The sequence below is a fragment of the Curvibacter delicatus NBRC 14919 genome (assembly GCF_001592265.1).
GTDB lineage: Bacteria > Pseudomonadota > Gammaproteobacteria > Burkholderiales > Burkholderiaceae_C > Hylemonella > Hylemonella delicata.
Genome location: NZ_BCWP01000014.1, coordinates 1 through 56,696, shown reverse-complemented (window position 1 = coordinate 56,696; position 56,696 = coordinate 1). Strand labels below are relative to the sequence as shown.

At 64.4% G+C, this 56,696-nt stretch carries 46 protein-coding genes, 1 other RNA gene and 1 pseudogene (1 of these 48 running past the window's edge); 31 read left to right on the top strand and 17 right to left on the bottom strand.

Annotated features, from left to right (window positions below; all coding sequences use genetic code 11):
- The 5 genes in view from CDE01S_RS08555 to CDE01S_RS08535 are tightly spaced (at most 40 nt apart) and all read left to right on the top strand, a layout consistent with a single transcriptional unit that may run on beyond the window.
- Nucleotides 1-733, top strand: partial view of a GNAT family N-acetyltransferase gene (locus CDE01S_RS08555; protein WP_066705927.1) — the 3' portion only. 116 nt of this gene lie to the left of the window's left edge; 733 of the gene's 849 nt are visible here — the last part of the coding sequence; its start codon lies off the left edge, out of view; its stop codon occupies nucleotides 731-733.
- Complete coding sequence (locus CDE01S_RS08550) at nucleotides 733-1,596, top strand: UDP-2,3-diacylglucosamine diphosphatase (protein WP_066705925.1); 864 nt, start codon at nucleotides 733-735, stop codon at nucleotides 1,594-1,596. Before CDE01S_RS08555 ends, CDE01S_RS08550 begins: the two co-directional genes overlap by 1 nt.
- The gene (locus tag CDE01S_RS08545; protein ID WP_066705923.1) at nucleotides 1,593-2,684 is read left to right on the top strand and encodes a glycosyltransferase family 4 protein; all 1,092 of its coding nucleotides are present in this window, start codon (nucleotides 1,593-1,595) and stop codon (nucleotides 2,682-2,684) included. Before CDE01S_RS08550 ends, CDE01S_RS08545 begins: the two co-directional genes overlap by 4 nt.
- Nucleotides 2,685-2,724: 40 nt before the next feature.
- A complete protein-coding gene (ppk1, locus tag CDE01S_RS08540) occupies nucleotides 2,725-4,827 on the top strand; it encodes a polyphosphate kinase 1 (protein WP_066705921.1) in 2,103 nt (700 codons plus the stop codon).
- 2 nt (nucleotides 4,828-4,829) lie between these two features.
- A complete protein-coding gene (locus tag CDE01S_RS08535; protein ID WP_066705919.1) occupies nucleotides 4,830-5,291 on the top strand; it encodes a SixA phosphatase family protein in 462 nt (153 codons plus the stop codon).
- Nucleotides 5,292-5,312: 21 nt separating this feature from the next.
- Here the strand turns inward: CDE01S_RS08535 and CDE01S_RS08530 are convergent, their stop codons facing one another.
- Nucleotides 5,313-5,696 carry a hypothetical protein gene (locus CDE01S_RS08530; RefSeq protein WP_066705917.1) on the bottom strand — a complete coding sequence of 128 codons (384 nt, stop codon included), beginning with the start codon at nucleotides 5,694-5,696 and terminating at the stop codon, nucleotides 5,313-5,315.
- Nucleotides 5,697-5,927: 231 nt separating this feature from the next.
- Here CDE01S_RS08530 and CDE01S_RS08525 point away from each other — a divergent pair, with 231 nt between their 5' ends.
- Entirely contained in the window at nucleotides 5,928-7,748 is a 1,821-nt protein-coding gene (locus CDE01S_RS08525; protein WP_084382812.1) for an EAL domain-containing protein, read from the top strand.
- Here the strand turns inward: CDE01S_RS08525 and ppx are convergent, their stop codons facing one another.
- Complete coding sequence (ppx, locus tag CDE01S_RS08520; RefSeq protein WP_066705915.1) at nucleotides 7,749-9,245, bottom strand: exopolyphosphatase; 1,497 nt, start codon at nucleotides 9,243-9,245, stop codon at nucleotides 7,749-7,751.
- Nucleotides 9,246-9,306: 61 nt separating this feature from the next.
- Nucleotides 9,307-10,449: an ABC transporter substrate-binding protein gene (locus CDE01S_RS08515; RefSeq protein ID WP_066705913.1), complete on the bottom strand. Its 1,143-nt coding sequence runs from the start codon at nucleotides 10,447-10,449 to the stop codon at nucleotides 9,307-9,309.
- Between the two features lie 241 nt (nucleotides 10,450-10,690).
- Here CDE01S_RS08515 and pstS point away from each other — a divergent pair, with 241 nt between their 5' ends.
- The 7 genes from pstS to phoR are packed head-to-tail and all read left to right on the top strand — an operon-like array spanning nucleotide 10,691 to nucleotide 17,176.
- A complete protein-coding gene (pstS, locus tag CDE01S_RS08510) occupies nucleotides 10,691-11,710 on the top strand; it encodes a phosphate ABC transporter substrate-binding protein PstS (protein WP_157077083.1) in 1,020 nt (339 codons plus the stop codon).
- A gap of 24 nt (nucleotides 11,711-11,734) precedes the next feature.
- Nucleotides 11,735-12,700: a phosphate ABC transporter permease subunit PstC gene (pstC, locus tag CDE01S_RS08505; RefSeq protein ID WP_066705910.1), complete on the top strand. Its 966-nt coding sequence runs from the start codon at nucleotides 11,735-11,737 to the stop codon at nucleotides 12,698-12,700.
- Nucleotides 12,697-13,554 (top strand): phosphate ABC transporter permease PstA, encoded by an 858-nt coding sequence (gene pstA, locus CDE01S_RS08500; RefSeq protein ID WP_066705908.1) that lies wholly within the window; start codon nucleotides 12,697-12,699, stop codon nucleotides 13,552-13,554. Before pstC ends, pstA begins: the two co-directional genes overlap by 4 nt.
- Before the next feature lie 37 nt (nucleotides 13,555-13,591).
- The gene (pstB, locus tag CDE01S_RS08495) at nucleotides 13,592-14,374 is read left to right on the top strand and encodes a phosphate ABC transporter ATP-binding protein PstB (protein ID WP_066705906.1); all 783 of its coding nucleotides are present in this window, start codon (nucleotides 13,592-13,594) and stop codon (nucleotides 14,372-14,374) included.
- A gap of 11 nt (nucleotides 14,375-14,385) precedes the next feature.
- On the top strand, nucleotides 14,386-15,087 hold the full coding sequence (phoU, locus tag CDE01S_RS08490) for a phosphate signaling complex protein PhoU (RefSeq protein WP_066705904.1): 702 nt from the start codon (nucleotides 14,386-14,388) through the stop codon (nucleotides 15,085-15,087).
- Nucleotides 15,084-15,806, top strand: a complete 723-nt coding sequence (gene phoB, locus CDE01S_RS08485) for a phosphate regulon transcriptional regulator PhoB (RefSeq protein ID WP_066705902.1) — start codon at nucleotides 15,084-15,086, stop codon at nucleotides 15,804-15,806. Before phoU ends, phoB begins: the two co-directional genes overlap by 4 nt.
- A 38-nt stretch (nucleotides 15,807-15,844) precedes the next feature.
- Nucleotides 15,845-17,176, top strand: a complete 1,332-nt coding sequence (gene phoR, locus CDE01S_RS08480) for a phosphate regulon sensor histidine kinase PhoR (RefSeq protein WP_066705900.1) — start codon at nucleotides 15,845-15,847, stop codon at nucleotides 17,174-17,176.
- A gap of 89 nt (nucleotides 17,177-17,265) precedes the next feature.
- On the opposite strand, the gene CDE01S_RS08475 is transcribed toward phoR, so the two are convergent.
- From CDE01S_RS08475 to trxA, 5 genes are all read right to left on the bottom strand, one after another.
- Entirely contained in the window at nucleotides 17,266-18,612 is a 1,347-nt protein-coding gene (locus CDE01S_RS08475) for an MATE family efflux transporter (protein WP_066705898.1), read from the bottom strand.
- A 4-nt stretch (nucleotides 18,613-18,616) separates the two neighbouring features.
- The gene (locus CDE01S_RS08470; protein ID WP_066705896.1) at nucleotides 18,617-20,338 is read right to left on the bottom strand and encodes a glycosyltransferase family protein; all 1,722 of its coding nucleotides are present in this window, start codon (nucleotides 20,336-20,338) and stop codon (nucleotides 18,617-18,619) included.
- A gap of 80 nt (nucleotides 20,339-20,418) precedes the next feature.
- On the bottom strand, nucleotides 20,419-20,676 hold the full coding sequence (locus CDE01S_RS08465; protein WP_066705893.1) for a type B 50S ribosomal protein L31: 258 nt from the start codon (nucleotides 20,674-20,676) through the stop codon (nucleotides 20,419-20,421).
- A 208-nt stretch (nucleotides 20,677-20,884) separates the two neighbouring features.
- Nucleotides 20,885-22,147, bottom strand: coding sequence for a transcription termination factor Rho (gene rho, locus CDE01S_RS08460; protein WP_066705890.1), 1,263 nt, complete (start codon nucleotides 22,145-22,147; stop codon nucleotides 20,885-20,887).
- A 255-nt stretch (nucleotides 22,148-22,402) separates the two neighbouring features.
- On the bottom strand, nucleotides 22,403-22,735 hold the full coding sequence (gene trxA / locus CDE01S_RS08455) for a thioredoxin TrxA (protein ID WP_066705887.1): 333 nt from the start codon (nucleotides 22,733-22,735) through the stop codon (nucleotides 22,403-22,405).
- Nucleotides 22,736-22,819: 84 nt separating this feature from the next.
- Between trxA and CDE01S_RS08450 the strand changes: the two genes are divergently transcribed.
- From CDE01S_RS08450 to CDE01S_RS08440, 3 genes are all read left to right on the top strand, one after another.
- A complete protein-coding gene (locus CDE01S_RS08450; RefSeq protein WP_245636142.1) occupies nucleotides 22,820-25,402 on the top strand; it encodes a PD-(D/E)XK nuclease family protein in 2,583 nt (860 codons plus the stop codon).
- Nucleotides 25,403-25,549: 147 nt separating this feature from the next.
- Nucleotides 25,550-28,798, top strand: coding sequence for a UvrD-helicase domain-containing protein (locus CDE01S_RS08445; protein WP_439648673.1), 3,249 nt, complete (start codon nucleotides 25,550-25,552; stop codon nucleotides 28,796-28,798).
- 153 nt (nucleotides 28,799-28,951) lie between these two features.
- Nucleotides 28,952-30,262, top strand: a complete 1,311-nt coding sequence (locus CDE01S_RS08440; RefSeq protein ID WP_066705877.1) for a TIGR03862 family flavoprotein — start codon at nucleotides 28,952-28,954, stop codon at nucleotides 30,260-30,262.
- Nucleotides 30,263-30,308: 46 nt separating this feature from the next.
- Here the strand turns inward: CDE01S_RS08440 and CDE01S_RS08435 are convergent, their stop codons facing one another.
- The gene (locus CDE01S_RS08435) at nucleotides 30,309-30,692 is read right to left on the bottom strand and encodes a GNAT family N-acetyltransferase (protein WP_066705875.1); all 384 of its coding nucleotides are present in this window, start codon (nucleotides 30,690-30,692) and stop codon (nucleotides 30,309-30,311) included.
- A 161-nt stretch (nucleotides 30,693-30,853) separates the two neighbouring features.
- Between CDE01S_RS08435 and CDE01S_RS08430 the strand changes: the two genes are divergently transcribed.
- Nucleotides 30,854-31,258, top strand: coding sequence for a surface-adhesin E family protein (locus tag CDE01S_RS08430; RefSeq protein ID WP_157077080.1), 405 nt, complete (start codon nucleotides 30,854-30,856; stop codon nucleotides 31,256-31,258).
- An 88-nt stretch (nucleotides 31,259-31,346) separates the two neighbouring features.
- Here the strand turns inward: CDE01S_RS08430 and ffs are convergent.
- Nucleotides 31,347-31,443, bottom strand: an RNA gene (gene ffs, locus CDE01S_RS08425) — signal recognition particle sRNA small type.
- A gap of 84 nt (nucleotides 31,444-31,527) precedes the next feature.
- Here ffs and dnaX point away from each other — a divergent pair.
- From dnaX to CDE01S_RS08400, 5 genes are all read left to right on the top strand, one after another.
- Complete coding sequence (dnaX, locus tag CDE01S_RS08420) at nucleotides 31,528-33,450, top strand: DNA polymerase III subunit gamma/tau (protein ID WP_066705872.1); 1,923 nt, start codon at nucleotides 31,528-31,530, stop codon at nucleotides 33,448-33,450.
- An 8-nt stretch (nucleotides 33,451-33,458) separates the two neighbouring features.
- On the top strand, nucleotides 33,459-33,791 hold the full coding sequence (locus CDE01S_RS08415) for a YbaB/EbfC family nucleoid-associated protein (protein WP_066705870.1): 333 nt from the start codon (nucleotides 33,459-33,461) through the stop codon (nucleotides 33,789-33,791).
- A 140-nt stretch (nucleotides 33,792-33,931) separates the two neighbouring features.
- Nucleotides 33,932-34,522, top strand: coding sequence for a recombination mediator RecR (recR, locus tag CDE01S_RS08410; RefSeq protein WP_066705868.1), 591 nt, complete (start codon nucleotides 33,932-33,934; stop codon nucleotides 34,520-34,522).
- A 76-nt stretch (nucleotides 34,523-34,598) separates the two neighbouring features.
- Nucleotides 34,599-35,012, top strand: coding sequence for an MAPEG family protein (locus tag CDE01S_RS08405; RefSeq protein ID WP_066705992.1), 414 nt, complete (start codon nucleotides 34,599-34,601; stop codon nucleotides 35,010-35,012).
- A gap of 111 nt (nucleotides 35,013-35,123) precedes the next feature.
- The gene (locus tag CDE01S_RS08400) at nucleotides 35,124-36,179 is read left to right on the top strand and encodes an ABC transporter substrate-binding protein (RefSeq protein ID WP_066705865.1); all 1,056 of its coding nucleotides are present in this window, start codon (nucleotides 35,124-35,126) and stop codon (nucleotides 36,177-36,179) included.
- 171 nt (nucleotides 36,180-36,350) lie between these two features.
- Here CDE01S_RS08400 and CDE01S_RS08395 read toward each other — a convergent pair whose 3' ends face one another.
- Both CDE01S_RS08395 and gloB read right to left on the bottom strand, forming a co-directional pair.
- On the bottom strand, nucleotides 36,351-37,853 hold the full coding sequence (locus CDE01S_RS08395) for a transglycosylase SLT domain-containing protein (RefSeq protein WP_066705863.1): 1,503 nt from the start codon (nucleotides 37,851-37,853) through the stop codon (nucleotides 36,351-36,353).
- A complete protein-coding gene (gloB, locus tag CDE01S_RS08390; RefSeq protein WP_066705861.1) occupies nucleotides 37,850-38,620 on the bottom strand; it encodes a hydroxyacylglutathione hydrolase in 771 nt (256 codons plus the stop codon). The genes CDE01S_RS08395 and gloB overlap by 4 nt, the downstream gene beginning before the upstream one ends.
- Here gloB and CDE01S_RS08385 point away from each other — a divergent pair.
- The 5 genes and pseudogenes from CDE01S_RS08385 to CDE01S_RS08365 all read left to right on the top strand — a co-directional run bounded on the left by CDE01S_RS08385 (nucleotide 38,619) and on the right by CDE01S_RS08365 (nucleotide 46,812).
- Nucleotides 38,619-39,425, top strand: coding sequence for a class I SAM-dependent methyltransferase (locus CDE01S_RS08385; protein ID WP_174525457.1), 807 nt, complete (start codon nucleotides 38,619-38,621; stop codon nucleotides 39,423-39,425). The genes gloB and CDE01S_RS08385 overlap by 2 nt on opposite strands.
- A complete protein-coding gene (gene rnhA, locus CDE01S_RS08380) occupies nucleotides 39,422-39,871 on the top strand; it encodes a ribonuclease HI (RefSeq protein WP_066705857.1) in 450 nt (149 codons plus the stop codon). The genes CDE01S_RS08385 and rnhA overlap by 4 nt, the downstream gene beginning before the upstream one ends.
- Nucleotides 39,872-40,007: 136 nt before the next feature.
- Nucleotides 40,008-41,153 (top strand): annotated as a pseudogene (locus tag CDE01S_RS08375) (efflux RND transporter periplasmic adaptor subunit); the annotation flags it as partial.
- A 26-nt stretch (nucleotides 41,154-41,179) separates the two neighbouring features.
- On the top strand, nucleotides 41,180-44,287 hold the full coding sequence (locus CDE01S_RS08370; protein WP_066705855.1) for an efflux RND transporter permease subunit: 3,108 nt from the start codon (nucleotides 41,180-41,182) through the stop codon (nucleotides 44,285-44,287).
- Nucleotides 44,284-46,812, top strand: a complete 2,529-nt coding sequence (locus CDE01S_RS08365) for a cation-translocating P-type ATPase (protein WP_066705853.1) — start codon at nucleotides 44,284-44,286, stop codon at nucleotides 46,810-46,812. Before CDE01S_RS08370 ends, CDE01S_RS08365 begins: the two co-directional genes overlap by 4 nt.
- A 3-nt stretch (nucleotides 46,813-46,815) precedes the next feature.
- Here the strand turns inward: CDE01S_RS08365 and moeA are convergent, their stop codons facing one another.
- From moeA to moaA, 3 genes are all read right to left on the bottom strand, one after another.
- Nucleotides 46,816-48,180, bottom strand: coding sequence for a molybdopterin molybdotransferase MoeA (gene moeA / locus CDE01S_RS08360; protein WP_066705851.1), 1,365 nt, complete (start codon nucleotides 48,178-48,180; stop codon nucleotides 46,816-46,818).
- A 1-nt stretch (nucleotide 48,181) separates the two neighbouring features.
- Nucleotides 48,182-48,805, bottom strand: coding sequence for a molybdenum cofactor guanylyltransferase MobA (gene mobA, locus CDE01S_RS08355; RefSeq protein WP_066705849.1), 624 nt, complete (start codon nucleotides 48,803-48,805; stop codon nucleotides 48,182-48,184).
- Nucleotides 48,806-48,914: 109 nt separating this feature from the next.
- On the bottom strand, nucleotides 48,915-50,066 hold the full coding sequence (moaA, locus tag CDE01S_RS08350; protein ID WP_066705847.1) for a GTP 3',8-cyclase MoaA: 1,152 nt from the start codon (nucleotides 50,064-50,066) through the stop codon (nucleotides 48,915-48,917).
- Nucleotides 50,067-50,158: 92 nt separating this feature from the next.
- Here moaA and CDE01S_RS08345 point away from each other — a divergent pair, with 92 nt between their 5' ends.
- From CDE01S_RS08345 to CDE01S_RS08330, 4 genes are read left to right on the top strand one after another with little or no spacing between them, the layout of a single operon-like run.
- The gene (locus CDE01S_RS08345) at nucleotides 50,159-52,102 is read left to right on the top strand and encodes a TonB-dependent receptor plug domain-containing protein (protein WP_066705845.1); all 1,944 of its coding nucleotides are present in this window, start codon (nucleotides 50,159-50,161) and stop codon (nucleotides 52,100-52,102) included.
- Between the two features lie 10 nt (nucleotides 52,103-52,112).
- Nucleotides 52,113-52,775, top strand: coding sequence for a type 1 periplasmic-binding domain-containing protein (locus tag CDE01S_RS08340; RefSeq protein ID WP_066705843.1), 663 nt, complete (start codon nucleotides 52,113-52,115; stop codon nucleotides 52,773-52,775).
- A 20-nt stretch (nucleotides 52,776-52,795) separates the two neighbouring features.
- A complete protein-coding gene (locus CDE01S_RS08335) occupies nucleotides 52,796-53,050 on the top strand; it encodes a type 1 periplasmic-binding domain-containing protein (RefSeq protein ID WP_245636141.1) in 255 nt (84 codons plus the stop codon).
- Nucleotides 53,047-54,987, top strand: a complete 1,941-nt coding sequence (locus CDE01S_RS08330; protein ID WP_066705839.1) for a hybrid sensor histidine kinase/response regulator — start codon at nucleotides 53,047-53,049, stop codon at nucleotides 54,985-54,987. The genes CDE01S_RS08335 and CDE01S_RS08330 overlap by 4 nt, the downstream gene beginning before the upstream one ends.
- Before the next feature lie 30 nt (nucleotides 54,988-55,017).
- Here CDE01S_RS08330 and CDE01S_RS08325 read toward each other — a convergent pair whose 3' ends face one another.
- Both CDE01S_RS08325 and CDE01S_RS08320 read right to left on the bottom strand, forming a co-directional pair.
- Nucleotides 55,018-55,674: a response regulator transcription factor gene (locus CDE01S_RS08325; protein WP_084382807.1), complete on the bottom strand. Its 657-nt coding sequence runs from the start codon at nucleotides 55,672-55,674 to the stop codon at nucleotides 55,018-55,020.
- Between the two features lie 97 nt (nucleotides 55,675-55,771).
- A complete protein-coding gene (locus tag CDE01S_RS08320) occupies nucleotides 55,772-56,296 on the bottom strand; it encodes a hypothetical protein (RefSeq protein ID WP_157077078.1) in 525 nt (174 codons plus the stop codon).
- Nucleotides 56,297-56,696: the final 400 nt, after the last annotated feature.

Sequence of the window (56,696 nt, the reverse complement as noted above, 5' to 3'; positions counted from 1 at the left end):
TGGGCGTGGCGGCATTGAAGTGGCGTGGGCCCAACACCAGGACGACGTCCGTGCCGCACAGCGACTGAGGTACCAGATCTTTGCCGGCGAGATGGGGGCGCGGCTCAATACCGATGTGCCGGGCCATGACATCGACCTGTTCGACGACTATTGCGAGCACCTGCTGGTGCGTGATCAGGCCACGCGCGAGGTCATCGGTACCTACCGCGTGCTGACACCGGCGCAGGCCAAGCGTGTCGGCAGCACCTACAGCGACCTGGAGTTCGACCTCACGCGCCTGCGCATGCTGCGCGAACGCATGGTGGAGCTGGGCCGCAGCTGCGTGCACCCGGAGCACCGACACGGTGGCGTGATCATGGCCCTGTGGGGTGCGCTGGGTGAGTTCATGGTGCGCAACCAGCTCGACACCATGATCGGCTGTGCCAGCATCCCGATGCTGCATAACGGCGTGCTCAGCGGCGATGTGGCGGCCAGCATCTGGAAGCAGCTCAAGGAAACGCATCTGGCCTCCGTCGAATACCACGTGCGGCCGCGCCTGCCGCTGCCGGTGGAGGAGCTCAATGGCGATCTGCAGGTCGAGCCGCCGGCGTTGATCAAGGGCTATCTGCGCCTGGGCACCAAGGTGCTGGGCGCGCCGGCCTGGGACCCGGACTTCAACAGTGCGGACCTGCCCATGCTGATGCGCCTGCAAGACCTGCCGGCACGCTACCGCAAGCACTTCCTCGGCGCCTGATGAAGAAGACCTTCGACCCGATGAATCCGTGGCTGGCCGGCATGGCCGGGCAGGATGATGGTGACGAAGAAGATCACCCGCGCCATGGGCGTTTGCGTGCCATCTTCATCTCCGACCTGCATCTGGGTACACCAGGTTGCCAGGCGAACGAGCTGTTGGCTTTCCTGAAAGCCCATCCGAGCGACTACCTCTACCTGGTGGGCGACATCGTCGACGGCTGGCAACTGCGTCGCCGCTGGTACTGGCCGCAGGCACACAACGACGTGGTGCAGAAGCTGCTGCGCCGCGGGCGCAAGGGCTGCCGCATCATCTACGTGCCGGGCAACCATGACGAATTCGCACGGGGTTTCATCGGACACCAGTTTGGCGGCATCGAGGTGGTGGAAGATGCCGTGCACGTGACGGCCGACGGGCGCCAGCTCTGGGTGATGCACGGCGACTACTTTGACGGCGTGATCCAGTGTGCCAAGTGGCTGGCTTACGTGGGTGACAACCTGTACGAGTTCACGCTCAAGCTCAACCGTTACCTGAACCACCTGCGCGCCAGGTTCGGTCTGCCTTACTGGTCGCTGTCGGCCTACCTCAAGCACAAGGTCAAGAAAGCCTTGAACTACGTCACCGACTTCGAGGTGGCGGTGGCCAACGAGGCGCGCCGCCTTGGCCACCAGGGCGTGGTGTGCGGCCATATCCACCGCGCCGAGATGCGCGATATCGACGGCATTCTCTACTGCAACGATGGCGACTGGGTGGAAAGCCGCACCGCCCTGGTTGAACACCAGGACGGCCGGCTGGAGCTGCTGCACTGGGGGGCGACCCACGCCGTACCGGTTCAACCCCACGCAACAAGGACGGTCTCCGCATGAAAATTGCACTGATCACGGATGCCTGGGAGCCCCAGGTCAATGGCGTCGTGACCACGCTGGTGGAGCTGGTCAGGGAGGTCCAACGTGCCGGGCATGACATCAGCGTGGTGCACCCGGGGCAGTTCCGCACGCGGCCCTGTCCTGGTTATCCCGGCATCGATCTGGTGGTACGCCCGGCCAAAAGCCTGCGCGAGCAGCTCGATGCGCTGGCGCCGCACGCCATCCACATCGCCACCGAAGGGCCGCTGGGCTGGGCGGCGCGCGCCTACTGCCTCAAGCGCGGCCTGGCGTTCACCACGGCGTTTCACACCAAGTTCCCGGAGATCCTGAACGCCGCGCTCAAGGTGCCGCATGCCTGGGGTTACGCCCTGTTCCGCCATTTCCACAAGCCCTCATCGGGCGTGATGGTGCCGACCCAGGGGGTGCTGCGCATGCTGGAGCAGCGCGGCTTCCAGCGTCTGCGTGGCTGGACCCATGGCGTGGACATGGACCTGTTCCCGTTTCATGAGGAAGTGCAGCTGCATCCGGCACTCGGCTTGCTGGCGCGCCCGATATCGCTGTTTGTCGGCCGCGTGTCGTATGAAAAGAACATCGAGGCCTTCTTGCAGCTCGATGTGCCGGGGACCAAGATCGTCTGTGGCGTCGGCCCGCTGGAAGCTTCGCTGAAGGCGCGTTATCCCCATGTCCGCTGGCTTGGCATCCTGCCGCGTGACGAGTTGGCACGTGTTTATGCTGCTGCCGATCTGTTTGTCATGCCCAGCAAATCAGAGACCTTTGGGCTGGTCATGCTGGAGGCCATGGCCAGCGGCACGCCTGTGGCAGCCTACCCGGTGGATGGGCCGCTGGAGGTGCTGGGCCACAGCGAGGGCAAAGTGACCGGCGGCATCCTGGATGCGGACCTGAAAAGTGCCTGGTACCGGGCGCTGGCCGTGCCGCGCCATGAGGCGCGGGCGCGGGCGCTGGAATTCAGCTGGGAGCAGTCCAGCCGCCTGTTTCTTGACCATCTGGTCCCCGTCCGTCAAGATGAATCTAGGGCAGGTTTGGGACAGGCGCGTGAAACTGTCACGTCTTTGTCATCAAATGTGTAAAGAATTCGCCACTGAAACGTAATAAAACCGTCAGGATCCGATGTTGTCTCCCGTCAGTGAAACGAAATCGAGCGTTGAGTCGAAACCGCTTACCCTGCTGGACAGGGACCATAGCATTCTGGCCTTCAACTGGCGCGTCTTCGACTGGGCTTGCCGCAGCGATGTGCCTTTGCTGGAACGTCTGCGTTATTTGTGCATCGTTTCATCCAACCTGGATGAGTTCTTTGAGGTGCGGGCCGAGCCCCACCTGAGTGCCAAACAGGGGCATGACCAGGAAGGGCTCTACACGGAAGAGTCGTTTGATCAGCTTTCGGCCGCCATCCATGAGCTGGTGGATCGTCAGTATGCGTTGTACAACGACGAGCTCATCCCGGCGTTTGAAAAGCAGGGGATCCGGATCCTCTCGCATGGTGAGCGCAATGTCGCGCAACGGCGCTGGGTCAAGCAGTATTTCGAGAGCGATGTCCGCCCGCTGTTGATTCCGGTCGGGCTGGACCCTTCGCACCCGTTTCCGCAGGTGGCGAACAAGTCGCTGAATTTCATTGTCCGGCTGGTCGGGCATGACGCTTTCGGGCGCGAGAACGATGTGGCCATCGTCAAGGTGCCGCGTGTGCTGCCGCGCCTCATCCGCCTGCCGGACAAGTTGTGTGGCAAGCGCACGCTGTTTGTCTCGCTCTCCAGTGTGATCCGTGCCCATCTGGCCGAGCTGTTCCCGGGGCGGGAAGTGAGTCAGTTTTCGCAGTTCCGTGTGACGCGCCACTCCGATCTGGCAGTGGACGAAGAAGACGTGAAGAACCTGCGTACCGCCTTGCGTCAAGGGCTGCAGCATCGCCATTACGGGCAGGCGGTCCGGCTGGAGGTCTCTGCCGGCTGCTCCGAGTACCTGGCCAGTTTCCTGCTCAAACAGTTCGGCTTGCCCGAAGGTGCACTCTTTCGCGTTCACGGCCCCGTCAATCTGGTACGGCTGAACCAGCTGGTGGACCTGGTCGATGAACCCCATCTGCGTTTCCCGCCGTACAAGGCGTCTTACCCTCGACAGCTGGGGCGTGACCAGCCGATCTTCGAGCAGCTCAAACGGGGCGATGTGCTCATCCATCAGCCTTACGAGAGTTTTGATGGTGTGCTGGCTTTTTTGCGTGAGGCGGTGGATGACCCGCAGGTCATGGCCATCAAGCAGACCATCTACCGCACGGGTTCGAACTCCGAGCTGATGGAGCTGCTGCGCGAGGCCGTGCGGCGTGGCAAGGAAGTCACCGTCGTGCTGGAGCTCAAGGCCCGTTTCGACGAGGAAGTCAATATCAACTGGGCCGAGAAGCTCGAGTCCATCGGGGTGCAGGTTGTGTACGGCGTGGTGGGGCTCAAGACCCATGCCAAGATGATGCTGGTCACGCGGCGCGAGGGCAAGCACTTCAAGCGTTATGCGCACTTGTCCACCGGCAACTACAACCCGGTGACGGCCCGCTTCTATACCGATATCAGCCACCTGACGGCCGATGCCGCGCTGACGGCGGACATCGAGCACGTCTTCATCCACTTGGCTGGACAAAGCCGGCTGCCCCGCATGAACCGTCTGTGGATGGCGCCGCTCCAGCTGCACCGCAAGCTGCTGGAAAAGATCGAAAGCCTGGGGGTGGCCGCCGCAGCCGGCCAGCCGGCCCGCATTGTGGCCAAGATGAATGCGCTGACCGATGAAGCCTTGATCCGTGCCCTGATTGCGGCCGGCAAATGCGGCGTCAGGATTGATCTCATCGTCCGTGGCGCGTGCATGCTGCCGGCGCAAGTGCCCGGCGAAACCGACAACATCCGGGTCCGTTCGATCATCGGACGTTTTCTGGAGCACGCGCGAGTCTTCTACTTTGGACAAGGGGAGACCGAGGAACTTTACCTGTCGAGTGCCGACTGGATGAACCGCAACATGCTGCGTCGGGTCGAACTGGCCTGGCCGGTCATGGACCCGGTGCTGCGTCAGCGTATCGTGGACGAATGCCTGGTGGCGGGACTGCATGACAGCCTCGATGCCTGGGACCTGCAGCCTGACGGCCGCTATGTGCGTACGCACCCGTCCGGGGTGCGGCAGGCCATCAGCGCCCAGAACGCCTTGATGGCGCGTTATGCCGCGCGCGAGGCTCGCGGCAAGGCTTGATCATGGACCTGGTCTTGTGGCGTTATGCGGAAGCCCACGACTGGGTGCCGGGCTGCAACGACCTGGAGCGTTCACTCACGCCTCGGGGCGAGAAACAGGCCGCGCGCATGGCCAGCTGGCTTGACCGCCAATTACCCGAAGGTGCCCGCGTGCTGGTCAGTCCGGCACGCAGGACGGAGCAGACCGCGTTGGCCTTGGGACGCAAGTACAAGCTGCGCGATGAACTCGCGCCTGACGGTTCGGTGGCACAGCTGCTGGAGCTGGTGCAATGGCCGCAGGCCAAGACCACGACCTTGATCGTGGGCCATCAGCCGATGCTGGGGCAGGCCATTGCGCAACTGCTTGGCATGCAGGCCAGCGACTGCGCGGTGCGCAAAGGTGCTGTCTGGTGGTTGCGCCACCGGCAACGCGATGGCGTTGCCCAGACCGTGCTGCTGACGGTCCAGTCCCCCGAGGTGCTGTAAGACATCTGGCAGGAGGCGGGCTCAAGCCTTCTTGGGGCGACCGGTCTTGATGGTGGGAACGGCCTTGAGGGCAGCAAGCAGGGCCGCATCGGACATGCCGGTCAGCGCCTTGATGCCGGCGCGCAGCAGCTCACTCTTCTTGACTGGATGTGCCAGTTTGGCGGCACGCAGTTTCAACTCATCAAGCACGACATATTCAAGCTTCGGGATGGTGAAGCTGTCGCGAACCAGTTTCGGCTTTTTCGGTTTGGCGATCTTGGCTTGAGGCGTCACAGGGGCCGGTTTCGCCGGGGCCGCCGGTGCGGCTTTGCGCAACTGGGGCGCCTTCTTGGCCGCCAACGGGCTGGATTTGACTGGGGCTTTGGCCGTCTTGGTCGTTGTGGGTTTTCTGGTGACAGTTGCCATGTGTTGGGTTCCTCTCTGAAAATTTGAAAACAGTTTATACCGTTGTTTTTTCACGCACAAGCGCTGAACGATGGCACTGATGCGACCGTCATGAAGATGTCATGAAACATTCATCTTCAGCAAGCAAAGTAGGGGGGGTGCCAAGGGGGGCTGGCTTTTGCCGGCGGAGATGTTTTGGAAGAACTGTTGGAAGACTGGCCAGAAGTTGCGATAGCAATGGAGCAGCACGAGATGAGCGATCCGATTTGCCTGCTGATGGGGAAGGTCCTGCCGGACGTGATCAGGGGAGATGGCCCGTTGGCTCAACTGATCCGCAACGATGGCTTGCACTCCGTCTTCCAGCCGATTGCGGACCTGAAGGACGGAGCCATCTATGGCCATGAAGCGCTGATCCGCGGACCGCATGAATCCACGTTGCACAGCGCTGATGCCCTGCTGCAGGCGGCGCAGGACGAGGGGCTGTTGCATGAGCTTGAATTTTTCTGCCTTTTCACGGCGCTCAAGCAATGGGGGCAGCTCAAGCAGCCTGGGCGCCTGTTCCTGAACATCAGCGCCAATGCCTTGCTCAGTCTGGTCGAGCAAGGCGGATGCACCTGTTTCAGCAAGTGTGTGCGTGATCTAGGCGTATCCCCGCGCATGGTGGTGCTGGAGATCACCGAGCACGAACGCGTCGCCGACATGCAGGCGCTGGCGGAACTGGTGAAGGAGTTGCACAGCACAGGTCTGTTCCTGGCGCTGGATGATTTTGGTGATGGCCGTTCCAGCCTGCGCCTGTGGTCTCAGATCAAGCCGGACATCGTGAAGATCGACAAGTATTTCAGTCGCAGCATCAGCGGTCATGCCGACAACCTCAAGACGCTCCAGGCGCTGATGCAGATCGCCGAGATTTTCGGCACCGCCCTGGTGGCCGAGGGCATTGAGAATGAAGACGACTTACGGGTGCTGCGCGACTTGGGGATTGCCTATGGCCAGGGCTATTTTCTGGGGCGGCCCTCCAACGTGGTGCTGCCCAGCATTCGCAGCGATGCGATCGACGTGCTGCAGGACTCGCGTGTGGCCGTGATGCCCGAGCAGCGGCATATTTCCCGTCTGGGGCACCTGCGGCACCTGTCGTTGATACATGCGCCGTGCGTCAGTCAGAAGACCAGCAACGATGAAGTGGCGGCCATTCTGATGGCCCGTCCGGAATTGCATGCCATTGCCGTAGTGGACAACAACCAGCCGGTGGCCATCATCAACCGTCAGCATTTCATGGATCACTATGCCACCCTGTATTTCAGGGAGATCTTTGGCAAGAAATCCTGCATGCAGTACGCGAACCATTCACCACGCCTGATTGAGCGCAACCACGACATTGATGAGCTGATCGGCATTCTGACCTCGCAGGATCAGCGCTACCTGACGGATGGTTTCATCGTGACCGAGAACGGGCGTTATATCGGTCTGGGCACGGGCGACCAACTGGTGCGTTCGGTGACCGAGCTGCGGCTGGAGGCGGCACGTCATGCCAATCCGCTCACGTTCCTGCCGGGCAATATCCCGATCAGCCTGCACATCAAGCGTCTGCTGGAGGGAGGCGCGGAGTTTGTGGCGTGTTACCTCGACATGAACAACTTCAAGCCCTTCAATGACCATTACGGCTATTGGCGTGGTGATGAGATGATCCGCTTGCTGGCGCAACTGGCCGTGACCCATTGCGACCCGCAGCGTGATTTTGTGGGCCATGTCGGAGGCGACGACTTCCTGATCCTGTTCCAGAGCGAGGAATGGCGGCGGCGCTGCGAGCTCATCGTCAGCGAGTTCGCCTTCAAGGCCCGCGACCTGTTCGACGAGGCCGCTCGTTTATGCGGCGGCATTCATGCTGAGGACCGGCATGGCGTGATGCGATTCTTCCCCTGCACGACGCTTTCCATTGGTGCGGTTCGGGTGGGCGCACATGCCTTGCGGGACGAAGAAGAGGTGGCCACCCTGGCCGCGTTGGCCAAGCATGAAGCCAAGATGAATGGAGGCGGGCTGTTTGTCCGCGGCGAGCCGGCGTTGGAGCGTGTCTGACTAATTGCGTTCGCTGAACGTCAGCGTCCAGGGTGTCTTCTGCCAGGCCAGCAGCTCTTCATTGAGCAGATGGGCGGATTGCGGGTAGGCCTCGCGCCAGCCCGGCCGGCAGTTCAGGGCCAGGCGGTGGGGCTGATTGAATTGCAGCATCATGCCTTGCAAGTCGGGATCCCGGCGTGCATGGCACAACAGAACCGCCAGACGCAAGGCCAGCAGTTGTCTGACGAAGACATCGTCTTCGAAGTCCATGTCCAGCTTGCGAAGTTTGCCCCGGTGTCCCAGCACCAACAGGCTGAGCCGGTGCAGTTCGGGCATGGTGAAGCCGGCGGCGTCGGTGTTGTCCAGAATATAGGCGCCGTGCTTGTGGTAGTCGCTGTGCGAAATCACGCTGCCGATTTCATGCAGCTGTGCTGCCCAGCCGAGCTTGCGCTGGTGCCGGTCCATCACGCTGGCGGGGAATTCACTCGCCATCAGGCGAAACAGGTGGCGTGCCGCCTTGCTGACCCGTTGTGCCTGGGACAGATCAATATTGAATTTGCTTGACAGGCGATTGACGCTGGCATGGCGCTGATCGGTCTGTTCCTGTTCGCGATCAAGCAGGTCGTACAAGGCGCCATGTCGCAGTGCACCCTGGGCCACGTGCATTTCCTTGATGGACAGCAGATCAAACACGGCCCGCAGCACGCTGACTCCGCCGCCAATCACCGCACGGCGGTCTTCTTTCATGCCTTCCAGGCGGACCTTGTCAGCGCTTTGCGCCTTGAGCAGGCGTTCCAGCAGCCAGTCGAGACCGTCGCGGGTCACGCGACCCTCCGGCCAGCCGGCTTCCATCAGGATGTCGCTGACAGCGCCGACGGTGCCGGAAGAGCCATAGGCCACCTCCCATGCGTCCGGGCGGAATGTGTTGAGGGCCTCGTCCAGGACGGCTTTGGCCGCCACCTCGGCGGTCTCGAAGGCCTGCGCGGTAAAGAGGCCGTCGGGAAAGTAGCGCATCGACCAGGCAACGCTGCCGACACGAAACGACTCCATGAAGCGGGCTTCGTAGGCGCGCCCGAGGATCAGTTCGGTCGAACGGCCACCGATGTCCACGACCAGCCGATGTTCGTTTGACTGGGGCAACAGGTGGGCAACCCCCTGGTAGATCAGGCGGGCCTCTTCGTGACCGGAGATCACATCAATAGGAAAGCCCAGGATCTCGGTCGCCCGTGCCAGGAATTCATCCCGGTTGCGAGCTTCGCGCAGGGTCTGGGTCGCCACGGCGCGTACCTGGTGCTTGCGGAACCCAGCCAGGCGCTCGCCGAAGCGGGCCAGGCAGTCCCAGCCGCGCTGCATGGCTTGCCGCGACAGGTTGCGGTTCTCGTCCAGGCCGTTACCCTGCCGCACGGTTTCCTTGAGGTACTCGGTTCGCTGGATCTGGCCATGGTCGAGGTAGCCGATTTCAAGTCGAAAGCTGTTGGAGCCGAGGTCTACGGCGGCGAGGCGGGTTCCGTTTTGCATGGTGTCAATTCATTCTGGTCGGGCAGCATAGCATTGGCAACCCCCAGCCCTGAGAGGTGCTTCAGCCAACAATGCGGCCATCCTGGCTCAGCATGCTCTGCGTCACATAAGGGCTGCCACGTCGTTGTCCGTTGAAACTGATGCGAAAACCGCCCAGGTCCAGTGGTGTGCGGCGCTGGAAGGCCTGCAATGTGTTTTGCCGGGTTGGCGTGGCTTCAATGGTTTGCAATACTTCCTGCGTGTAGCGTGCGGCGATGAAACCAGCCAGACTCAAGGCGGTCGGGGCTTCGTCAAACAGCCGTGCGAGCGTTTCGCGGTAAGCGCGGACCACAGGCAGGCCGGCATTCACCATGGGCACGACCTGAGTGGCCACCACGGGCGTGTTGCGGGTCGCGCCGAGTTGCGCCATGGTCTGCAGGTTGACGTCGGCCAGCGCAATGACGTAGCGCTGGCGAGTTTGTTTCTCCATGCCTTGGGTGAACTGGGCCAGTTCGGGGGTGCCACCGAGGAAAAGCAAGATGGCCGGCGTGTTGTTGTTCAGGCTCATGCCGGCTTGTCGTAAAGAGGAGCCGTTGAGCGGATAGTTCGTGAGCCGGAGCTTCAGGTCAGCCGCGGCGCGCTCGACATCGGTGCGGTACAAGGCGTTTTCTTGTGCCGTGGCGTAGACCGCGCCGAGCTCCGCTACGCCATTGGCTGATAGCGATTTCAAGGCATGGGCAATCTGCTCTTGGCGGGAGGCGAAGATGCAGAAGGTCTGCTCTCCTTGCCCATCCGCGTTGTGCAACCAGGGGGCGGCATGGGCGAGGTCGAGTTGCTCCTGACGCAATAACTGCACCAGTTGTGTGGCGGTCTTGTCACCCACGGTGCCGCAAAGCGCAAGACAGTGGGTCTGCATCCGGATGCTCTCCAGGGCGGCTCGCAGACTGGGCATGCTGCCGTCCACTTCGAGCACCGTGTGCTGGACCGGTCTGCCGCGTATGCCCCCCCGGGCGTTGATGTCCAGCCAGGCCGCTCGCGAGCCGATCAGGAAGTCGCGTGAGACGTCCTGCTGTGTTGCCGAGGTGTCCACGATCTGAGCAATGCTCATACCGCGAGAGGGCGGGAGTTGCTTGAGCGCTTGCGCCCAGGCAGGCTGCGCCGTGAAAAAGGGGAGTCCGGCGGCGCTTGTCAGCAGGTGGCGCCGGTTCAGAAATGACTTGGACATGAGCTCGAACTCCCTGGGGAACCTCCGCAACGTGGCAAAGGCGAAGCGACGATGGTAGGGATGGTGTGTGACGGATTGATGAATTGGTTTTGTCAATTTCGTGACAAAATTGCGACAAATCGAGTGATGTCGTTTTCATTCTGTGTCACATCACTGACATAAAAAGTTCTTAAATTCGTAGCTGGTTATCCAACCAACAATCCTCAAGGAGCTTTTGATGACAACGACTTTCAATCGCACGATGCTGGGCCTGACAGCTGCGACCCTGATGACTGCAGCCGGCGTGGCCGCAGCCCAGGACGTGACGGGTGCCGGTGCCAGCTTCCCGGCCCCGCTGTATGCCAAGTGGGCAGCCGACTACAACAAAGCCACGGGCGTCAAGATCAACTACCAGTCGGTCGGCTCCGGTGCCGGTATTCGCCAGATCGATGCCAAGACGGTTGATTTCGGTGCTTCCGACATGCCGCTCAAGGACGATGAGCTGGCCAAAAAGGGCCAGCTGCAGTTCCCCACCGTCATTGGCGGCGTGGTGCCGGTCGTGAACATCCAGGGCGTGACACCCGGTCAACTCAAGCTCAACGGCCAGGTGCTGGGCGACATCTACCTGGGCAAGATCGCCAAGTGGAACGATCCCGCCATCAAAGCGATCAACCCCAGCCTGAACCTGCCGGATGCCGCCATCGCCCCGGTGCGTCGTGCCGACGGTTCTGGTACCACCTTCCTCTTCACCAACTACCTGAGCAAGGTGAACACCGAATGGAAGGCCAAGGTTGGTGAAGGCACGGCCGTCAACTGGCCCACCGGTGCGGGTGGCAAGGGTAATGAAGGTGTGGCTGCTTTTGTCGGTCGCCTGCCCAACTCCATTGGCTACGTGGAATATGCCTACGTCAAGCAGAACAAGATGACCTATGCGCAGATGCAGAACAAGGCCGGCAACTTCGTGTCGCCCGATGACACCGCCTTCAAGGCGGCCGCTGCGGGTGCCGAGTGGGCCAAGAGCTTCTACCAGATCCTGACCGAGCAGCCTGGCAAGGATTCCTGGCCGATCACGGGTGCCACGTTCATCCTGATGCACAAGGTGCAGGACAAGCCGGCCCAGGCAGCAGCCACGCTCAAGTTCTTCTCCTGGGCCTACAAGAATGGCGACAAGACCGCTGACGAGATGGACTACGTGCCGATGCCTGCCAGCGTGAAGACCGCTATCGAAAAGTCCTGGAGCGAGATCAAGGACGCTTCCGGTCATTCGGTCGCCTTCAAGTAATTCTCTTCTAACCATTGCCGCGCCATGAGTTCTTCTTCGTCTGTCACCTCCGTTCGCACGGGACCCTGGGCTGATGCCTTGTTTGGCTGGCTTGCCAAGGGGGCGGCTTGGTTGACTCTGGCGCTGCTGGTCAGCATTCTGGCGTCGCTGCTGGTGGGCGCCTGGCCTGCCATCGAACGCTACGGCCTGGGTTTCCTGGCCAATTCGGTCTGGGACCCGGTGCAGGAGAATTTTGGCGGTCTGGTGATGATCTATGGCACGCTGGCCACCTCCATCATCGCCTTGCTGATTGCCGTGCCGGTGAGCTTTGGCATTGCCCTGTTTCTGACGGAAATGTCACCGGCCTGGCTCAAGCGCCCGTTGGGCACGGCCATCGAGTTGCTGGCGGCTGTTCCGTCCATTGTTTATGGCATGTGGGGTCTGTTGGTTTTTGGCCCCATCTTGGCCAAATATGTGCAAACCCCGCTGCAGTCGCTGTTCAGCGGCGTGCCTTACCTTGGGGCCCTGGTGTCAGGGCCGCCGGTGGGTATCGGCATCTTGTCGGCCGGCATCATTCTGGCCATCATGATCATTCCGTTCATCGCCTCTGTCATGCGCGATGTGTTCGAGGTCACGCCCCCCCTTCTGAAGGAGTCGGCCTACGGCCTGGGTGCGACGACCTGGGAAGTGGTTTCCACCGTGGTTCTGCCTTATACCAAGGCCGGTGTGGTCGGTGGCATCATGCTGGGCCTGGGGCGTGCCCTGGGTGAAACCATGGCCGTGACCTTCGTCATCGGCAACATGAACCAGCTTGACTCCTTGAGCCTGTTCCAGGCTGCCAACAGCATCACATCAGCCTTGGCCAACGAGTTCGCGGAAGCGGCCAGCGGCATTCACCAGGCTTCACTGATCTACCTCGGGCTGGTGCTGTTTTTCATCACCTTTGTGGTTCTGTCCCTCTCCAAACTGCTGTTGCTCCAGCTCAAGAAAAACGAGGGCGCCAAGTCATGACCGATATCGACGACATCCGCCGTGCACGTTATGCCAGCCGCAAGCGTGTCAACATCATCGCCCTGACGCTGTCGCTGGGGGCCATGGCCTTCGGCCTGTTCTGGCTGTTCTGGATCCTGTGGGAGACATTCCGTCTCGGTATTGGCGGCATGACGGTTGCCACGCTGACGCAGATGACGCCGCCACCCAACGAAGCCGGGGGGATTGCCAATGCCGTCTATGGCTCTTTCCTGATGGTGCTGCTGGCCACCTGTGTGGGGACACCAATCGGCATCATGGCCGGCATTTACCTGGCTGAATACGACCCCCGCGGCTGGCTCGCGTCGGTCACACGTTTTGTCAACGACATCCTGCTGTCGGCACCGTCCATCGTGATTGGCCTGTTCGTTTATGCGGTGGTGGTCGCACGTTTCAAGTCTTTTTCCGGTTGGGCCGGCGTGATCGCACTGGCACTGATCGTGATTCCGGTGGTGATCCGCACCACCGAGAACATGCTGCAGCTGGTGCCAGCCGGCATGCGCGAGGCAGCCTACGCGCTGGGAACGCCGAAGTGGAAAGTGATCATGAGCATCACGCTGCGTTCGGCGCGTGCGGGTGTGGTCACCGGAGTGCTGCTGGCAATTGCCCGCATTTCGGGTGAAACGGCGCCGTTGCTGTTCACCGCCCTGAACAACCAGTTCTGGACCTCGAACCTGAACGATCCCATGGCCAGCCTGCCGGTCACGATCTTCAAGTTCGCCATGAGCCCCTACGAAAACTGGCAGCAGCTGGCCTGGGCCGGCGTGCTGCTGATCACCATCACCGTGCTCGGGCTCAACATCTTGGCGCGTGTGCTGACGCGCCACAAGGATTGAGTTCATGTACGTCAGCGAATTTCACCCAAGGCAACCTATGGACAACACCACTCCTGCCGAAACATCCGCAGCGAAGATTTCGGTTCGTGACCTGAACTTCTTCTATGGGAAGTTCCATGCGCTCAAGGGCATCAACCTGGACATCCCGCAGAACAAGGTCACGGCTTTCATTGGCCCGTCCGGTTGCGGCAAGTCCACCTTGCTGCGCGTCTTCAATCGCATGTTTGAGCTGTATCCGGATCAGCGGGCCGAAGGCCAGGTGTTGCTAGACGGCGAGAACCTCCTGACCAGCAAGCAGGACGTGGCCCTGCTGCGCGCCAAGGTCGGCATGGTGTTCCAGAAACCGACGCCGTTCCCGATGTCGATCTACGACAACATTGCCTTCGGCATCAAGCTGTTTGAGTCGCTCAATGCCACCGACATGGAAGATCGTGTCGAATGGGCCTTGCGCAAGGCTGCGCTGTGGAACGAAGTGAAGGACAAGCTCAAGCAGAGCGGCTCCAGCCTGTCGGGCGGTCAGCAGCAGCGTCTGTGTATTGCGCGCGGCATCGCGATTAAGCCTGAGGTGCTCCTGCTCGACGAACCCTGCTCGGCGCTGGACCCGATCTCCACCGCCAAGATCGAAGAGCTGATCACCGAGCTCAAGGATGATTACACCGTGGTGATCGTCACGCACAACATGCAGCAGGCTGCGCGTTGCAGTGATTACACGGCCTATATGTACCTGGGTGATCTGGTGGAATTCGGCTCGACCGAGCAGATGTTCTTCAAGCCGACGCGCAAGGAAACGGAAGACTACATCACTGGCCGATTCGGCTAAGGAGAAGGAACATGCCCGAAAAACACCTATCGACCCAGTTTGACAGCGAACTCAACACCGTCTCCACCCGCGTCATGGAACTGGGTGGCCTGGTCGAGTCCCAGGTCCAGCAGGCCATCCATGCCCTGGGGCAGTTCAACGCCGAAGTGGCACACAAGGTCATCGAGACGGAAAAGCGTGTCAATGCGATGGAAGTCGAGATTGACCGTGAGCTCTCTTCCATCATTGCACGCCGCCAGCCGACGGCACGTGACCTGCGTCTGCTGATCGCCGTTTCCAAGTCCACCGCCAACCTGGAGCGGGCGGGCGACGAGGCGGAAAAGATGGCGCGCATGGTGCTTTCCATCATCCAGAGCGGCACGCCGCGCAACCTGCCGGCTTCCGAGCTGCGCGTTGCCGCAGACCTGGCTTCCGGTCTGCTGCGCAAGGCACTGGACGCGTTTGCACGCCTGGACACCGTTGCGGCGGTGTCCATCCTGAAAGAGGATGACCTGATCGACAAGGAATTCGACAACTTCATGCGCGTGCTCATCACCTACATGATGGAAGACCCCCGCATGATCTCGCCGAGCCTGGATCTACTGTTCCTGGCCAAGGCGATCGAGCGTGTTGGCGACCATGCCAAGAACATTGCCGAACTCATCATCTACATCGTCAAGGGTGCAGACGTACGTCATGCTTCCATCGAAGAAATCGAATCCGTCCTGAAATGAAGCATCAGCCAGCAGTCCTGATCGTGGAAGACGAGCCGGCCATTGCCGAACTCATCGCCGTCAATCTGCGTCACAACGGTTTTCGCCCGACCTGGGCCATGGACAGCGACAGTGCCCAGCGTGAGCTGGATGCCGTGTTGCCCGACCTGATCCTGCTTGACTGGATGCTGCCCGGCGAGAGCGGCCTGACGCTGGCCAAACGCTGGCGGGCCGATGCACGAACCAAGGCCGTGCCGATCATCATGCTGACGGCACGAGGAGACGAAGCCGACCGGGTCGCAGGCCTGGACGCGGGCGCGGATGACTACCTGGTCAAACCCTTTTCCACCAAGGAAATGCTGGCCCGCATTCGCGCTGTCCTGCGCCGCCGTGCGCCGGAGCAGACTGGTGGTGCGGTGACGCTGGGCGGCCTGACGCTGGATACAGCCACGCACCGCGTGACTTTCCAGGAGCAGCCCCTCAAGCTCGGACCCACCGAATTCAAGCTGCTGCAATACCTGATGAGCCACGCCGAACGTGTGCACAGCCGCGGTCAGTTGCTGGACAAGGTCTGGGGCGACCATGTCTTCATCGAAGAACGAACGGTGGATGTCCATGTCAAACGCCTGCGGGAAGCCTTGGGTGATGCCTCGGTCATGGTGGAGACGGTGCGTGGTGCTGGTTATCGTTTCACGGTGCAGCCGGTGGCGGCTGCTGTCAGCCTGACAGGGCGGGACTGAGGGCCGCTGTCTTGTTGTCACAGCCCTGAGGCGGCGCCATGTTCTTGCGGCTTTTTTCCTTCCTGCTGATTCAATGCATTGGGGCGCTGGCGGGAGCCTGGGTGGCGCCGGATGATCTGCAGATCCGGGGGGCCTTGGCCGGTATGTCTGCGGCCGGCTTGCTGTGGGTCTTGCTCGATTTTTCCCGCGGGCTGAAGCTGCTGAACTGGCTGCGTCATGCGGATGTGTCCGATGTGCCTCTCCACTATGGCCTGTGGGGCGAGGTGGCGGACCGCGCGCGTCGTCTGGTGCGGACGCGTGAACAGCAGATCCGCGAGAGCGATGCCCGTTTGCAGGACTTCCTCGCGGCGTTGCAGGCGTCGCCCAATGGGGTGGTGCTGCTCGATGATGAGGGGCGCATCGAATGGTTCAACCAGACCGCGGCGGATCATTTCGGACTGGATGTTCAACGCGACCTGCTGCAGCACTTCGGCAATCTGGTGCGTGACCCCGGTTATGCCGCCTATGCTGCGGGCGGTGATTTCCTGCACGAGGTGACCATGCCCGGCCGTGGCCACAGCGCCTCGCGTCCGATCCGGCTCTCGGTGCACCTGCATCCTTACGGCGATGGCCGTCGCTTGCTGCTATCGCGCGATGTGACGGCGCTGGAGCAGGCCGAGGCCATGCGGCGCGACTTCGTGGCCAACGTCTCGCATGAGATTCGTACACCACTGACCGTGCTGACCGGTTTTGTCGAGACCCTGCAGAGCTTGCCGCTCAACGAGACCGAGCGTGCACGTTATCTCGATCTGATGGCCCAGCAGGCGGAGCGCATGCAGACCTTGGTGAAGGACCTGCTCATGCTCTCCCGGCTGGAAGGGAGTCCGTTGCCGGGGGCGGGCGAGTGGACCTCGGTCCGTTCGCTGTTGCAGCAACTGGAGCAGGAAGGGCGTGCCTTGTCGACGGTATTGACCCCGCCGGAGGGGCCGATGCAGGTGCTGAGCTTCGATGTGACGGCGCAGGAAGACATCGCCGGGACGTCGACCGAGTTGCACAGCGCCCTGTCCAATCTGGTCGGCAATGCCATTCGCTACACCCCGTCGGGTGGGCAGATCGCTGTCGGGTTCTTGCGCCATGAGGACGGGCGTTACGAGATCTTTGTGCAGGACAGCGGCCCCGGCATTGCCCCGGAACACATTCCCCGCCTGACCGAACGCTTCTACCGGGTGGACCGCAGCCGTTCGCGCGACACGGGAGGCACCGGACTGGGCTTGGCCATCGTCAAGCACGTGGCGCAGCGCCATAACGCTGAATTGAAGATTGAAAGCACCCTTGGCAAGGGGTCACGCTTTGCCATGGTGTTCCCGGCCAACCGTGTTCGCTCGGCATGACCGGGCTGGTGGGTGCGAGTCGGACGAGTTGAGCGCTTCAGCTCCTGCGGGCAGGCGACCGCCGCAGCGAAAAATGCCGCGAGGTGCTATCAGCCGGGACGGTGTTCGCGTCGCAGCACCTGCCAGATCATGAGCCAGAAAATCAATGCCGCCAGTGCCAAGGCCACCATGCCGGCAATCCAGAAGGCGGCGGGTGTCTGCATGGCGGGCCAGGGTCCGAGGCCATGGTAGGCCAGCTGGTAGCCGCCGTACAGCCCGAGTCCCCACAACAGAATGCCGTAGATCAGGAAGGGTGAGAGCGTGATGCGAAAGCAGCGCAAGACGAAGACGCCCAATGCCTGCAGACCATCAAACAAGTGGAAGGCGGCGATCCAGAACAAGAGCGGGACGGCCAAGGCAATCACCTCCGGGCTGCGCGCATACAACCGTACCAGCGGGTCGCGCACCACCATCAGCAGACCTGCCAGCAGCACGGCACAACCCAGCACCAGCCTGAACCCCAGCCCCACCGCATGCCGTGCCTGATGCGGCTGATCCGCCCCGAGCCAGTAGCTGGTGCGTGCGCTGGTGGCAATCCCGATGGCCAGTGGCACCATGTAGAGCACGGCGGCCAGATTGGCGGCGATCTGGTGGCTGGCGGCGGCGGTGGTACCCAGGCGCGCGATAAACAGGGCCATCAGCGTGAACGAAGTCACCTCCACCAGAATGGTCAGCCCGCTGGGCACCCCGACACGGGCGAAGGCGGCCAGCGTGGGGGCGTGTGGTTTTTCCAGGCGGTGCCAGAGGCGGTAGGGCTGGTAGAGGGGGCGGGTACGCAGCAGCCACAGGGCCAGCGCCAGCATCAGACACTGCACCACCAAGGTGGCCAGGGCACAACCGACAACGCCTTGCGGTGCCAGCCCGAAGCCGCCAAAGGCAAACCAGATCGAAAGCGGTACTTTGACAAACAGCGAACCGATCTGTAGCCAGGTCACCAACAACGGTTTGCCCAGGCTTTGATTCAGCGTGCTGTAGAGGCGAAACAGCAGTGCTGGCGGCAGGGCCAGGGCCAGCACGCCCAGGTAATTCAGCACCTCGCTGCGCAAGGCAGTTGGCACCTCGGCCCAGTCGAGCAGGGAGGCCGGTTGCAGCAGGATCACCATGCCAAACACCATCAAGGCGCCGCACAGGTAAAGCGACTGGCGGAACGAAAAACCGAGTTGCCGGGGTTTTTGGGCGCCGTGCAATTCGGCCCAGACCGGCAGCAGGGCCTGCAGCACGCCCATCAGCGCCACATAAACGCTCATGTAGATGGCCGAACCGACCGAGAGCGCCGCCAGCGAGGCCTCGGCATAACGCCCGGCGACGATGGTGTCCGTGACGCCAAAGGCCATGGTGGCCAACTGGCCGACCAGCACGGTGCCAGCGTGACGGGAGATGGTTTTCAGTTCGGACACGGTCTCAGAAGCCGGCGCGGCTGGCGCGCTGATAAATCACGAGATCTTCCTCTCCCTCGCGCGGATGGCCCAGGGTCTGGTGCTCCCGCCATTGCGCCGGATTGACCACGCCAGGCAGCATGAACGAGGCATCCTTGTCGATCACCAGCCACGCGCAGCCTTTGGATGTGCCTGCGGCCTTGAGCAACAACGGTGAATAGAAGCGGAACGCGGTGTACAAGCCCGGCTTGAGGCCGAAGGTTTCAATGCATTCGGCCGGCTTGACGACGGCCTCCACGCGCCGCACCAGCGGCTCATAACTGCGCGCGAAATCAAGCAGCGGCATCCACAGCGTGGTCAGCAGCAGCCAGCACAGTGCGGCACCGCCGGCTGGCAGCACCAGACTTTTCCAGATGGCGGCGCGGTGGCGTCCCACGCGCCACTTGACGAGCCAGGCCCAGGCCAGCGTGGCAAGAGAGGCGAACACGAAAGGCAGGAGGGTGAAGCCGGCCTCGAAGCCGGGCGCCAGCCGTGCCACATTGGCGGCCGGTTGTGGCGGGAAGCCGGTCTGCATGGCGATCCAGACCACCCAGATGATGAAGGCGCAGCCGGTGAAGAACAGCAGGGTGAACCAGTCGATCAGGGCTGAGACGTTGCGTTCCAGGGTTGGCAACGCGAAGGCTGCCAGCGTGGCCAGCGACGGCAGGGCGAGCAGCAGGGCGCGGTCGCTGGCCGGTGTCACCAGGGTGGCAGCGACGGTGACCAACGCAAACCACAGTGGCAAGGCAAGGTGGCGACGCACATGGGTACTGAACAACTGATGGCGCCAGCGCCACAGCGTCCACAGCACCAGGGGCCAGGCCGGCCAGGTGAACCACAGCAACAGACTGCCCAAACCATGCCAGATGTCCCATTTCAAGGGCGGCAATTCGATGCGCCAGTGCCACAGATCAAGCGCCGTTGCCAGACCGGCGGCCATCAATGTCAGCAATGCGATGCCCCAGGCCCAGCGCCGGTCCCAGCGCATGGGTGGGCCGTCTTCTCGGCTGGTGTGGCTGCGGTCGAGCAGGTGGATGACCATGCTGCCGAGACCGAACAGCACGGCCATGGCCGGGGCGCCGGAGAGCGTGAGGCCCAGCAGGGCCGCCGTACCGGCCAGGATCGGCCCGAAGCGACGGTAGGGCATGGCTGCCACGGCATAGAACGCCAGGGCGCTGAAACACAGTTGGGCCACGGCTGGCGTGGTTTCGTGCGACAGCTGGGCCAGGCCCAGGCAGGCGATGAAGGCCAGCAGGCCGCCGTCGGCCATGGCGCGGGCATAGTCGGTCGGCCGGGCTTCGCCACCGAAGGCAAAGGCCACCGGTTGTGCCAGCGGACTGCGCGCTAGGTAGTAGATGCCTTGCCAGACGGCAGCAAGGGTGAGCGTCAGCAAGGCCATGAAAGGGAGGCGGGCGGCGAAATCGGGCGCGATCCAGCCGGGTGCGAGTTTCAGGGCCCAGGCCCCCAGCCAGTAGGGCAGCAGGGCGTTGACGTCGGGTTGCTGGCCCATGAGGCGCGGGTCCAGCCAGGACGTGCTGTTGCCGGCGAGTTCCAGCATGTAGCCGAACGCCGTGATGTCGGCGCTGCGCCAGGGATCGCGCCAGACAAACCCTGGCAGCACATAGGCCAGGCAGAACAGCAAGAGCGCGGCACGTGGCAACCGCCGCACGGCGGCTTGGGCAACGATGGCGGGGGTGGGCTGGTTCACGCGGTCAACTTCGGGTGGTCAGGAAAACAAAAGGGCAGCACGGAAACCCGGGCTGCCCTTGGCGGGAATCGCTGGCCAGTTTACTTGGCAGCGGTCTTGCCGAAGCGGTTGCGGAACTTCTCGACGCGACCGCCCATGTTGTCCACGGATTTCTGCGTGCCGGTGTAGAAGGGGTGCGACTCGCTGGTGGTATCCAGCTTGAACAGCGGCAGTTCGCGGCCGTCTTCCATCTTGATCATTTCCTTCGTGTTGGCGCAGGAACGGGTCACGAATTTGAAACCATTGGACATGTCCTGGAAGCAAACTTCGCGGTAATTGGGGTGAATGCCTTCTTTCATGATTCTTCCTCAAGGTGCGGGAGCCGGGCCAGCCTATCTGGCCTACTTTCCGCAGAAAACGTCGAATTATACAAGCAAATCAAGGACTTGCAGGGGTTCTTGGGGCTTGATGCGAGGGCACCCGCGGAACCGGCTTTGCCGGGCCGCTGGGTGCGCCCCCTGCAAGGGGGGGGCGGAGTGACACGCAGTGCGCGCAGCCTGGGGGTGTTCAACCACCCCTTCTCATCATGTCGAAGAACTCGTTGTTGGTCTTCGTGGCACGCATCTGCTTGAGCACCATCTCCATGGCCTCGATTTCGTCCATGTTGTAGAGGAACTGGCGCAGGATGCGGGTCTTCTGCAGGATTTCGGGCTGCAGCAGCAGTTCTTCGCGACGGGTGCCGCTGCGGTTGAGCTGGATCGAGGGGAAGACGCGCTTCTCGTACAGGCGGCGGTCCAGGTGGATTTCGGAGTTGCCGGTGCCCTTGAATTCTTCAAAGATCACTTCGTCCATGCGGCTGCCGGTGTCGACCAGGGCGGTGGCGATGATGGTCAGTGAACCGCCTTCTTCCACGTTGCGGGCGGCACCCAGGAAGCGCTTGGGGCGTTGCAGGGCGTTGGCGTCCACACCGCCGGTCAGCACCTTGCCGGAGGACGGCACCACGTTGTTGTAGGCGCGCGCCAGACGGGTGATGGAGTCCAGCAGGATCACCACGTCCTTCTTCAGCTCGACCAGGCGCTTGGCGCGCTCGATCACCATTTCGGCTACGTGCACGTGGCGGGCGGCGGGCTCATCGAAGGTGGAGGCAATCACCTCGCCCTTGACGGTGCGCTGCATCTCGGTCACTTCTTCCGGGCGTTCGTCGATCAGCAGCACCATCAGGTAGCTGTCGGGGTAGTTGGCGGAGATGGCGTGGGCGATGTGCTGCATCATCACGGTCTTGCCGCTCTTGGGCTGCGCCACGATCAGGGCACGCTGGCCTTTGCCGATGGGGGCAATGATGTCGATCACGCGGCCAGTGATGTTTTCTTCACCCTTGATGCCCCGCTCCAGCTTCATCTGCTCCTTGGGGAACAGGGGGGTCAGGTTTTCAAACATGACCTTGTGCTTGTTGCCTTCGGGCGGGCCACCGTTGACCTTTTCCAGCTTGTTCAGGGCAAAGTAGCGCTCGCCGTCTTTCGGGGTGCGCACTTCGCCTTCGATCATGTCGCCGGTGTGCAGGTTGAAGCGGCGCACCTGGCTCGGGCTGATGTAGATGTCGTCCGTGCTGGCGGTGTAGCTGGAGTCGGGGCTGCGCAGGAAGCCGAAGCCGTCGGGCAGGATTTCCAGCACGCCGTCGGCAAACACCTGCTCGCCGCCCTTGGCGCGCTTCTTGATGATGGCAAACATCAGCTCTTGCTTGCGCATGCGGCCGGTGTTCTCAATTTCAAGCTCTTCAGCCTGCTTGAGGATTTCAGATACGTGCAGTACCTTGAGTTCGTTTAAGTGCATGGATAGAGCCCCAAAGGGGAGAGATATCAAAAAATCCGGGGGAGGTGGGGACAGGGCAGACAGAGGGCCTTGCCAGCCGGGAACTCGAACCGGCTCCAGACATGGAACCGGCGTTCAGGTTTGATTATGACAGGAAATGAGGCCCAAGGACCAAGGCCCCTGTGCAGGGTGCCACGCTGGCGGGGCCGCCCCCGAAGTGGCACGTTGGGCCTCGGGGCGACCCGGTGGCAAAACCGGGCCGCTGCTGAGGGGGGCTCAGGCCAGTTGCTGGTCGATGAAGGCGGTCAGCTGGGCCTTGCTCATGGCGCCGACCTTGGTGGCAGCCAGCTGGCCGCCCTTGAACAGCATCAGGGTCGGAATGCCGCGAATGCCGAACTTGGCGGGGATGTCGCGGTTCTCGTCCACATTCATCTTGGCGATCTGCAGCTTGCCCTGGTAGGCGCTGGACACTTCGTCCAGGATGGGGGCGATCATCTTGCAGGGACCGCACCACTCGGCCCAGTAATCGACCAGCACGGGCTGGGCCGATTGGAGCACGTCGGCTTCGAAAGTGGCATCTGAAACATGTTTGATGAGGTCGCTGGCCATGAGGGCTCCTTTGACAGTTTGGCAATACAGCTAAAGTTGCGGCATTGTGACAGAAACCAAGTACCCCGACAGTGGGCCGGTGCTATGAACACCATAGCGTTCACCGCTCGCTTCCCCTTCGTGCTCGATCCAGCCCTCTACCCGGTCCTGGCCTGCTGGCTGGCGCCCGAGCAAGGCTGGCTGGCCCGCATCGCCGCCCACATGCGCGCACGCGGCGCACATCCGGCGCGCACCGTGGTGCTGTTGCCCTACGCCCAGCTCATGCCGCTGGCCGCTCGCCTCTGGGCGCAGGCCCACCCGGACGGTTTTGCACCGCGTTTCGAGACCACGCAGAACTGGCGCCGCAGCCTGGGCGGCTTCACCCCGGCGGCCACCGACATCAGCTTTGATGCGGCCCTGGACGTGCTGACCGCGCGTGCCATGCTGGAGCGCACCAGCCTGGGCGCGCAGGCCGATGCCGCCACACCGCTGCTGTTGGAGGCGGCACAACAGCTCGGTGCCCTGGCGGCGGCCGTGCCGCCCGCCGAGCGCGCCGCCTGGGGCGCGCGGGCGCGTAGCGCGGCGCTCACCGGCATGGACGCGGGCGCGTTGGCACTGGAAGCGGCCGTGGCCCAGATGGCCGTGGCCTGGGCCGCCAACTCGGCCTATGCCAGTGACGTGCTGTTCGAGCCGCATGTGATCGAAGCGACCGACTGCCTGATCGCACTGCAGGGTTTCCAACCCGACCCGCTGCCGGCGGTCTTGCAGGCCGTGTGGGGTGAGCGCATGGCGGTGCTGTCGCTCGACGGTGAACTGGCGCAGGCCGGTACCGTACCGGCGTTCCACAAGACCCGGGACGCCCAGGACGAGGCGCAACGCGCCGCTGCCTGCGTGCTGCAGCATGTCAATGCCGGCCGCATGCCGGTGGCGCTGGTGGCGATCGACCGCGCCCTGACGCGTCGCGTGCGCGCCATGCTGGCCTCGCGCGGGCTGCAGATCCGTGACGAGACCGGCTGGAAACTCTCCACCAGCCGCGCCGGCGCCCACGTCATGGGCGCACTGCGTGCCTGTGCCTGGAATGTGGCCAGCGATGCCGTGCTCGACTGGCTCAAGAACGCGCCGGCTTTTGATGCTGTGGCCGTGCGCCAACTGGAAGCACAACTGCGTCGCCAGCCTGTGCGTGAGTGGCGCGGCGTGCCAGCGGCACTGGATGCCAGCGAGCAGCCGGCGCTGGCGGCGCTGCAGGCCGAGGTCGAAGCGCTGCGCGAGAGCCTGCAGCGGCCACGCACGCTGCCGCAATGGCTGCTGGCCCTGCGCGAACTGTTGCAACGCAGTGGCCAGTGGTCGCTGCTGCAGGACGACGTGGCCGGTGACACCGTGCTGGCCACACTGCGCCTGTCAGAGGCGGGTATCGCGCTGCCGGCCGATGCACTGTGGGCTCAGCGTCGTTTGTCGCTGATGGATTTCACGCGCTGGGTAGACCAGGCATTGGAGGCCGCGAGCTTCACGCCCGAGTACCCGCTGCAGGAGCAGGTGGTGATCCTGCCGCTGGCACAGCTGTTGGGCCGGCCTTTTGGCGCCGTGGTGTTGCCGGGGTGTGACGAGGTGCGGCTGAACCCTTCACCCGAACCGCCTGGGCTGTGGACGGCAGCGCAGCGCGCCGCGCTCGGCTTGCCGGGGCGTGAGGCGCTGGAGGCCGCCTTGCGTGCGGCCTGGCAGCATGCGCTGTGCACGCCGCAGGTCGATCTGCTCTGGCGTGCCGGTGACGATGGCGGCGAACCCCTGTTGCCCAGTCCGCTGGTGCAGGCGCTTCATCTGCAGGTGGGCGACGGCCAGGCGCTGGACCCGCGTGCACAGCTCGAGGTGGTGCCGGTGCCCGTGGCGCGTCCGATGCCGGCGGCGCCGCAGCTGGACGTGGCACGCCTGTCGGCCAGTACCTACAGCGATCTGCGCCACTGCCCCTACCGTTTCTTCGCCCTGCGCCAGCTGGGCCTGAAGGAGGTCGAGGAACTGGAAGGCGAACTCGACAAGCGCGACTTCGGTCTCTGGCTGCATGCCGTGCTGCAGGCTTTCCACGAACAACTCAAGACGACCGTGCAGGCCGATGCGGCGGCACGGCGCGTGCTGATCGATGCCGCCGCCACGCAGGCAACCGTATCCATGCGTCTGGCTGAAGAGGAGTTCCTGCCGTTTCAGGCTGCCTGGCCGCGGGTGCGCGAAGGGTATCTCGAGTGGCTGGCCGGGCACGAGGCCGAGGGGCTGCACTTCGAGGAAGGCGAGCGCTGGCAGGAGCAGCCGCTCGGTGCGCTCACGTTGGTGGGCCGGCTCGACCGCATCGACCAAACCGGCAGCGGCGAGGTGATGGTGATCGACTACAAAACCGAGTCGCCCACCGTGACGGCCAAGCGCATCAAGGAGCCGTTTGAAGACACGCAGCTCGCCTTCTACGCGGCGCTCCAGCCGCACGACACCCTGCGTGCCGCCTATGTCAATGTGAGCGAGAAGGAAGGCAGCAGGACTTTTGAGCAGAAGGATGTGGTGGCGGTGCGCGATGCGCTGGTCGAGGGCATGGCGCATGACCTGCAGCGCATTGCCGAGGGAGCGCCTTTGCCGGCGTTGGGTGAGGGCGATGCCTGCGAATTCTGTGCGGCGCGCGGTCTGTGCCGCAGGGATTTCTGGAATGAATAGCTCCACCCCGTTACGTCTCACTTCGTGTAGCCGTCTCCCCCTCAAGGAGACGCTCCCAGTGGCCCGGCAAAGCCGGTTCCACGGGAGCCCTGGTGTGAAGCTGCGGGGGGGGCGGTGTGTATCGCTGTTTGCGCAAAGATGACTGATATGCAAGCTGCCTACGAGTTGAACGGCAAACCCGTTTCCCGTGAAGACTTCTACGCCATCGCCTGCGACCCGCGCCGCAGCGTCGCGGTGGAAGCCTGTGCCGGTGCCGGCAAGACCTGGATGCTGGTCTCGCGCATCCTGCGCGCGCTGCTTGAAGGCGCGGCGCCGCACGAAATCCTGGCCATCACCTTCACCAAAAAGGCCGCCGGCGAGATGCGCCAGCGCCTGACTGAATGGTTGGAGGCTTTTGCCACGGCAACACCGGAGCGGCTGGAGCAAGAGCTTCTTATACGCGGAATCGGGCCACAAGCCGCACGGGAATTGCGCGAGCCGCTACGAAATCTGTATCAAACCCTGCTGGCCCAGGGCCGGCCAGTGCAGATCCGCACCTTCCACAGCTGGTTCGCGGCGCTGTTGCGCACGGCACCGCTGTCGGTGCTCGACGCACTCGGTCTGCCGACCGCTTACGAGCTGCTGGAGGACGACGCACAGGCCGTGGCCCAGGTGTGGCGGCCCTTCCATGCGCGCCTGTTGCGCGAGCCCACGGCACGGCAGGACTACGAGGCGGTGGTGGCCACGCACGGTCGCTTCCAGACCGAGCGTGCATTGGAGGCGGCACTGCAGCGGCGCGTGGAGTTCGCGCTGGCCGACGCGCAGGGTGAGGTGCTGGCTTCGGTACCGCATTTCAGCGAACACTTTCCCGAGTTCTCGGGCGTGGACGAACCATTGGCCATGCTGCTGGCCGAGGGGCCGCTGCGCCAGCAACTGGTATTGGCGGCGCAGACGCTGGGCCGCACCAGTCAACCGAGTTTCAGTGCCAAGGGCAGCGAGCTGGAGCAGGCGCTCACGGCCAACAATGCCGACGGCGTGCTGGCTGCACTGTTGACGCAGAGCGGCACGGCGCGCAAGTTCGGCGACAAGGTGGCCGGCATCGAACAGGTGCGTGCGGTGCAGGAACAGGTGCTGGCCGTGCTGGCCGCCGAGGCGCAACACCAGGCCTGGCTTTACCAGCAGCGCATGACGCGCTTGACGCGCTTGCTGATCGACGAGTTCGCCGCGCTCAAGCGCGAGCGCGGCTGGGTCGACATGAACGACGTCGAGCGCGCCGCGCTGCACCAGTTGTCCGACCCGGTGCTGGGCGGCTGGGTGCAGGAACGGCTCGATGCGCGCACGCGCCACCTGCTGATCGATGAGTTCCAGGACACCAATCCGCTGCAGTGGCAGGCGCTGCATGCCTGGCTCAGCGGCTATGCCGGCGCCGGTGGCGGCGCCGAGGCACCAAGCCTGTTCATCGTCGGTGATCCGAAGCAGAGCATCTACCGCTTCCGCCGAGCCGAGCCGCAGGTCTTCATCGCCGCACAACAGTTTGTGCGCGACCTCGGTGGCGACCTGCTGAGTTGCGACCACACACGCCGCAACGCGCCCGAGGTGCTGGCGTTGGTCAACCAGGCCATGGGGCAGGCGCAAGCCGATGGTTTGTACCCTGGCTTTCGCCACCACACCACCGAATCGGCGGAGGCCGGCGGTGCGTATGCCCTGCCGCAGATTCCGCGGCCCGAGAAAGCGGAGGCCGAAGAAGCGTCGGCTGGCTGGCGCGACAGCCTGACCATGCCGCGCGTCACGCCCGAGGAAACATTGCGCACACTGGAGTGCCGCCAGGCGGCGCAGTGGCTGGCCACGCAGATCCAGCAAGGCCTGCATCCGAAAGAGATCATGGTGCTGTCGCGCAAGCGTGACCGTCTGGCCGTGATGCAGGAGGAGTTGCGTGTCCTGGGCATTGCGGCGCAGCAGCCCGAGAAACGCGACCTGGGCCAGGCACCCGAGGTACAGGACATCGTGGCCCTGCTTGATGCGCTGGTGTCGCCGGCACACGACCTGTCGCTGGCGCGGGCGCTGAAGTCGCCATTGTTCAGCGTCAGCGACGACGAGCTGGTGCAGCTGGCGCTGCTGCAACGTCAGTACAAGCGGCCGTGGTTCGATCTGCTGCAAAAAGAGGAGCTGCTTCCGCAGGTATTGCAAGGGTTGGGCCCCGTTTTGATGCGATGGCAAGGCTGGCTCGACACGCTGCCGCCACACGATGCGCTGGACGCCATCTTTGACGACGGCGATGTGCTGGCGCGTTTTGTTGCTGCCGCGCCGGTGCCGCTGCGCGAGTCTGTGGTGGCGAACCTGCAGGCGCTGCTGGCGGCGGCGCTGCAGGTAGACGGCGCGCGCTACGCCACGCCCTATGCCCTGGTGCGCGCGCTCAAGGCCGGCGGTGTGCCGGCGCCCACGCTGGCCGATGCCGATGCGGTGCGCTTGCTCACCGTGCACGGCGCCAAGGGGTTGGAAGCCGCGCTGGTGCTGTTGCTCGACACCGATGCGCCGCCACCGAAGGCGCAGACCATGAGTGTGCTGCTCGACTGGCCGGGTCAGGCCGAAGCGCCGCAAAGTTTTGTCTTCCTGGCCAGTGAGAGCAATGTGCCGCCCAGCGTGGCGCAGGCCCTGGCGACCGAACAGCAGGCGCGCCAGCGCGAGGAGCTCAACGCCCTGTACGTGGCCATGACACGCGCACAGCAGCGGCTGGTGTTGTCTTCGGTGCAGCCGCATCAGGCCAATGGTGCCAGCTGGTGGCAGCGGCTGCAGGCCGGCTGCACGGCCATTGAGGTGCCGGCGGCACCTGTGCCGGTCGCTGTTATGCCAGCGCAGGTCGTGCCGATCTGCTTGCCAATTCTGCCTTCCGTTCTTGCCCAACATGCGCCAGCCGCTATTAAAACAGGAGCGGCTCAGGGGCTTGCAGATAAGCCAACGCCCGAGTCGCTGATTGGCCAGGCCATGCACCGCCTGCTGGAATGGGCCGCGCTCGATGCCCAGGGCTGGACACCCGAGCAGGTGCAGCGCGCGGCCGCCGAGTTCGGCCTCGACGCTGCGCAGGCCCGGCAGGCCGCTGCCATGGCGCAGCGCATCCTTGCCGGGGCTGGTGCCTGGGCCTGGCATGCCGGCGCGGTGGATTGGCACGGCAATGAAGTGCCGGTGACGGTGCAGGGCAGCGTGCGCCGCATCGACCGGCTGGTGCGCCGCAAGACAGGAACGAATGGGGGAGAGTGGTGGGTGCTGGACTACAAATCGGCGACGCAGCCGCAAGGCCGTCATGAACTGCTGGCACAGTTGGGCAGTTATCGCGCCGCGGTGCAGGCCGCCTGCCCCGGCGAGACTGTGCGCGCGGCTTTTCTGAGCGCCGCGGGCACACTGGAAGAAATTGATTCATGAAGCACCCCCTGAGCCGCTGCGCGGCTTCTCCCTCTCTCGCCTGCGGCGGGAGGGGGGCGGCGCCGATGACCCGGCCAAGCCGGTTCCATGGCGCCCTTGGGTGGGGCGATTTCATGGCTTACGTGTCGCGCTTTGGCGCAGTGGAAAACTGAAATGCAGAACAAGAAAGTAGCCGTGATCGGCGGTGGCCCGGCGGGCCTGATGGCGGCCGAGGTCCTGAGCGAGGCCGGCGTGGCGGTGGACCTGTATGACGCCATGCCCTCGGTGGGGCGCAAATTTTTGCTGGCCGGCAAGGGCGGGCTCAACCTCACGCATTCGGAATCGGCCGACCGTTTTGCCGAGCGCTATGGCGAGCGGCGCACGCAGATCGAGGCCTTGCTGCGCAGCTTCGGGCCCCAGCAGCTGCGCGAATGGGCGCACGGCCTGGGCATCGAGACTTTTGTCGGTACCTCGGGCCGCGTCTTTCCTGCCGACATGAAGGCGGCACCGCTGCTGCGTGCCTGGCTCAACCGCCTGCGCCACCCAGTGCACGGTGGCGCGGGTGTGCAGTTCCACATGCGGCACCGCTGGCTCGGCTGGGCCGAGGATGGCCGCACGCTGCGTTTCGACACCCCGCAGGGCGAGGCGCGCGCGCAGGCCGATGCCGTGGTGCTGGCGCTCGGTGGTGGCAGCTGGGCGCGGCTGGGCTCCAACGGCGCCTGGGTGCCGCTCTTGGCTGCGCGCGGCGTGGCGGTGGCGCCGCTGCTGCCGGCCAATTGCGGTTTCGACGTCGCGGTACAGCGCCACCTGCCAGCGCAAGGCCAGTCCCTGCCGGTGCAGGCGGTGCCCGCGGCGGCGGGCTGGAGCGAGTTTTTTGCCAGCCGTTTTGCCGGCCAGCCCTTCAAGACCGTGGCGGTCTCATTCACCAATGCCCAGGGGCTGACGTTCCAGCGCAAGGGCGAGTTTGTCGCCACCGCCACCGGCGTGGAAGGCAGCCTGATCTATGCCGCCTCCAGCCTGCTGCGCGACGAGATCATTCGCACCGGCCACGCCACGCTCTACCTGGACCTGCTGCCCGACTTCACGCCGGAGCGTGTGCTGGCCGAGGTGGCGCACCCGCGCGGTTCCCGTTCGCTCTCCAGCCACCTCAAGAGCCGGCTGGGGCTGGACGGCATCAAGATGGCACTCCTGCACGAGTTGCTGAGCAAGGATGAGATGCACGATGCGACCAGGCTGGCGGCGGCCATCAAGGCCTTGCCCTTGCGGCTGGTGGCAGCGCGGCCGCTCGACGAGGCCATCAGCAGCGCCGGTGGTGTGCTGTTCGAGGTGTTGAATGACGACCTGATGTGCGCGGCGCTGCCGAGGCTGTTCTGTGCCGGCGAGATGCTGGACTGGGAAGCCCCCACCGGCGGCTACCTGCTGACGGCCTGTTTTGCCAGCGGGCGTCAGGCAGGCGCGGGGGTGCTGCGCTATCTGGCCGCTTGATCGGCTGAATCCACCGGCCTTGTCCACGGCGCCTGGGGCGCGAAAATCAGAGCCGGATCTGGTAATCGGAGTGACCGTTGGACGGTTTCGGGGGCAGGGCCACGGCGCCAAAGCGCTGGTAGATGTTGATGGCCCCGGTGTTTCGCGGTGAAACGTCTTCCAGCGTGAAGGTGCTGCACTGGCGGGCCCGGGCGGCGCCGATCAGGGTGCCGACGACCGTGGTGCCAAAGCCGCGCCGGCGGAACGCGGGCACGGTGACGATGTTGCTGAGCCGGAAGTCGGAACCCTGGATGAAGCCCAGGCACTCAAGCACTTCAAGCTTGTCGACAGACAGCTTCACGGTGTAGGTGGGTTCACTCTCGTCTCCCCAGAAGTGCAGATGGATCTCGATCTTGTTCAGGTCCAAGGTCTTCTTGCTGAACGGCCACATGTGTGCTCCCCGTGATTTTGGATGTCTGTCAGGTTGGCCTGCATGGTAGACAGCAAGACGCTTTCGGGTCAACTCGGGGAAGCTTGTTTGCGCGCCATGTGCTGGCTTCTTGATAAGCTCTCGTTCCCGTTGTGGGTTGATGCCAAGTGAAGTGAAGAAAAATGTGCCTTAAACAGACATGCCTGCTTGCCGTGCTGATTGCCGCCAGCACTGGCGCGTCAGCCGAATGGTTCAAGGTGTCCGAAGGTGACACCGATGGCGGGTACAGGATCTACCTGGACCCGCAGTCGGTCCGCAAAGCAGCCGACAAGGCGAAGGTCTGGACGATGACCGATTACACCGAGTACCAGTCGACGCCGGGAGGCGTCCAGTACAAGTCCATCATGGCGCAGCACGAGTACGACTGCAAGGAAGGGATCTGGCGGACGGTTCTTCTGACAGCCTACAAACAAGGCATGGCGGAGGGCCGGGTGGTCCACGCGGAGAAGCAGCCCAGCAGTTGGGCCCCGGTGATTCCAGACACCTCGGCAGACGTCAAGTTCAAGCTGGTGTGCAAGTACCTGTAGGCGGTCGCCGGTCAGCGGATGTGGGGGGGATGCCGAAGAAGGCCGGAAGTCCGAGAAGCCCGCATCGATACGGGCTTGAAAGATGTAAGGTGACGGACCTTGACCCCGGCACTGACTCCACAGTTAGGGCTGCTTGGTTCCCCACCTGACCCGGTTGGCCGCTTCACCATGCGGGAAGGCCCGTCACTTCCAATTGTAAGGGCAGGGGGGCGGTCTTCAAGGCCGCCCTCGAGAAAAAAGTGACCCGGTCCACACCGTAGAATCCCCGCATGTCCTATCTCGTGCTCGCCCGCAAGTACCGCCCCCGCAGCTTTGCTGAAATGGTGGGGCAGGAGCACGTGGTGCGTGCGCTGAGCAATGCGCTGGAAACCCAGCGCCTGCACCATGCCTACCTCTTCACCGGTACGCGCGGCGTGGGCAAGACCACGGTCTCGCGCATCCTGGCCAAGTCACTGAACTGCCAGGGTACGGACGGGCAGGGCGGCATCACCGCCACCCCCTGCGGCGTGTGCAAGGCCTGTACCGACATTGATGCCGGCCGTTTTGTCGACTACACCGAGCTCGATGCCGCCTCCAACCGCGGCGTGGACGAGGTGCAGGCCCTGCTGGAGCAGGCGGTCTACAAGCCGGTGCAGGGTCGCTTCAAGGTCTTCATGATCGACGAAGTCCACATGCTGACCAACACCGCCTTCAACGCCATGTTGAAGACGCTGGAGGAGCCGCCCGAATACCTCAAGTTCGTGCTGGCCACCACCGACCCTCAGAAGGTGCCGGTGACGGTGTTGTCGCGCTGCCTGCAGTTCAACCTGCGGCCGATGGCGCCCGAGACGGTGCTGGAACACCTCACCAAAGTGCTGCAGGCCGAGAACGTGCCGGCCGATACCCAGGCGCTGCGCCTGCTGGCACGTGCCGCGCGCGGCTCGATGCGCGACGCGCTGTCGCTGACCGACCAGGCCATCGCCTTCGGTTCCGGCCAGCTCGAAGTGGCCACGGTGCGCCAGATGCTGGGCAGCGTGGACCGCTCGCATGTGTTCCGGCTGATCGAAGCGTTGGCGCAGGGCGACGGCAAGACGGTGGTGGAAACCTCCGAAGCCTTGCGCGTCAACGGCCTGAGTGCCGCCTCCACGCTGGAAGAAATGACGGTGGTGCTGCAGCGCATGGCGGTGGTGCAGGCGGTGCCGGATTCGGTGGACGAGTCCGACCCGGAAGCGACCGAGATGGCGCGCCTGGCTGCACTGATGCCGGCCGATGAAACACAGCTGCTCTACAGCCTGTGCCTGCATGGCCGCGGCGAACTGGGCCTGGCGCCCGACGAGTACGCGGCACTCACCATGGTGTTGCTGCGTTTGCTGGCCTTCAAGCCCGGTGCAGTCACCACGGCTGAAAAAAAAACACTGAAATCGGCTGAAGCGCCGGTGGCGACGGCGCCTGCGGCCCCGGTGGCGGCTGTGCCTCGTGCTGCCGTAACGACCCAGACGGCCCCGGCGACTTCCGCACCAGCAGCGCCTGCCGCCGCCCGCCCGCTACCTGTTGCCCCTGTGGCAGCAAGGCCTGCACCGACCCCGGTGGACACGTCGGAGCGCACGCCACCGGGTCAGGTGCTGCCGGTGGTGGATGCTGCCAAGGCCATGCCGCCTGTTGCGGATTCAAGATCAAATTCAAGCGTTAGTGCCGTCGATACGGCGCCGGATGCTCCTAAAGTTGTAGCGGTTCCGGTGCGTGTGGCACCCGAATCGCGTGCCGATGCGCCCGTGAACGGCGCCAGCGGCACACCGCTGGTGCCGACTGAAGAAGGCGGCTTCTGGCACCTGACGGTGCAGCAGCTGGTGGCGGCCGAGGCCGTGACGGCGCTGGTGCGCGAGCTGGCGCTGCAGTCGCAGCTGGTGGCACGCGACGGCGAGCACTGGTTGCTGCGCGTGGAGCGCGAGTCGCTCAATTCACCCACCAGCCGCGAGCGGCTGCAGAACGCACTGCGCGCGGCCGGCCATGCGGCCACCTTGAGCGTGGAGATCGGCCGCGTGAGCGACAGCCCGGCCAAACGCAACGCGGCAGCGGCCGCAGAGAAGCAGCAGGCAGCCGAGAAACTGATTTACGAAGACCCCTTCGTGCAAACCATGATGCGTGACTTTGGCGCGAAAATCGTGCCTGGCAGCATCAAGCCCGTCGACCCCACTATTTCACCAAACTCGTAAGGACAGACATGTTCAACAAAGGACAACTCGCCGGCCTCATGAAGCAGGCCCAGGCCATGCAGGACAACCTGAAGAAGGCGCAGGACGAACTCGCGTTCATCGAAGTCAGCGCCGAATCCGGTGCCGGCCTGGTCAAGGTTGTCATGACCTGCAAGCACGACGTCAAGCGCATCACCATCGACCCCAGCCTGCTGACCGACGACAAGGACATGCTGGAAGACCTGGTGGCTGCCGCCTTCAACGCCGCCGTGCGCAAGGCCGAGGAGACCTCGCAGGAGAAGCTGGGCAAGCTCACGGCAGGGATGCCAGGCCTCCCCGGCGGCATGAAGTTCCCTTTCTAAGGGCTACTGCGCGGGCGTGATGCGGCGTTGCGGGGCCCGTCGGGAAATCCTCATGGACGTTCCAGTCCATTGCGGTTTCCCGCCACCCGCGCCTTGCCTGACGCCCGCTCGCGACGCCCCGAACCATTGTTGGTAAACCCATGTCCGACGCCCATTCCCTTGATGCCTTGATTCAAGCCTTGCGCCGGCTGCCAGGTGTGGGCGTGAAGTCGGCCTCGCGCATGGCGCTCCATCTGCTGCAGCAGGACCGCGAGGGCGCGCTGCTGCTGTCGCGTGCATTGCATGACGCCGCGCAGCATGTGCACCACTGCGCGCGCTGCCACACCTTCACCGAAGCCGAGGTCTGCGCCACCTGCTTGGACCCGGCGCGCGACACCAGCAAGCTGTGCGTGGTGGAAACACCGGCCGACCAGATGGCGCTGGAGCGTACCGGCGCCTACAAGGGGCTGTACTACGTGCTGATGGGGCGCCTGAGTCCGCTCGATGGCATTGGCCCGAATGACATCGGCCTGAAGCAGATGCTGGCGCGCGCCAGCGATGGCACGGTGCGCGAGGTGATCCTGGCCACCAATTTCACGGCCGAGGGTGAGGCCACGGCGCATGTGATCGGTGAGGCGCTGAAAAGCCGCGGCGTCGCCTTCACGCGCCTGGCGCGCGGCGTGCCGATCGGCAGCGAGCTGGAGTACGTGGACCTGGGCACCATCGCCCATGCGCTGGTGGACCGGCGCTGATGCCCGGCTTGTTCGGCTCGTTCGCAGCGGTCAGCCCATCAGGGATAATGCCCGCGACGCCAACTTCGAGACCAACATGACCTTTGCCCGTTTCACCCTGGCTTATTGGTGCGTGCTGATTGCCGCCATCCTGCCCATCGTCTGTGCCGGCATTGCCAAATGGGGCATGACAAGCAAGCCGCGGCGTGAAGGCGGGTATGACAACGACAACCCGCGTTCCTGGCTGGCGCAGCAGACCGACTGGCGTGCCCGGGCCAATGCGGCGCAGCAGAACAGCTTCGAGGCACTGCCGTTTTTCATTGGCGCGGTGATCATTGCCCACCAGCTCGGCGCCTACCAGGCGCGGCTGGACCTGCTGGCCTTTCTGTTCGTGTTCCTGCGCCTGCTCTACATCATGATGTACGTGGCGGGCCTGTCCACGGTGCGCTCCATGGTCTGGACACTGGCGTTTCTGGTGAACATCGGCATCCTGTTCATCGGCTACCGTTAGAGCGCTGAGCTTAGGTTCTATCCCTTAAGTGAAAACCCGCTCGGGATGTTTCCCGATGCGGGTTTTTTCATGGCTGGGTAGGCTGTGGCCATCCTGCAGCCTTGACACATGATGACCCGTCTGCCCCCTTTACCCCTGAGTCGCCGCACCTTCGGTGTCGGGGCCATGCTGGCGGCGGCCTCGCTGGCGGCGCCGGTCGTGCGGGCCCAGCCCAAGCTGGAGAAAAACCGGGTTGCGATGGCCGTCGGTGGCAAGGCCTTGTTCCATTACCTGCCGTTGACTGTTGCCGAGCAACTCGGCTTTTTCAGGGACGAGGGGCTGGAGGTCGAGATCCACGACGTTGCCGGCGACGCGCAAGCGCTGCAGGCGGTGCTGGGCGGTATGGCCGACGTGGTGAGTGGCACCTATGAACACACCATCAACCTGCAGAACCGGGGGCAGTTCTTTCAGGCCTTCGTACTGCAAGGCCGTGCGCCGCAGGTTGTGCTGGGCGTGTCGATGAAGACCATGCCCGGCTTCAAGACCGTGCATGAACTCAAGGGCCGGCGGATTGGTGTCGTGGCGCAGGATTCATCCACCAGCATGCTGGCCCATGTGGTGCTGTCGCGCTACGGGATCCGGGCCAGTGAGGTGAGCCTCATCGACGTCGGTACGGCGGCCGGTGCGCTCGCGGCCTTGCGCTCGGGCCAGATCGACGCCATCAGCAGCATCGACCCGGTGATGACCCTGCTGGAGCAGAAGGGCGAGGTGCGCATCATCTACGACACGCGCACGCTCAAGGGCACGCAGGAGGTCTTTGGCGGCCCGATGCCGGCGGCCTGTCTGTACGCTTCGCAGGAGTTTTTGAAGAAGCACCCGAACACCGCCCAGGCCATGACCAACGCCATCGTGCACGGCCTGAAGTGGCTGCAGACGGCGGGGCCGCGTGACCTCATCAAGACCGTACCCGAGGCCTACCTGGTGGGTGATCGCGGGCTCTACCTGTCTTCCTTCAACAAGGTGCGCGAGTCGATTGCGGTCGACGGCATGTTCCCGGAGGACGGCGGCAAGATCGCATTGCGCGCGCTGGCCAGCCTGGATGTCACGCTCAAGACGGAGAAGATTGATCTGGCCAGGACCTTCACCAACCAGTTTGCGCTGCGTGCCAAGGTGAAGTTCAAGGCCTGAGGCCGACGTGGCGGTGCACCTGCCGGGTCTCTGGCCGAGCGGTGCCGCTGCGCTTGCGGGCCTTGCTCTCGGCGGGCAGGCCGCGCGCCAACGCTGGGGTCAATCCATTTGCTATAAAAACAATAGCCTGCCGCGCCCCGTTGAAGGGGCGGACGGCACTTGTGGCTTGAATCAGCGGCGGGCCACTTTGGTGGCCGGGGCTTTGGCTGGCCTGGCGCGTGGGGTTGCCTTGGCCACGACGCGGGTGGCGGTCTTGGCTTTGGCCATGGCGCGTGGCTGCACCGGCAGGAACAGCACCACCTGCTGGCCGGCCTTGAAGGCGGCCGAGGCACTGACCTTGTTCCACTCGGCCACGCTGGCCGGGGTCTGGCGGTAGCGCTTGGCGATGCTGGCCACCGACTCGTGCTTGCCGGCCTTGACGACGGTGCGGCGCAGCACGACTTCGGGAGCAAAGGCCACCTGGCCGTTGTCGGCGATGCGCTCGGTCACGTCGTTCTCATGGTGGGCATAGCGCGGCACCAGCAGGGTGGAGCCGGCGCGGATCAGCATGCGCGGCGGGATGTTGTTGACGTTGCGCAGCTCGGCCTCGCTCATGCCGGCACGTTTGGCGGCATCGGCCACCTTCATGGTGCTGGGCGCGACCCACACCGTCCAGCTGGCCAGCCGTGAACTGTAGGCTTCCAGATTGCGCTGGAAGCGGGTGGCGTTGTCCCAGGGCAGCAGGATCTGGGGCGTGCCCGCAGCCAGGATCACCGGCTTGTTCAGCGAGGGATTGAGCGCCTTGAAGTCCTCCAGCGGCACCTCGGCCAGCTTGGCGGCCAGGGCGACATCGATGTCGCGCGTGATGGTGACGCTGTCGAAGTAGGGGTGGTTCTCGATCAGCGGCAGCTGCGCATTGAAGTCCTGAGGACGGGCCACGATGTTCTTCACGGCCTGCAGCTTGGGCACGTAGAAGCGCGTCTCCATCGGCATGTTGAGGTCGAGGTAGGTGGTGCCGACGCCGGCGCGCTGGTTCTTGGCGATGGCACGTCCGACACTGCCTTCGCCCCAGTTGTAGGCGGCCAGCGCCAGGTGCCAGTCGCCGAACATGCCGTAGAGCTTCTGCAGGTAGTCGAGTGCCGCGCGGGTGGAGGCCAGCACGTCGCGTCGGTCATCGCGGAACACGTTCTGCTTCAGTTCAAAGTACTTGCCGGTGGCGGGCATGAACTGCCACATGCCGGCGGCCTTGGCACTCGATACCGCTTGCGGGTTGAAGGCGCTCTCGATGAAGGGCAGCAGGGCCAGCTCGGTCGGCATGTTGCGCCGCTCCAGTTCCTCGACGATGTGGAACAGGTATTTGCGCGAGCGCTCCGTCATGCGGAAGATATAGTCGGGCCGGCTGGCATACCACTGCTCGCGGTCGCGCACCAGGTCGCTGTCGAGTTCGGGCATGGCAAAGCCGAGGCGGATGCGTTCCCACAGGTCGGCCGGGGCAGTCAGGGGAGCGACCCCGCCGCGTGCAGCGGTGTTGCGGGCCTGGATCGGCGACAGGTTGCCGGCGGGCAAGGTCGGCGCACGACTGCTGCTGCGGGGTGTTCCGGCATCCGCCGATGCGGTGGGGTTGGCAGGCGCCATGTTGGCGCAGCCGCTCAAGAGGAGCAGGCCGGCCAAGGCCGCGGAGATGAGGAATTTCATTTGAACTGGTTCTTCCATTCACGCAAGGCGCCAAACACAGCGGTCTCATGGCGGGCGGCCGCATCGAAGGTCTGCACGGCCGCCGTGACGCTGGGTTGGCGCGAACGCAGAAAAGGGTTGATCTCGCGTTCCAGCGCGATCGACGAGGGCAGGGTGGGCAACTGGCGCGCGCGCCGGGCTTCGCACTCGGCCGTGTAGCGGGCGAGCGCCGCATTGTCCGGCTCGACGGCACGGGCAAAGCGCAGGTTGCTCAGGGTGTATTCGTGCGTGCAGCAGACGCGGGTGGTGCCGGGCAGGGCTGCCAACTGGTCGAGCGAGGCCAGCATCTGCGCCGGCGTGCCTTCGAACAGGCGGCCGCAGCCGCCGGAAAACAGGGTGTCGCCGCAGAACAGCAGCGGGCTGCCGTCCATGTCGGCGGCATAAAAGGCGATATGGCCGGCTGTGTGGCCGGGCACGTCCAGCACCTGGAAGTCGATGCCAATGGCCTGCAACTGGTCGCCGCCACTGAGGCGAACCAGCGGTTCGGGGATGTCTTCCGCTGCCGGCCCGTACACGGTGGCGCCGGTGGCTTCGCGCAGCGCCGTCACGCCGCCGACATGATCGGCATGGTGGTGGGTGACTAGAATGGCCTGCAACTGCAGGTTCTGATCCTGCAATGCCTGCATCACCGGTTGTGCGTCTCCGGGGTCGACGACAAGGGCCTGATGCCCGTCGTGCAGCATCCAGATGTAGTTGTCGGCCAGAGCAGGAAGTGGAATCAAGACCATGAGCAATGGGATTATAGGTTTGCAGGACTGGTTTGGGGCCCCGCCGGGACGCTATCTGCTCGACTGGGAACACCGCCAGTTCGAGCAGGCGGTGGCCGACATCTTCGGCTACCACGCCCTGCAGCTGGGGCTGCCGGCACTGGATGCCCTGCAGGCCAATCGCATGCCGCATCGCTGGCTGGCCATGGGCGAGCCGATGCAGGCCCGGCCAGCGTCACTCGGCCAGCGCCCCCTGGCCTTGCTGACCGATTACGCGGCCCTCCCGTTCCCGGCGTCCAGCCTCGATCTGGTGGCGCTGCCGCACGCGCTGGACAGCCACCCTGATCCGCATGCCACCTTGCGTGAGGTGGCGCGCGTGCTGGTGCCCGAAGGGCGGGTGGTGATCAGTGGTTTCAATCCGGCCAGCCTGTGGGGGCTGCGCCGGCAACGCGACCGCTTGTGCCGGCGTCTTGGCTGGGGTGAGCCTTTTTTGCCGGAGTTACCCCAGTTGATCGGCTACCGCCGCCTGCGCGACTGGCTGCATCTGCTCGACTTCGAGATCGAAGACGGCCATTTCGGCTGCTACCTGCCGGCGGTGCGTGCCGAGAAGTGGCAGCGCCGTCTGGAGGGGCTGGACCGCCTGGGCGCGCGCTGGTGGCCGATTTTTGGTGCCGTGTATTTTCTGGTGGCGGTCAAGCGCGTGCACGGTGTGCGCCTGCTCGGCGCCAGCTGGAAGACGGTGCCCAGCCGGGCCAGTGCCACGGTGCCGATGGCCAACCGCAGCAGCGACAATCACGTGATCACGATGAATGGGAAAACCGATTGAACCACGTTGAAATCTATACCGATGGCGCCTGCAAGGGCAATCCTGGCCCAGGTGGCTGGGGTGTGCTGCTGAAATCCGGCGCCACCGAAAAAGAGCTGTTTGGCGGCGAGCGTGAGACCACCAACAACCGCATGGAACTGATGGCGGTGATCATGGCCCTGGAGGCACTCAAACGCCCCTGCCATGTGTTCCTGCATGCCGACAGCCAGTACGTGCTCAAGGGCATGACCGAGTGGCTGGTGGGCTGGAAAGCCAAGGGCTGGAAGACGGCCTCCAAGCAGCCGGTGAAGAACGTCGATCTGTGGCAGCGGCTGGACACCCTGGTGGCGAACGCCGGCCACAAGATCGAGTGGCGCTGGGTCAAGGGTCACAACGGTGATCCGGGCAATGAGCGGGCCGATGATCTGGCCAACCGGGGGGTGGAGCAGGCCATGCGGCAGGCCTAGCCCGTGTGTAAAGAGCAGGCAAAGTTGCCCGTTTCGGCCAATGGGCTAGGGACATCACGCATGCAGTGACCATGGGGGGCTGCTACATTGGCAGATTGTTCAGAGAGTGTTCCTGCACGAGAAGAAATCAGCGTTCATGGCATCCAAACTTCTTTATCCAGTCGTTGCCGCTGTCGGCATCGTGGCGGCTTCCGGGGCCGCGTGGTGGTATCAGCACCGGGCTCCATCCTCCGATACGCCTGCGCCAGGCGCAGCCGCCGGCCCGGCACCAGCCTCCAGTGCTGCAGCCGGTGCCAGCCGACCGGTCACGGTCGAGGTGGCCCGGGTGGAAATCAGCAAGCTGGTGGATGACGTGCAGGCGGTCGGCAGCCTGCGCTCGCGCCAGGGGGTGGTGCTGCGGCCCGAGGTCAGCGGTCGTGTGACCCGCCTCAATTTCCGCGACGGCGAACGTGTGCGCCGTGGTCAGCTGCTGGTGCAGCTCGACGACCAGTTGCCGCAGGCCCAGGTCAAGCAAAGTGAGGCGGAACTGTCGATTGCGCGTGCCAACCACAAGCGCAACCAGGAGTTGCTGGCGCAGAACTTCATCAGCCAGCGCACGGTGGACGAGAGTGCTGCCAACCTGGACGTCGCCCTGGCCAAGCTGGCCCTGGCGCAGGCCACGGCGGCACGCCTGAAGATCGTGGCGCCGTTCGACGGCATCGCCGGCATCCGTGCGGTCAATGTCGGCGACTACCTGAAGGACGGTACCGACATGGTCAACGTCGAGGACATCGATGTGGTCTATGTGGATTACCGCCTGCCCGAGCGTTTCCAGACGCAGGTGAGCAAGGGCCAGAAGGCCGTGGTCGAGATCGATGCCTTGCCGGGGCGCAAGTTCGACGCCCTGATCCAGGCGGTTGACCCCCTGATCGATGCCAATGGCCGCTCCATTGCCGTGCGCGCCACCATCGACAACCGCCAGCAGGTGTTGCGCCCGGGCATGTTCGCCCGGGTTACCACGGTGTTCGGCGAGCGGGAGCGGGCCAAGGTGATTCCGGAGGAGGCCATCGTGCCGCAGGGCGGGCGCCAGTTCGTGATCAAGGTGGTCAACGGCGCGGAGAAGGACAACCAGGTCTCGAAGCGGGTGGAGGTCAAGGTCGGCATCCGCCGCCCGGGTCGGGTGGAAATTCTCGACGGCCTGAGCGAAGGCGACACAGTGGTGACAGCAGGCCACCAACGCTTGCAGAAAGATGGCACGGTGATCAAGGTCATCGACACCGGCCGCCCCCCGGCGGCCAAGCCTTGAACGCCTGAGGCACGGAGCGGTTCATGCAATTGCCTGAAGTAGCCATTCGCCGGCCGGTGTTCGCCACCGTGCTGTCACTGCTGGTGTTGCTCATTGGCGCGGTCAGCTTTACCAAGCTGCCGGTGCGCGAGTACCCCAAGATCGACGAGCCGGTGGTGACCGTCTCGGTCAAATACGCCGGCGCTTCGGCCGAGGTGGTGGAGTCGCAGGTGGCCAAGCCGCTGGAAGACTCGATTGCCGGCATCGACGCGGTGGACGTCATCACCTCGATCTCGCGTGCCGAGCAGGCGCAGATCACGGTGCGTTTCCGCCTGGAGAAGGACGCCGATGCCGCGGCCGCCGAGGTGCGCGACCGCACGGCGCGCGTGCGCAACAAGCTGCCGCAGGCGATCGAGGAACCGGTGATTGCCAAGGTCGAGGCCGACGCCTTCCCGGTGATCTGGCTGGCGTTCTCCAGCGACACGCTCAATGCGCTGCAGATCAACGAGCTGGTCAACCGCATTGTCAAGCCGCGCCTGCAGACCGTGACTGGCGCGGCCGATGTGCGTATCTTTGGTGAGCGCAAGTTCGCCATGCGCGTCTGGCTCGACCCCGACCGGCTGGCGGCCTACAAGCTCACCACCCAGGACGCCGAGGATGCCCTGCGCCGCAGCAACCTCGAAGTGCCGGCCGGGCGTATCGAGAGCCGGCAGCGCGAGTTCTCGGTGACGTCGAATACCGACTTGCGCACGCCGGCGCAATTCGGCGAGATTGTGATCAAGACTGTCAACGGCTTTCCGGTCAAGCTGCGTGATGTCGCACGCATCGAAGAGGGGGCTGCCGAGGAACGCACCTCCGTGCGCCTGAACGGCCGCGAGGCCATCTCGGCCGGTGTGATCCGCCAGGCCACAGCCAACCCGTTGGTGTTGAGTCAGGGCGTGCGCGAGATGATCCCCAAGCTCAAGGCCGACCTGCCGCCGGGCATCAGCATCGACGTGGCCAACGACAACTCGATCTTCATTGACCGTTCGGTCAAGGGCGTCTACAAGACCATCATCGAGGCGGTGGTGCTGGTGGCGCTGGTGATCTTCGTCTTCCTGCGCACCCTGCGTGCGTCCATCATTCCCATCGTCACCATCCCGGTCAGCCTGGTGGGGACCTTCGCACTGATGGCGCTGGCCGGCTTCACCGTCAACACCCTGACGCTGCTGGCGCTGGTGCTGGCCATTGGCCTGGTGGTGGACGATGCCATCGTGGTGCTGGAGAACATCTACCGCCACATCGAGGAAGGGCTGGACCCCTTCAGCGCGGCCATAAAGGGCGCCAAGGAAGTTGGTTTCGCCGTGGTGGCCATGACGCTGACGCTGGCCGCCGTTTATGCGCCTCTGGCCTTCACGCCCGGGCGTACCGGGCGGCTGTTCATCGAGTTCGCGCTGGCTCTGGCGGGGGCGGTGGTCGTCTCCGGCTTCATTGCCCTGACGCTTTCGCCCATGATGTGCTCGCAGCTGTTGCGGCACAACGCCAAGCCCTGGTTCTTTGACCGCTGGATGGAGAAGGTGCTGACCGGCATCAGCGATGGCTATGAGCGGCTGTTGCGCCGCGTCCTGGGGATGCGCTGGGTGGTCCTGCTGGTGATGGCCGGCGTCGGCCTGGCGATCTGGGCCATCCTGCCGGGCATGAAGCGCGAGCTGGCCCCGCTGGAAGACCGCGGTGTGATCCTGAACGTGATCAATGCCCCGGACGGTGCCACGCTCGACTACACCGAAAAGTATGCCAATGCGATCGAACGCATCGGCGCGCCTTACCCGGAGTTCGACCGCATCTTCACGGTCACGGGCAATCCGACGGTGAGCCAGTCCAACGTGTTCTTCCGCGCCATCGACTGGGAGCAGCGCAAGCGCACGACGCTGGAGATGGCGCGCGAGATGCAGCCCAAGATCAATGCGCTGCCCGGTGTGTCGGCGTTCCCGATCACGCCGCCTTCGCTGGGACAGGGGTTCCGCGAGCGGCCGGTCAATTTCGTGATCCTGACCTCTGACAGCTACGAGAATCTCAGCGGTGTGACGCGCCAGTTCCTGGAAGAAATCGGCAAGAACCCCGGTTTCCTGACGCCGGACGTTGACCTGCGCCTGAACAAGCCGGAACTCAAGATCGACGTCGATCGTGAGAAGGCGTCCGATCTCGGCGTCGGCGTCGATGTGGTGGCGCGTGCCATCGAGACCATGCTCGGTGGCCGGCAGGTCACGCGCTACAAGCGCGAGGGCGACCAGTACGACGTGATCGTGCAGACCCAGTCGGTTGGCCGTGACACGCCGGACGACATCGAGCGGATCTTCGTGCGCGGCCGCAACGACACCATGATCCCGCTGGCCTCGCTGGTGAAGGTGCGCGAGGCGGTGGCGCCACGCGAACTGAACCACTTCAGCCAGCGCCGCGCCGTCACCATCACGGCCAATCTGGCGCCCAATTATTCGCTGGGCGAGGCGCTGGATTTCCTCGACCAGGTCAGCGCCCGAGCGTTGAAACCCGGCTACACGACGGATGTGAACGGCACCTCGCGCGAGTTCAAGAGTTCGCAGGGCTCGCTGACCATTGTTTTCGTCCTGGCGCTGCTGTTCATCTTCCTGGTGCTGGCGGCACAGTTCGAAAGTTTCATTGATCCCTTCGTCATCATGCTGTCGGTGCCGCTGTCCATGATCGGTGCCTTGCTGGCGCTGCAGTGGAGCAACGGTTCGCTCAATGTGTATTCGCAGATCGGCCTGATCACGCTGGTGGGCCTGATCACCAAGCACGGCATCCTGATTGTCGAGTTTGCCAACCAGATGCGCGAGCAGGGCATGGACATGTTCGAGGCTGTGGTGAAGGCTGCCAGCCAGCGCCTGCGCCCGATCCTCATGACCACCGGTGCCATGGTGCTGGGCGCCGTGCCGCTGGCGTTGTCCACCGGTGCCGGTGCCGAAAGCCGTATCCAGATCGGCTGGGTGATTGTGGGTGGCATGACGCTGGGCACACTGCTCACCATCTTCGTGGTGCCGACCATGTACACCCTGCTGGCACGCAAGCACGCGCCGGGTGCCAACAAGCAGGCCGTGGCGGACGAGGCGCTGCCCCACGGCACCGAGCCTGCCAAGGAAGGCGCGACCCACGCATGATCAAGGCTGCGGGCGCCGAACAAGGGCTGAGCAGCGCGGAAGCCGCCCGCCGCCTGGCGGCGGACGGCCCCAATGGCTTGCCCGGCGGTGGTGCCCGCACCTGGCGCCACATCGTGTGGGAGACTATGCGGGAGCCCATGTTCGGGCTGCTGCTGGTGGCCGCCTGCCTTTATCTGGTGCTGGGCGATTTGCAGGAGAGCCTGAGCCTGGCGTTGATGGTGCTGGTGGTGCTGGGTTTGACGCTGTACCAGGAAGGCAAGACCGAACGCGCCATCCAGGCGCTGCGCGATCTCTCCAGCCCGCGGGCCCGTGTCATTCGCGATGGCCGCCAGCAGCTGATTGCCGGCCTTGAGCTCGTTTGCGGCGACATCATGCTGCTGGCCGAAGGCGACCGTGTGGCCGCCGATGCCGAGTTGCTGTCGGGCGGCGAGTTGCAGGTGGACGAATCGCTGCTCACTGGGGAGTCGGTGCCGGTGCGCAAGCAGCCCGGGGCCGGTGTGGCGGCTGCCGTACCTGGCGGGGAGGACTCGGCAGCGCTGTATGCCGGCACGCTGGTGGTGCAGGGGCAAGGCTTGGCGCGGGTCACGGCGACCGGGGGGCGCAGCCAGATGGGGCAAATCGGTGCGGCGCTGCAGACCGTGCAGGCCGAGGAGTCACCGCTGCGCCGGCAGACCAACCGGCTGGTGCGCCGGCTGGCCTGGGTGGGCCTGTCCTTGAGTCTGCTGCTGGTGCTGGTCCAGGGGGTGTTGAATGGCGACTGGCTGCAGGCGCTGCTGGCTGGCATTGCGCTGGCCATTGCCATGCTGCCGGAAGAATTCACCGTGGTACTAACCGTGCTGCCGGCGCTTGGCGCCTGGCGCCTGTCACGCGAGCAGGTGCTGACGCGCCGCATTGCGGCCATCGAGACGCTGGGCGCGACGTCGGTGTTGTGCGTGGACAAGACCGGCACCCTCACCGTCAATCGCATGCGCGTGGCGCACCTGTATGCCAACGGGCGCGATCTGGCGCTGGACGAGGTGCAGGGTGCCGAGCTGGCCGAGAATTTTCATGCCTTGGTCGAGTTTGCCATCCTGGCCAGCCAGAGCGATCCCGTGGATCCGATGGAACAGGCGTTTCACCGCCTGGGTCAGCAGTTCCTGGCGCAAACCGAGCATCTGCATCGCGACTGGACGCTGGCGCAGGAGTATGGTCTGACGCCCGAGCTGCGTGCCATGGCGCGGGTCTGGAAGGCGGTGGAGGGCGAGGCCCATGTGGTGGCTGCCAAGGGGGCGTCCGAGGCCATCGTCGATCTGTGCCACCTGGATGCCGTGCGCCAGAAGGCGATTGCCGCCGCCGCCGATGCCATGGCGGCCTGCGGCCTGCGCGTGCTCGCGGTGGCCCGTGCGCGTTTTGCCGGCCCACCCTGGCCGGCGCAGGAGCACGACTTCGACTTCGAATTCGTCGGCCTGCTCGGCCTGGCCGATCCGCTGCGTGAGGAAATCCCGCAGGCCATGCACGAATGCCATGCGGCCGGCATTCGGGTGGTGATGATCACCGGCGACTATCCGGTCACGGCGCAGGCGATTGCCCGCCGGGCCGGCCTGCCGGCCGACGTGGTGCTGGGCGGTGATGAGCTGGCGCAACTGAATGACGCCGAGCTGCAGCAGCGCCTGCGCACGGTGAGCATCTGTGCGCGCATTGCGCCGTCGCAGAAGCTGCGCATCGTGCAGGCCCTGCAGGCCGATGGTGCGGTGGTGGCCATGACCGGCGACGGCGTCAACGATGCGCCGGCGCTCAAGGCCGCCCACGTGGGTGTGGCCATGGGCGGGCGTGGCACCGACGTGGCGCGCGAGGCGGCCGCCATCGTGCTGCTGGACGACAACTTCGCCTCCATCGTGCGCGCCGTGCGGCTGGGGCGGCGCATTTTCGACAACCTGCGCAAGTCCATGTCCTACATCCTCGCCGTGCACGTGCCGATTGCCGGCATGGCGCTGTTGCCGCTGCTGCTGGGCTGGCCGATCGTGCTGTATCCCATGCACATCGCCCTGCTGGAGCTCGCCATCGACCCGGCCTGTTCCATGGTGTTCGAGAACGAGCCGGCCGACAGCGACGTGATGCAGCGCCCGCCGCGCGACCCGGCTGCGCCGCTGTTCGCCGGCCGCACCCTGTTGCTGGCCCTGTTGCAGGGCCTGGGTGTGCTGGTTGTGGTGATGGGGGCGCAACTCTGGGGAGCCCAGCATCTGGACGAAGCCCAGGCGCGGGCACTGGCCTTCACCACCCTGGTGCTGGGCAATCTGGCATTGATCTTCTCCAACCGTGCCGGGCCCAGCGGCCTGCTGGCTTCGCTCAAGGTGCCCAACCGCACGCTGTGGTGGGTCTGCGGCCTGACGCTGGGGCTGCTGGCGTTGGCGCTGTACCTGCCACCCCTGACGCAGGTGCTGCACATGGCGCCGTTGCCGGTCGGGTTATGGGCGCTGGCGCTGGCGGGCGCTGCGGTGGGCCTGTGCTGGTTTGAAGTACTGAAGTGGGTTTCGCGCCGGATCTGAGGGTCAGATCACGCCGTCGAACATCATCACGTCGACTTCGTCACCCGCGGCCACATTGCCCTGGCTGTGGTGCAGCACGATCAGGCCGTTGGCCTGCACCATGGAACTGAGCACACCCGAACCCTGGTTGCCGGTGGTGCGCACCTGCAGACTGCCGTCGGCGCCGTAGCTCACCGTACCGCGCTGGTATTCGGTGCGGCCCGGTTTCTTGCGAATGGCCTCGGCACTGCGCGCGCGCAGCAGCGGCGGCGCCTGGCGGCTGCAACCCATCATCTGCAGCAGAGCCGGGCGCACGAAGGCGAGGAAGGTCACCATCACGGCCACCGGGTTGCCCGGCAAACCGAAGAGTATGGCCCCCACGCTCCCCGCTGCGCGTGGTTCGCTGCCCCCCGAGGGGGCTGTTTCGCCTTGGGGCGGCCCGGCGGCGAAACGACCGGTCTCACGCTGGTCTTCTGTCACGATGCGGCCCACCGCCATGGGCCGGCCCGGCCGCATGGCGATGCGCCAGAAGGCCACGTCGCCGAGTTGTTTCATCATGGTTTTGGTGAAGTCGGCTTCGCCCACGCTGACGCCGCCGCTGGTGATGATGGCGTCCGCCTCGGCCGCCGCACGGCGGAAGGCAGCTTCCAGCAGCGCCGGCTCGTCGCGCACCACGCCGAAGTCGATCACCTGACAGCCCAGACGGGTCAGCAGGCCGAACACGGTGTAGCGGTTGCTGTCGTACACAGCGCCTTCGCGCGGGGCTTCGCCTAGGCTCAGGATCTCGTCGCCAGTGGAAAAGTAGGCCACCTTGAGGCGGCGCATCACCTGCACGGTTTTGATGCCCAAACTGGCCGCCAGACCCAATGCAGCGGGCGTGAGGCGCTCGCCTTTTTGTAGCGCTGGCTGGCCGGCCATGACGTCTTCGCCCAGCTGGCGGCGGTTGTCGCCGGGCTGCAGCAGGCCGGCCGGGAGGGTGATGGCATCACCTTCAGCCTTGACGAACTCCTGCGGCACCACGGTGTCCAGGCCGGTGGGCATGATGGCGCCGGTCATGATGCGCACGCACTGGCCGGCGCCCACGCTGCCTTGCCAGGCCTTGCCGGCGAGTGCCGTGCCGACCGACGTCAAGGTCAAAGCTTCGCCAGCACGCAACTGGCGGCCGTCAAAGGCGTAGCCGTCCATGGCCGAGTTGTCGTGTGGCGGCACGCTGACCGGCGAGATCACGTCCTGTGCCAGCACACGGTCCAGTGCGTCGAAGATGCCGAGCTCTTCGGTGTCGGTGACCGGTGTTACCAGGCGGCTCAGGAATTCGTTGACGGCGGTGGCGCTCAGGGCCTGCGGGTCATAACCCTGCAGTTCGGCGGCAATCTGCTCAATGGATTTCATGTCAGGATCGTTCCAGCTGCTGCAGCTCGGCCAGCGTGTTGGCATTGGAAAAGGCCAGTGGATCGTCGCCGGGCCGGTCAAAGGGCACGACCACCGTCTTGTGCAAGGCCGTCCAGGCGTCGATCTTGCGTCCGCCCTTGTGGGTGAAGTCCACCAGGCTTTCCAGCAGTTCCACACGCAGCAGGCAGAACACCGGCTGGGTGCGCAGCATGATCTGGCCGTCCTTGTCCTGCTCTGGCGCGGCCGCCATGGCAATGTCCGCCTCCTCACGTTCCAGCGCCTCGGCCAGGCGCGCTACGAGGTCGAGCGGAAAGCGCGGCGTGTCGCACGGTACCGTGGCCAGGTAGGGCGTTTCGCAGCGCTCCAGCCCGGTCAGGAAACCGGCCAGCGGACCGGCGTAATCGGCCAGCACATCGGGCCAGACCGGCACACCGAAGGACTCGTAGGCCGCCAGGTTGCGGTTGGCATTGATGATGACCTGGCCGGTCTGCATCTGCAACCGCAGCAGGGTATGCAGGGCCATGGGCATGCCGTTGAGGTTCTGCAGCCCCTTGTCCACGCCGCCCATGCGGCTGCCGCGCCCGCCGGCCAGGATCAGGCCTGTGATGTCTTGTGTATTGATCATTGCTTACCGAAAAGAAGATGGTTTTGCCGCCGGGCCGCCCCAAGGCAAAACGCGGCCCCCTCGGGGGGCAGGGAGCCACACGCAGTGGGCGACCGTGGGGGCCACATACCTATCCTCCGATGTAGCTCATCTCGACACGTCGCTGGGACGCATGCCCGGTGTCCGGCGGTTGGGCGGCACGCAACTCGGAGTAGCGGTCGTCGCGGGCACCCCAGATGTGGCCGATGGCCGAGATGATGTCCGCATCGCTGGCCTCGCCGCGGATCAGGCTGCGCAGGTCGTGGCCCTGGGTGGCAAACAGGCACAGGTAGAGTCGGCCCTCGGTGGAGAGGCGGGCACGGTTGCAGTCGCCGCAGAAGGCGTGGGTCACGCTGCTGATGACGCCGATCTCGCCGGCGGCCCTGTCGTGCTTGCCCTCGGCATCGGCGAAACCCCAGCGCTCGGCAGTCTCACCCGGGGCGCTGGGCTCGAGTTGCACCAGCGGCATTTCGGCCTGGATCAGCTTGACCACTTCGCTTGATGGCAGCACCTCGTCCATGCGCCAGCCGTTGGTGGCGCCGACGTCCATGTACTCGATGAAGCGCAGCACCATGCCCGAGCCTTTGAAATGCCGCACCATGGGCAGGATCTCGTGCTCGTTGGTGCCGCGTTTGACCACCATGTTGATCTTGATCGGCCCCAGACCGGCCGCCTTGGCCGCTTCGATGCCGGCCAGCACGTCGGCCACCGGGAAGTCGACGTCGTTCATGCGGCGGAATACCGCGTCGTCCAGCCCGTCCAGGCTGACGGTGATGCGCCGCAGGCCGGCGTCCTTCAGGGCCTGGGCCTTGCGTGCCAGCAACGAGCCGTTGGTGGTGAGGGTCAGGTCGAGTGGTTCGCCGTCCACGGTGCGCAGGGCAGCCAGCTGTTCGATCAGGATTTCGATGTTCTTGCGCAGCAGCGGCTCGCCGCCGGTCAGGCGGATCTTGCGCACGCCATGGGCGGCAAACAGCCGCGCCACGCGGGTGATCTCCTCGAAGCTCAGCAATGCGCTGTGCGGCAGGTAGGGGTAGTCCTTGTCGAAGGTTTCCTTCGGCATGCAGTAGTTGCAGCGGAAATTGCAGCGGTCGGTGACGCTGATGCGCAGGTCGCGCAGCGGCCGGCCCAGGCGGTCGGCCAGCAGGCCGTTGGCCGCCATGCGGGTGGCCGGATCAAAGGCGGCCGCAGGGGCGCTCAGCGTGGGAATGCGCTGGTCAACCAGGGGAATGACGCGTTCGGACATGGCCCTTATTGTCGCCTGTCCGGGAAGGCCCTGCGGACTGTGCAGAATCGGGGGCTGCAGCCATGAAAATAGTCGTTGGCCGGATGCCATCAATGAACCTGAAACGCCTGATCCCTTTGAACTGCCTGTTCGCCACGCTTGGCTGGACGGCGCCACTGTGCGCGCAGGAACTGGCGGCTGTGTCGGAGAAAGACTACCTGGGCGAGGTGCCGATCGTCCTGTCGGTGTCGCGCCTGCCGCAGCGGCTGGACGAAACGCCAGGCGCGGTCACCATCCTCGACCGCCAGATGATCCGCATGAGCGGCGCGCGCGACGTGGCTGATCTGCTGCGGCTGGTGCCGGGTTTCCGGACCAGCACCGCTTTTGAAAGCAACACGCCGCAGGGCAGTTACCACAGCAGCCTGAGTGACTATTCCAACCATGTGCAGGTGCTGGTGGATGGTCGTTCGGTCTATTCCGTTTATATGCAAGGCAGCACGGGGCCCGGCTTGCAGACGGTGGCGATCGAGGACATCGAGCGCATCGAGGTGCATCGAGGTTCGAATTCGGCGGCTTACGGCGCTCGTGCTTTCCTGGGCACCATCAACATCGTGACGCGTGACCCGGTGGATACCCAAGGCGCGCAGGTTCAGGTCGCCTCGGGGGAAAACGGCATCCAGGACGCGCTGGTGCGTCTGGGTTGGGGCGATGAGCGAGGCAGTTTTCGTCTGGGCGTCGATCGCCGTGCGGACCTCGGCTTGAACGGCGCCAATGGGCCCAACCGGGTCCATCGCCTCAATTTGCGCGGCGATGTGCGGGCCAACGCCAATGACACGGTCCAGGTGCGTGCCGGACAGACGGTGATCGATGCCGGGGTGGGTTTTGCGGATCAGGATGGCAATGCGTTGCGGACCCGCTCGATTGACACCTCGTTTGTCCAGCTCGACTGGCAGCGCAATCTGGGGCCGGACGAGGATCTGGCGCTGCAGGTGTCGCACACAGCAGAGCGCATCCGGGACAACTTTCCCTACAAGCCGCTGGTCGGCATGACCATTGATTTCGGCGGTCATGCCAGCAATGACAACCTGTCGCTGCAGCACACCTTGCGCAGGGGGCCCGACTTGCGCCTGCTCTGGGGCGGGGAGTTGCGGCGCGAAACCGTCGTTTCCCAGCCGCTCTACAACACCGGCTCCGAGTTCGTGACGGACTTCGTGCGGCTGTTCGGCAATGCCGAGTGGCGGCTGCGCCCCGATCTGGTGCTGAACGCCGGTGGCCTGTTCGAGCGTAGCAACATCGGAGGCGAACACCTGTCGCCGCGCCTGATGCTGAACTGGCACCTTGCCGAGGGGCATACCCTGCGCTACGGCCTGACGCAAGCCTTCCGTCCGCCGAGCACCTATGAGAAATACGGCAATGTGCGCTACTACCTGAACGGTGCCCTGATCGACTCGACCACGGTCGCACGCGGCAATGTCGCTGCGGAAAAGGTCCAGACGCGCGAGATCGGCTATCTGGGTGAGTTGCCCGCTGCCGGGCTGAGCATTGATGTACGGGTGTTCGAGGAGGAGGTGCGGGACTTCGTGAAGGCGCGAAACTACGACTTGCCGGGCAGCGGCGGCAACAACAAGGCGGTCGACTACGTCAACGACGAGAACTTCAACATCCACGGTGTCGAATACCAGCTCAGATGGCATCCCTGGCGCGACGGGCAACTGATCTTCAGCCAGTCTCTGGTGGACAGCAGCCAGTCGATCAGCGGCACCTATCCAGCCCGGCCCTACAACAGCATGGGGCTGATGCTGATGCAGAAGCTGCCGCAGGGCGTGGAGGCCAGCCTGATGTACCACCAGGTGGATGCCAGCCATTTCCCCGGCACCGATGCCCAGGCCCCGGCCATGAGCCGCACCGATCTGCGTCTGGCCAAGGCCTTGCGCCTGGGCAACCGGCGGGGTGAGATCTCGTTCGTCGTCCAGAACCTGGGCCCGTCGTACCAGGATTTCCTGCCCAGCTTCTATTTCCGCCACCAGGCCTATGTGATGCTCAAACTGGAAAACTGAACCCGCAGACATGATCCAGCTTGTGCGGCGTTTGCTGCTGACCTTTTTCCTGCTGTTCTGCGCCATGGCTTCTGTCCACGCAGCGGAGTGGGCCGTCGTGATCGTGAGCAGCGAGCGCAGTGCGTCCTATCAGGAAGCGGCGGACGCCGTGCTGGAGGAGTTGGCCCGCGGCAATGTGGCGCGGCGTGATGTGCACCAGATGACGGCGGCTGAATGGAGCCCCGAGGCGGGGCAGGGCGCGCGCCTGTTCATCGCCCTGGGCGTGGAGGCGGCGAGCGTCCTGGCGCGCAGCGATGTCAGGGCACCGGTCTTGTGTGCCTTGCTGCCGCGTTCCAGTTTCGAGCGTGTGCTGCGCGACAGCGGCCGCCGGGTGTCCAGCCAGTTCACTGCGCTCTATCTCAACCAGCCGCTGACACGCCAGCTCGATCTGGCCCGGCTGGCCCTGCCCCAGGCGCGGCGTGTGGGGGTGCTGCTGGGCAGCGAGTCGGCGTCGCAGCAGCCCCTGCTGGAAGAGGCGGCTGGAACGCGGAGCCTGAAACTGGTGAGTGAACGGGTGCAGCCGCAGGAGCCTGTCTTCAACGATCTGAAGAAAATTCTGGCCGATGCCGATCTGTTGCTGGCCTTGGCCGATCCGCAGATTTATACAACAGCAGCACGATCCAGAACATCCTGATCACCTCGTTCCGTGCGCAGGTGCCGATGCTGGCCTTTTCTCCGGCCTACGTGCGCGCCGGTGCATTGCTGGCGGTGTATTCAACGCCCGCCCAGATCGGGCAGCAGGTTGGCACGATGGCGCGCAGTTTTTTCCAGGGGCGACCGCTCGGCCTGCCGCAGTACCCGCAGAATTTCAGCGTCAGCGTCAATGAATATGTGGCCCGCTCGCTGGGCTTGCATCTGGAGCCACAAACCCTGGCGGAGCGCCTGCGTCGGTTGGAGAAGGGGTCATGAAGTTCTTCGATATCCGCGACCGGGTGCTGCTGGCGGCCTTGCTGCCGGTAACGCTGCTGGCCTTTTTGCTCTCGGCCGTCTTTTTGCTGGGGCGGGTTGGCGATATCGACGAGGCCCACAACCAGCGTGCCCGGTCGCTGGCGCGGCAGGTGGCCAGCGCCAGCGAATACAGCATGTTCTCCGGCAACATCGGCAATTTGCAGGCGATCGCAGCAGGTGCCCTGCGCGAGCCGGATGTGCGCTCGGTGGTGATTCAGGATGCCCAGGGGAGCGCGCTGGCCCGGGCCGGCAAGGCCGGCTATGCCGGGCTGCCGTTGCTGGGCGACAGCGAGAGCGAGTGGAACGATGACACCACGCACCACGACATGCTGGTGCAACCGGTGACTGTGACGCCGCTCCGGCTGGATGATCTGTTCGATGGTGCTGCGTCAGCACCGCGGGAATCGCCCCAGGTGCTCGGCCATGTGGTGATCGAGATGTCGCGCCAGACGGTGGTGTCCCGCGAGCGCGACATGCTGATGGTCGGCCTGGCCGTGACGCTGGGGGGCTTGCTGCTGGGCGGCTTTCTGGCGGTGCGCATCGGGCAGGGGGTGATCGATCCGATCCTGCGGGTGTCCGACATGATCGAACGCCTTGGGCGCGGGGAGCTTTCTGCGCGCGGGGAAGTGCGGTCGGACGATCCTTTGCGCGACCTGCAGCAGGGCTTGAACCAGATGGCCGAGCGCCTGGAGCACGGACGCGATGAGCTGGAGCAGCGGGTGGATCTGGCAACACTGGAGTTGCGTGAGAAAAAGGAGGAGGCCGAGATGGCCACGCTGGCCAAGTCGCGTTTCCTGGCGGCGGCCAGCCACGATCTGCGCCAGCCGACCCATGCCCTGGGGATGTTTGTGGCCCGGCTGGCGCAACTACCGCATGACGCAGAAACCCGGCACCTGATCGTCAATCTGGAAGCATCGGTGCGTGCCATGCAGGATCTGCTCGACTCGCTGCTGGATATTTCCCGGCTCGATGCCGATGCCGTCAAGGTTCACCTGCAAGCGTTCCCGATCATGGACCTACTGGAGCCGCTGCGCGGCGGCCTGTCGCCTGTGGCGGCAGACAAGGGCTTGCGTCTGCGCGTGCGTCCGTGCCAAGCTTGGGTGTTGAGTGATCCGATCCTGCTCAGCCGCATTTTGCTCAATCTGGTGAGCAATGCCTTGAGTTATACCCATCGTGGTGGCGTTCTGGTGGCTTGCCGCATGACCCGTGGCGGCAGCCATCTGCGCATCGAAGTCTGGGACAGCGGGATCGGGATTGCACCTGAGCACCAGCAGGACATCTTCAAGGAGTTTTTCCAGATTGCCAATCCCGAGCGCGATCGCAGCAAGGGGCTGGGGCTGGGGCTGCACATCGTGGACCGTACCGCCAAGCTATTGGGGTACGCGTTGCGCTTGACGTCCATCCCGGGCCGCGGCACGCGCTTCAGCATAGAAGTACCGACCACGGCGCCCACAGGTCGCGCCGCCAAGGCCTCGGTGTCGTCGGACGCACTGTCGTCAGGTGGGCTGGACGGGCTGCACGTGTTGGTCATCGAGGACGACAGTGCCTCTGCGCAGGCCTTGTCGGGTTTGCTGACCTCCTGGGGGTGCACCGTGGTGGCCGTGGAAGATCTGCAGAGCGCGTTGTCTGCCGTGTCGGCCACGTTTGTGCCGCAAGTCATTCTCAGTGACTACCGCTTGCGCAACCGGACGACGGGGATGGAGACGCTCTCCCGGCTGCGTGCTGCACTGGGTCATCAGGTGCCGGCCTGCCTCATGAGTGGCGACACCGATCCGGTCTTGATGCAGGCTTGCCGTGAGGCCGGGGTTCCCTTGCTGCACAAGCCGGTCCGACCGGCGAAGCTGCGTACCTTGTTGCGCCGGCTGGCGCAGGGGGATGGCACGTCGGGTACAGCGTAGGGCGGCCGGGTTCCTGCCGGTGCCCTGGCCTTAATCGGTGTCGCTGGTCTGCGAGCGCACGTAGCCGTGGCGGTTGGCCGCCAGGACTGCCTGGGTGCGTGTGGTCACGCCAAAACCGCGCAGGATGGCGGTCACGTGGTTTTTGACGGTTTCATCGGACAGATTGAGCATGCGCCCGATTTCCTTGTTGGCATAACCGTCCAGCAGCAGGTACAGCACCTCTTCCTGGCGCGGTGTGAACTGGGGCGTGGGTTGGCCCGCTTGCAGGCCCGCCTCCGATGGGTCGGCCATGGCCGCCATCACTTCCGGAGGGACATAAACATCACCAGCGAGTACCAGACGGGTCACGGAGAGCAGTTCCTCGCTCATGCCTGACTTGGTGAGGAAAGCGGCGGCGCCCTTGTTCATGACCTGGCGTATCACGCGTGGATTGACCGAGCCGGAGAGGACGATGATGGGCAGTTCGGGGTGTTTCCGGGCGAAAACGTCGAGTGCATCCAGTCCATTCATGTCGGGCAGGTGGTAGTCCAGCAGGACCAGGTCCAGGTCGGTGTGCTGGTCTGCGAGCTCAAAGGCGCGACCGCACAGACCGGCTTCCAGAACGTCAACGTCCGCATCAAGTCCTTTGAGGACTTGGCGCAGGCCTTCGCGAACCAAGGCATGGTCGTCAACGACGAGAATTTTCAACTTTCTCTCCGGCATTCGTCAGGGGCAGCTAGCATGGTAGCTGAAGTTCGATGCCCTGTCGGGCAAATCACGCGCCGCTGCCGCCGTCAGAGTCGCCTCAGCGCCACTGTCCTTGCTGGGTCGGGGCAAAACCGTTGTCAAGATGGCTGAGATCCGAGGGGGCGAGGTCGAACTTCGGCAAGGCCGTGGCCGACGTCCAGTAGCCGGGCTCCGGCATGGACGTGTATGGGCACTCGCAGGCGGGGGAAAAACGCCAGACCACGGTGTGCCGGGAATGGTCGGTGGCGGGGTCGAAGCGCTGCAGTGCCTGCAGCAGTTGCTGCTGGATCAACGGGGCATAGCGCAACAGCCCTTCGTGCCACTGATGGATCAGCACCTGGATCTGCAGGACCGGATCGCCGACGCTGCGGGAGCGTGTCAGGATTTCGCAGCCCACCCACTCCGGCGGAATGCCATTCATGCGCAAGGTGTCGCGCAACACAACCCGCACCAACTCGCGGTGGGTGGCGGTATGTTGCTGGGTGCTGAGCGGTAGTGAGGACGATGGCAGGGACGCAAAATCCGTCGCTGTGTCGTCCCGCTGCTTTCGCCCGGCGCGTCCGATTCCGAAAAATCCGAACATGTCAATGTTTCCCCTGAGTGTCTTGGCTGGCGCAGCCCGATGTACCCCGGGTCTGTCCGACATGGCTCCAGTGTAAGGGAATCGGCGATTTGGCAAGAAGCGCCGCTGCGGTGGGCGATCAGCGGCGGCCAGGCTGTGTCCGGGACGCAACTCCGGGTTGACAGGATGTGAATCCGCGAGTTCGAGAGCCGACGAGCCAGCGCCAGTGCGCAGACACAGTGAACGGCGCGCTGATGCACATGCCGCCGGCATTCCAGATGGGCTTGCCGAGGCCAAGGACGGGGCGGTCTGTCGGTGGTTTGCCGAACAGGGACGTTTTAAGTCATGGGTGCCGTCAAATCTGCGCGAAATGCTATCAAAAATATAGCAACAAAAAGCGTGATCCTGCGGCAAATAAAAA

What these genes read in the sequence shown, in the direction of transcription:
- CDE01S_RS08330 (WP_066705839.1), top strand. Translation starts at nt 53,047, where the DNA reads ATGAAGTTCTTCGATATCCGCGACCGGGTGCTGCTGGCGGCCTTGCTG.
- mobA (WP_066705849.1), bottom strand. Translation starts at nt 48,805, where the DNA reads ATGATCAATACACAAGACATCACAGGCCTGATCCTGGCCGGCGGGCGC.
- CDE01S_RS08345 (WP_066705845.1), top strand. Translation starts at nt 50,159, where the DNA reads ATGAACCTGAAACGCCTGATCCCTTTGAACTGCCTGTTCGCCACGCTT.
- CDE01S_RS08440 (WP_066705877.1), top strand. Translation starts at nt 28,952, where the DNA reads ATGCAGAACAAGAAAGTAGCCGTGATCGGCGGTGGCCCGGCGGGCCTG.
- CDE01S_RS08530 (WP_066705917.1), bottom strand. Translation starts at nt 5,696, where the DNA reads ATGGCAACTGTCACCAGAAAACCCACAACGACCAAGACGGCCAAAGCC.
- moeA (WP_066705851.1), bottom strand. Translation starts at nt 48,180, where the DNA reads ATGAAATCCATTGAGCAGATTGCCGCCGAACTGCAGGGTTATGACCCG.
- pstS (WP_157077083.1), top strand. Translation starts at nt 10,691, where the DNA reads ATGCTGGGCCTGACAGCTGCGACCCTGATGACTGCAGCCGGCGTGGCC.
- moaA (WP_066705847.1), bottom strand. Translation starts at nt 50,066, where the DNA reads ATGTCCGAACGCGTCATTCCCCTGGTTGACCAGCGCATTCCCACGCTG.
- CDE01S_RS08515 (WP_066705913.1), bottom strand. Translation starts at nt 10,449, where the DNA reads ATGTCCAAGTCATTTCTGAACCGGCGCCACCTGCTGACAAGCGCCGCC.
- trxA (WP_066705887.1), bottom strand. Translation starts at nt 22,735, where the DNA reads ATGGCCAGCGACCTCATCAAACATGTTTCAGATGCCACTTTCGAAGCC.
- CDE01S_RS08340 (WP_066705843.1), top strand. Translation starts at nt 52,113, where the DNA reads ATGATCCAGCTTGTGCGGCGTTTGCTGCTGACCTTTTTCCTGCTGTTC.
- dnaX (WP_066705872.1), top strand. Translation starts at nt 31,528, where the DNA reads ATGTCCTATCTCGTGCTCGCCCGCAAGTACCGCCCCCGCAGCTTTGCT.
- CDE01S_RS08450 (WP_245636142.1), top strand. Translation starts at nt 22,820, where the DNA reads ATGAACACCATAGCGTTCACCGCTCGCTTCCCCTTCGTGCTCGATCCA.
- CDE01S_RS08395 (WP_066705863.1), bottom strand. Translation starts at nt 37,853, where the DNA reads ATGAAATTCCTCATCTCCGCGGCCTTGGCCGGCCTGCTCCTCTTGAGC.
- CDE01S_RS08535 (WP_066705919.1), top strand. Translation starts at nt 4,830, where the DNA reads ATGGACCTGGTCTTGTGGCGTTATGCGGAAGCCCACGACTGGGTGCCG.
- CDE01S_RS08400 (WP_066705865.1), top strand. Translation starts at nt 35,124, where the DNA reads ATGACCCGTCTGCCCCCTTTACCCCTGAGTCGCCGCACCTTCGGTGTC.
- CDE01S_RS08365 (WP_066705853.1), top strand. Translation starts at nt 44,284, where the DNA reads ATGATCAAGGCTGCGGGCGCCGAACAAGGGCTGAGCAGCGCGGAAGCC.
- pstB (WP_066705906.1), top strand. Translation starts at nt 13,592, where the DNA reads ATGGACAACACCACTCCTGCCGAAACATCCGCAGCGAAGATTTCGGTT.
- CDE01S_RS08525 (WP_084382812.1), top strand. Translation starts at nt 5,928, where the DNA reads ATGAGCGATCCGATTTGCCTGCTGATGGGGAAGGTCCTGCCGGACGTG.
- phoB (WP_066705902.1), top strand. Translation starts at nt 15,084, where the DNA reads ATGAAGCATCAGCCAGCAGTCCTGATCGTGGAAGACGAGCCGGCCATT.
- CDE01S_RS08320 (WP_157077078.1), bottom strand. Translation starts at nt 56,296, where the DNA reads ATGTTCGGATTTTTCGGAATCGGACGCGCCGGGCGAAAGCAGCGGGAC.
- rho (WP_066705890.1), bottom strand. Translation starts at nt 22,147, where the DNA reads ATGCACTTAAACGAACTCAAGGTACTGCACGTATCTGAAATCCTCAAG.
- gloB (WP_066705861.1), bottom strand. Translation starts at nt 38,620, where the DNA reads ATGGTCTTGATTCCACTTCCTGCTCTGGCCGACAACTACATCTGGATG.
- CDE01S_RS08445 (WP_439648673.1), top strand. Translation starts at nt 25,550, where the DNA reads ATGCAAGCTGCCTACGAGTTGAACGGCAAACCCGTTTCCCGTGAAGAC.
- CDE01S_RS08550 (WP_066705925.1), top strand. Translation starts at nt 733, where the DNA reads ATGAAGAAGACCTTCGACCCGATGAATCCGTGGCTGGCCGGCATGGCC.
- CDE01S_RS08545 (WP_066705923.1), top strand. Translation starts at nt 1,593, where the DNA reads ATGAAAATTGCACTGATCACGGATGCCTGGGAGCCCCAGGTCAATGGC.
- CDE01S_RS08465 (WP_066705893.1), bottom strand. Translation starts at nt 20,676, where the DNA reads ATGAAAGAAGGCATTCACCCCAATTACCGCGAAGTTTGCTTCCAGGAC.
- CDE01S_RS08415 (WP_066705870.1), top strand. Translation starts at nt 33,459, where the DNA reads ATGTTCAACAAAGGACAACTCGCCGGCCTCATGAAGCAGGCCCAGGCC.
- pstC (WP_066705910.1), top strand. Translation starts at nt 11,735, where the DNA reads ATGAGTTCTTCTTCGTCTGTCACCTCCGTTCGCACGGGACCCTGGGCT.
- CDE01S_RS08430 (WP_157077080.1), top strand. Translation starts at nt 30,854, where the DNA reads ATGTGCCTTAAACAGACATGCCTGCTTGCCGTGCTGATTGCCGCCAGC.
- phoU (WP_066705904.1), top strand. Translation starts at nt 14,386, where the DNA reads ATGCCCGAAAAACACCTATCGACCCAGTTTGACAGCGAACTCAACACC.
- phoR (WP_066705900.1), top strand. Translation starts at nt 15,845, where the DNA reads ATGTTCTTGCGGCTTTTTTCCTTCCTGCTGATTCAATGCATTGGGGCG.
- ppk1 (WP_066705921.1), top strand. Translation starts at nt 2,725, where the DNA reads ATGTTGTCTCCCGTCAGTGAAACGAAATCGAGCGTTGAGTCGAAACCG.
- CDE01S_RS08435 (WP_066705875.1), bottom strand. Translation starts at nt 30,692, where the DNA reads ATGTGGCCGTTCAGCAAGAAGACCTTGGACCTGAACAAGATCGAGATC.
- recR (WP_066705868.1), top strand. Translation starts at nt 33,932, where the DNA reads ATGTCCGACGCCCATTCCCTTGATGCCTTGATTCAAGCCTTGCGCCGG.
- CDE01S_RS08405 (WP_066705992.1), top strand. Translation starts at nt 34,599, where the DNA reads ATGACCTTTGCCCGTTTCACCCTGGCTTATTGGTGCGTGCTGATTGCC.
- ppx (WP_066705915.1), bottom strand. Translation starts at nt 9,245, where the DNA reads ATGCAAAACGGAACCCGCCTCGCCGCCGTAGACCTCGGCTCCAACAGC.
- CDE01S_RS08370 (WP_066705855.1), top strand. Translation starts at nt 41,180, where the DNA reads ATGCAATTGCCTGAAGTAGCCATTCGCCGGCCGGTGTTCGCCACCGTG.
- CDE01S_RS08385 (WP_174525457.1), top strand. Translation starts at nt 38,619, where the DNA reads ATGAGCAATGGGATTATAGGTTTGCAGGACTGGTTTGGGGCCCCGCCG.
- pstA (WP_066705908.1), top strand. Translation starts at nt 12,697, where the DNA reads ATGACCGATATCGACGACATCCGCCGTGCACGTTATGCCAGCCGCAAG.